49 protein-coding genes and 4 pseudogenes (2 of these 53 running past the window's edge) are annotated in these 57034 nt (G+C 71.7%); 34 read left to right on the forward strand and 19 right to left on the reverse strand.

What is annotated here, in order from left to right; all coding sequences use genetic code 11:
- Nucleotides 1-483 carry the beginning of a Gfo/Idh/MocA family oxidoreductase gene (locus ACFC79_RS21630; RefSeq protein WP_376242438.1) on the reverse strand. 555 nt of this gene lie to the left of the window's left edge, so only the first 483 of its 1038 coding nucleotides appear in the window; it begins with the start codon at nt 481-483; its stop codon lies off the left edge, out of view.
- A gap of 226 nt (nt 484-709) precedes the next feature.
- Between ACFC79_RS21630 and ACFC79_RS21635 the strand changes: the two genes are divergently transcribed.
- From ACFC79_RS21635 to ACFC79_RS21660, 6 genes are all read left to right on the forward strand, one after another.
- Nucleotides 710-1426 (forward strand): GntR family transcriptional regulator, encoded by a 717-nt coding sequence (locus tag ACFC79_RS21635; protein ID WP_376242595.1) that lies wholly within the window; start codon nt 710-712, stop codon nt 1424-1426.
- 382 nt (nt 1427-1808) lie between these two features.
- Nucleotides 1809-2792, forward strand: coding sequence for a substrate-binding domain-containing protein (locus tag ACFC79_RS21640; RefSeq protein ID WP_376242440.1), 984 nt, complete (start codon nt 1809-1811; stop codon nt 2790-2792).
- A complete protein-coding gene (locus ACFC79_RS21645) occupies nt 2789-3829 on the forward strand; it encodes an ABC transporter permease (protein ID WP_376242442.1) in 1041 nt (346 codons plus the stop codon). The genes ACFC79_RS21640 and ACFC79_RS21645 overlap by 4 nt, the downstream gene beginning before the upstream one ends.
- Nucleotides 3826-4674: an ATP-binding cassette domain-containing protein gene (locus tag ACFC79_RS21650; RefSeq protein ID WP_376242444.1), complete on the forward strand. Its 849-nt coding sequence runs from the start codon at nt 3826-3828 to the stop codon at nt 4672-4674. Before ACFC79_RS21645 ends, ACFC79_RS21650 begins: the two co-directional genes overlap by 4 nt.
- A gap of 165 nt (nt 4675-4839) precedes the next feature.
- Nucleotides 4840-6003, forward strand: a complete 1164-nt coding sequence (locus ACFC79_RS21655; protein ID WP_376242446.1) for an ROK family glucokinase — start codon at nt 4840-4842, stop codon at nt 6001-6003.
- Between the two features lie 12 nt (nt 6004-6015).
- The gene (locus ACFC79_RS21660) at nt 6016-6603 is read left to right on the forward strand and encodes a hypothetical protein (RefSeq protein ID WP_376242448.1); all 588 of its coding nucleotides are present in this window, start codon (nt 6016-6018) and stop codon (nt 6601-6603) included.
- Nucleotides 6604-6678: 75 nt separating this feature from the next.
- On the opposite strand, the pseudogene ACFC79_RS21665 reads toward ACFC79_RS21660, so the two are convergent.
- The 3 genes and pseudogenes from ACFC79_RS21665 to ACFC79_RS21675 form a co-directional block, all read right to left on the reverse strand.
- Nucleotides 6679-6839: pseudogene (locus ACFC79_RS21665) on the reverse strand (methionyl-tRNA formyltransferase); the annotation flags it as partial.
- Between the two features lie 145 nt (nt 6840-6984).
- Nucleotides 6985-7650 carry a nitroreductase gene (locus ACFC79_RS21670; RefSeq protein ID WP_376242449.1) on the reverse strand — a complete coding sequence of 222 codons (666 nt, stop codon included), beginning with the start codon at nt 7648-7650 and terminating at the stop codon, nt 6985-6987.
- Between the two features lie 113 nt (nt 7651-7763).
- Nucleotides 7764-8726, reverse strand: a complete 963-nt coding sequence (locus ACFC79_RS21675; RefSeq protein ID WP_376242451.1) for a helix-turn-helix transcriptional regulator — start codon at nt 8724-8726, stop codon at nt 7764-7766.
- A 130-nt stretch (nt 8727-8856) separates the two neighbouring features.
- Between ACFC79_RS21675 and ACFC79_RS21680 the strand changes: the two genes are divergently transcribed.
- The 3 genes and pseudogenes from ACFC79_RS21680 to ACFC79_RS21690 form a co-directional block, all read left to right on the forward strand.
- The gene (locus tag ACFC79_RS21680) at nt 8857-9669 is read left to right on the forward strand and encodes an ABC transporter ATP-binding protein (protein WP_376242453.1); all 813 of its coding nucleotides are present in this window, start codon (nt 8857-8859) and stop codon (nt 9667-9669) included.
- Nucleotides 9669-12191 carry an FtsX-like permease family protein gene (locus tag ACFC79_RS21685; RefSeq protein ID WP_376242455.1) on the forward strand — a complete coding sequence of 841 codons (2523 nt, stop codon included), beginning with the start codon at nt 9669-9671 and terminating at the stop codon, nt 12189-12191. The genes ACFC79_RS21680 and ACFC79_RS21685 overlap by 1 nt, the downstream gene beginning before the upstream one ends.
- A 170-nt stretch (nt 12192-12361) precedes the next feature.
- Nucleotides 12362-12724: pseudogene (locus ACFC79_RS21690) on the forward strand (ABC transporter ATP-binding protein); the annotation flags it as partial.
- A gap of 24 nt (nt 12725-12748) precedes the next feature.
- Here ACFC79_RS21690 and ACFC79_RS21695 read toward each other — a convergent pair.
- A complete protein-coding gene (locus ACFC79_RS21695; RefSeq protein WP_376242457.1) occupies nt 12749-13249 on the reverse strand; it encodes a carboxymuconolactone decarboxylase family protein in 501 nt (166 codons plus the stop codon).
- A gap of 92 nt (nt 13250-13341) precedes the next feature.
- Between ACFC79_RS21695 and ACFC79_RS21700 the strand changes: the two genes are divergently transcribed.
- The 3 genes from ACFC79_RS21700 to ACFC79_RS21710 all read left to right on the forward strand — a co-directional run bounded on the left by ACFC79_RS21700 (nt 13342) and on the right by ACFC79_RS21710 (nt 15341).
- Nucleotides 13342-14283: a pirin family protein gene (locus ACFC79_RS21700; RefSeq protein WP_376242459.1), complete on the forward strand. Its 942-nt coding sequence runs from the start codon at nt 13342-13344 to the stop codon at nt 14281-14283.
- A gap of 25 nt (nt 14284-14308) precedes the next feature.
- On the forward strand, nt 14309-14647 hold the full coding sequence (locus ACFC79_RS21705) for a GNAT family N-acetyltransferase (RefSeq protein ID WP_376242461.1): 339 nt from the start codon (nt 14309-14311) through the stop codon (nt 14645-14647).
- A 244-nt stretch (nt 14648-14891) separates the two neighbouring features.
- The gene (locus ACFC79_RS21710; protein WP_376242463.1) at nt 14892-15341 is read left to right on the forward strand and encodes a hypothetical protein; all 450 of its coding nucleotides are present in this window, start codon (nt 14892-14894) and stop codon (nt 15339-15341) included.
- Nucleotides 15342-15442: 101 nt separating this feature from the next.
- Here ACFC79_RS21710 and ACFC79_RS21715 read toward each other — a convergent pair whose 3' ends face one another.
- Nucleotides 15443-16618 (reverse strand): serine/threonine-protein kinase, encoded by a 1176-nt coding sequence (locus ACFC79_RS21715; protein ID WP_376242465.1) that lies wholly within the window; start codon nt 16616-16618, stop codon nt 15443-15445.
- Nucleotides 16619-16652: 34 nt separating this feature from the next.
- A complete protein-coding gene (locus ACFC79_RS21720) occupies nt 16653-17114 on the reverse strand; it encodes a hypothetical protein (protein WP_376242467.1) in 462 nt (153 codons plus the stop codon).
- Nucleotides 17115-17217: 103 nt separating this feature from the next.
- Here ACFC79_RS21720 and ACFC79_RS21725 point away from each other — a divergent pair, with 103 nt between their 5' ends.
- The 4 genes from ACFC79_RS21725 (at nt 17218) to ACFC79_RS21740 (ending at nt 20968) form a co-directional block, all read left to right on the forward strand.
- Nucleotides 17218-17820 carry a DNA-binding protein gene (locus tag ACFC79_RS21725; RefSeq protein WP_376242469.1) on the forward strand — a complete coding sequence of 201 codons (603 nt, stop codon included), beginning with the start codon at nt 17218-17220 and terminating at the stop codon, nt 17818-17820.
- A gap of 375 nt (nt 17821-18195) precedes the next feature.
- Nucleotides 18196-19470, forward strand: coding sequence for a 4-carboxymuconolactone decarboxylase (gene pcaC / locus ACFC79_RS21730; RefSeq protein ID WP_376242471.1), 1275 nt, complete (start codon nt 18196-18198; stop codon nt 19468-19470).
- A 13-nt stretch (nt 19471-19483) separates the two neighbouring features.
- The gene (locus tag ACFC79_RS21735) at nt 19484-20140 is read left to right on the forward strand and encodes an MBL fold metallo-hydrolase (RefSeq protein WP_376242473.1); all 657 of its coding nucleotides are present in this window, start codon (nt 19484-19486) and stop codon (nt 20138-20140) included.
- Between the two features lie 48 nt (nt 20141-20188).
- On the forward strand, nt 20189-20968 hold the full coding sequence (locus tag ACFC79_RS21740; protein ID WP_376242475.1) for an exodeoxyribonuclease III: 780 nt from the start codon (nt 20189-20191) through the stop codon (nt 20966-20968).
- 197 nt (nt 20969-21165) lie between these two features.
- Here ACFC79_RS21740 and ACFC79_RS21745 read toward each other — a convergent pair whose 3' ends face one another.
- The gene (locus tag ACFC79_RS21745) at nt 21166-22344 is read right to left on the reverse strand and encodes a Cmx/CmrA family chloramphenicol efflux MFS transporter (RefSeq protein ID WP_376242477.1); all 1179 of its coding nucleotides are present in this window, start codon (nt 22342-22344) and stop codon (nt 21166-21168) included.
- A 483-nt stretch (nt 22345-22827) separates the two neighbouring features.
- On the opposite strand from ACFC79_RS21745, the gene ACFC79_RS21750 reads away from it, so the two are divergent.
- The 5 genes from ACFC79_RS21750 to ACFC79_RS21770 all read left to right on the forward strand — a co-directional run bounded on the left by ACFC79_RS21750 (nt 22828) and on the right by ACFC79_RS21770 (nt 26591).
- Nucleotides 22828-23268: a DUF6278 family protein gene (locus tag ACFC79_RS21750; protein ID WP_376242479.1), complete on the forward strand. Its 441-nt coding sequence runs from the start codon at nt 22828-22830 to the stop codon at nt 23266-23268.
- A gap of 124 nt (nt 23269-23392) precedes the next feature.
- A complete protein-coding gene (locus ACFC79_RS21755; RefSeq protein WP_376242481.1) occupies nt 23393-24136 on the forward strand; it encodes an amino acid ABC transporter ATP-binding protein in 744 nt (247 codons plus the stop codon).
- Between the two features lie 13 nt (nt 24137-24149).
- Nucleotides 24150-25061, forward strand: coding sequence for a glutamate ABC transporter substrate-binding protein (locus ACFC79_RS21760; protein ID WP_376242483.1), 912 nt, complete (start codon nt 24150-24152; stop codon nt 25059-25061).
- A gap of 16 nt (nt 25062-25077) precedes the next feature.
- Nucleotides 25078-25722, forward strand: coding sequence for an amino acid ABC transporter permease (locus ACFC79_RS21765; RefSeq protein ID WP_376242485.1), 645 nt, complete (start codon nt 25078-25080; stop codon nt 25720-25722).
- Nucleotides 25719-26591, forward strand: a complete 873-nt coding sequence (locus ACFC79_RS21770) for an amino acid ABC transporter permease (protein ID WP_376242487.1) — start codon at nt 25719-25721, stop codon at nt 26589-26591. Before ACFC79_RS21765 ends, ACFC79_RS21770 begins: the two co-directional genes overlap by 4 nt.
- A gap of 357 nt (nt 26592-26948) precedes the next feature.
- Here the strand turns inward: ACFC79_RS21770 and ACFC79_RS21775 are convergent, their stop codons facing one another.
- The gene (locus ACFC79_RS21775; RefSeq protein WP_376242489.1) at nt 26949-28172 is read right to left on the reverse strand and encodes an Ig-like domain-containing protein; all 1224 of its coding nucleotides are present in this window, start codon (nt 28170-28172) and stop codon (nt 26949-26951) included.
- A gap of 226 nt (nt 28173-28398) precedes the next feature.
- On the opposite strand from ACFC79_RS21775, the gene ACFC79_RS21780 reads away from it, so the two are divergent.
- The 3 genes from ACFC79_RS21780 to ACFC79_RS21790 all read left to right on the forward strand — a co-directional run bounded on the left by ACFC79_RS21780 (nt 28399) and on the right by ACFC79_RS21790 (nt 31853).
- Complete coding sequence (locus tag ACFC79_RS21780) at nt 28399-29565, forward strand: lipid II:glycine glycyltransferase FemX (RefSeq protein WP_376242491.1); 1167 nt, start codon at nt 28399-28401, stop codon at nt 29563-29565.
- Entirely contained in the window at nt 29562-31226 is a 1665-nt protein-coding gene (murJ, locus tag ACFC79_RS21785; protein WP_376242493.1) for a murein biosynthesis integral membrane protein MurJ, read from the forward strand. Before ACFC79_RS21780 ends, murJ begins: the two co-directional genes overlap by 4 nt.
- Before the next feature lie 198 nt (nt 31227-31424).
- On the forward strand, nt 31425-31853 hold the full coding sequence (locus ACFC79_RS21790) for a hypothetical protein (RefSeq protein ID WP_376242495.1): 429 nt from the start codon (nt 31425-31427) through the stop codon (nt 31851-31853).
- A 658-nt stretch (nt 31854-32511) separates the two neighbouring features.
- On the opposite strand, the gene ACFC79_RS21795 is transcribed toward ACFC79_RS21790, so the two are convergent.
- A complete protein-coding gene (locus ACFC79_RS21795) occupies nt 32512-33354 on the reverse strand; it encodes a serine hydrolase (protein WP_376242497.1) in 843 nt (280 codons plus the stop codon).
- Nucleotides 33355-33398: 44 nt separating this feature from the next.
- Nucleotides 33399-34139: a hypothetical protein gene (locus tag ACFC79_RS21800; protein ID WP_376242499.1), complete on the reverse strand. Its 741-nt coding sequence runs from the start codon at nt 34137-34139 to the stop codon at nt 33399-33401.
- A 105-nt stretch (nt 34140-34244) separates the two neighbouring features.
- Here ACFC79_RS21800 and ggt point away from each other — a divergent pair, with 105 nt between their 5' ends.
- Both ggt and ACFC79_RS21810 read left to right on the forward strand, forming a co-directional pair.
- Entirely contained in the window at nt 34245-36059 is a 1815-nt protein-coding gene (gene ggt, locus ACFC79_RS21805; RefSeq protein WP_376242501.1) for a gamma-glutamyltransferase, read from the forward strand.
- 146 nt (nt 36060-36205) lie between these two features.
- Nucleotides 36206-36958, forward strand: coding sequence for a glycoside hydrolase family 75 protein (locus ACFC79_RS21810; protein ID WP_376242503.1), 753 nt, complete (start codon nt 36206-36208; stop codon nt 36956-36958).
- Nucleotides 36959-37223: 265 nt separating this feature from the next.
- Here the strand turns inward: ACFC79_RS21810 and ACFC79_RS21815 are convergent.
- Nucleotides 37224-37478 (reverse strand): annotated as a pseudogene (locus tag ACFC79_RS21815) (M24 family metallopeptidase); the annotation flags it as partial.
- Between the two features lie 126 nt (nt 37479-37604).
- Here ACFC79_RS21815 and ACFC79_RS21820 point away from each other — a divergent pair.
- Entirely contained in the window at nt 37605-37874 is a 270-nt protein-coding gene (locus ACFC79_RS21820) for a helix-turn-helix domain-containing protein (RefSeq protein WP_376242504.1), read from the forward strand.
- 109 nt (nt 37875-37983) lie between these two features.
- On the opposite strand, the gene ACFC79_RS21825 is transcribed toward ACFC79_RS21820, so the two are convergent.
- The 3 genes from ACFC79_RS21825 to ACFC79_RS21835 all read right to left on the reverse strand — a co-directional run bounded on the left by ACFC79_RS21825 (nt 37984) and on the right by ACFC79_RS21835 (nt 41665).
- Nucleotides 37984-39075: a Rieske 2Fe-2S domain-containing protein gene (locus ACFC79_RS21825; protein WP_376242506.1), complete on the reverse strand. Its 1092-nt coding sequence runs from the start codon at nt 39073-39075 to the stop codon at nt 37984-37986.
- A gap of 180 nt (nt 39076-39255) precedes the next feature.
- Nucleotides 39256-40113 carry an SDR family NAD(P)-dependent oxidoreductase gene (locus tag ACFC79_RS21830; protein WP_376242597.1) on the reverse strand — a complete coding sequence of 286 codons (858 nt, stop codon included), beginning with the start codon at nt 40111-40113 and terminating at the stop codon, nt 39256-39258.
- A 283-nt stretch (nt 40114-40396) separates the two neighbouring features.
- Nucleotides 40397-41665 carry an aminotransferase class I/II-fold pyridoxal phosphate-dependent enzyme gene (locus tag ACFC79_RS21835; protein ID WP_376242508.1) on the reverse strand — a complete coding sequence of 423 codons (1269 nt, stop codon included), beginning with the start codon at nt 41663-41665 and terminating at the stop codon, nt 40397-40399.
- 331 nt (nt 41666-41996) lie between these two features.
- Between ACFC79_RS21835 and ACFC79_RS21840 the strand changes: the two genes are divergently transcribed.
- Nucleotides 41997-42839 carry a nitrilase-related carbon-nitrogen hydrolase gene (locus tag ACFC79_RS21840; protein WP_376242510.1) on the forward strand — a complete coding sequence of 281 codons (843 nt, stop codon included), beginning with the start codon at nt 41997-41999 and terminating at the stop codon, nt 42837-42839.
- Nucleotides 42836-44119, forward strand: coding sequence for an aspartate aminotransferase family protein (locus tag ACFC79_RS21845; protein WP_376242512.1), 1284 nt, complete (start codon nt 42836-42838; stop codon nt 44117-44119). Before ACFC79_RS21840 ends, ACFC79_RS21845 begins: the two co-directional genes overlap by 4 nt.
- 135 nt (nt 44120-44254) lie before the next feature.
- Here ACFC79_RS21845 and ACFC79_RS21850 read toward each other — a convergent pair whose 3' ends face one another.
- On the reverse strand, nt 44255-44776 hold the full coding sequence (locus ACFC79_RS21850; RefSeq protein ID WP_376242514.1) for a hypothetical protein: 522 nt from the start codon (nt 44774-44776) through the stop codon (nt 44255-44257).
- Between the two features lie 1190 nt (nt 44777-45966).
- Between ACFC79_RS21850 and hydA the strand changes: the two genes are divergently transcribed.
- Complete coding sequence (gene hydA, locus ACFC79_RS21855) at nt 45967-47358, forward strand: dihydropyrimidinase (protein WP_376242516.1); 1392 nt, start codon at nt 45967-45969, stop codon at nt 47356-47358.
- A gap of 483 nt (nt 47359-47841) precedes the next feature.
- Nucleotides 47842-48843: a TIGR03842 family LLM class F420-dependent oxidoreductase gene (locus tag ACFC79_RS21860; protein ID WP_376242518.1), complete on the forward strand. Its 1002-nt coding sequence runs from the start codon at nt 47842-47844 to the stop codon at nt 48841-48843.
- Between the two features lie 71 nt (nt 48844-48914).
- Here ACFC79_RS21860 and ACFC79_RS21865 read toward each other — a convergent pair whose 3' ends face one another.
- The gene (locus ACFC79_RS21865) at nt 48915-49694 is read right to left on the reverse strand and encodes a hypothetical protein (RefSeq protein WP_376242520.1); all 780 of its coding nucleotides are present in this window, start codon (nt 49692-49694) and stop codon (nt 48915-48917) included.
- Between the two features lie 230 nt (nt 49695-49924).
- Here ACFC79_RS21865 and ACFC79_RS21870 point away from each other — a divergent pair, with 230 nt between their 5' ends.
- The 3 genes from ACFC79_RS21870 to ACFC79_RS21880 all read left to right on the forward strand — a co-directional run bounded on the left by ACFC79_RS21870 (nt 49925) and on the right by ACFC79_RS21880 (nt 55766).
- Nucleotides 49925-51376, forward strand: a complete 1452-nt coding sequence (locus tag ACFC79_RS21870; protein WP_376242522.1) for an amidase — start codon at nt 49925-49927, stop codon at nt 51374-51376.
- Nucleotides 51377-51639: 263 nt separating this feature from the next.
- Entirely contained in the window at nt 51640-54225 is a 2586-nt protein-coding gene (locus ACFC79_RS21875) for a SpoIIE family protein phosphatase (protein WP_376242524.1), read from the forward strand.
- 227 nt (nt 54226-54452) lie between these two features.
- Complete coding sequence (locus ACFC79_RS21880) at nt 54453-55766, forward strand: glycosyltransferase 87 family protein (RefSeq protein ID WP_376242526.1); 1314 nt, start codon at nt 54453-54455, stop codon at nt 55764-55766.
- Between the two features lie 82 nt (nt 55767-55848).
- On the opposite strand, the pseudogene ACFC79_RS21885 reads toward ACFC79_RS21880, so the two are convergent.
- Both ACFC79_RS21885 and ACFC79_RS21890 read right to left on the reverse strand, forming a co-directional pair.
- Nucleotides 55849-56391, reverse strand: a pseudogene (locus ACFC79_RS21885) (biotin/lipoate A/B protein ligase family protein); the annotation flags it as partial.
- A 72-nt stretch (nt 56392-56463) separates the two neighbouring features.
- A protein-coding gene (locus ACFC79_RS21890; protein ID WP_376242528.1) for a biotin/lipoate A/B protein ligase family protein crosses the window boundary here: on the reverse strand, nt 56464-57034 show its 3' portion. Its footprint extends 494 nt past the window's final position; only the last 571 of its 1065 coding nucleotides appear in the window; its start codon lies beyond the right edge, outside the window; its stop codon occupies nt 56464-56466.

The raw sequence follows: 57034 nt of genomic DNA on the forward strand, positions 1-57034 counted from the left end.
GAGCGGCAGGTACGCGGCGGGCGGCGGTGCCGGGTCCATGGTCGTCGCCCGTACGCTGTGCAGCCGGCCCAGCGCCCCGGATCGCACCGCGTCGCGCGCGGCCCGGTAGCCCGCGTCGAACCTGCGCATGAAGCCCAGCTGAAGAACGCTTCCCGTCCTCTCGACCTCGCACAGCGCGCGCAGCGTTCCCGGCACGTCCAGCGCGATGGGCTTCTCGCAGAACACGGGGAGCCCCGCCCGCGCGGCCCGCACGATCAGGTCCGCGTGCGTCGACGTGGCCGAGGCGATCACCACGGCGTCCACGCCCGCGCCGAACACCTCGTCCGCGTCATGGGCCGCCGTCGCGCCGAGGCGGTCCGCGACCCGTGCGGCGCGGGCGCCGTCGATATCGGTCACGATCAAGGCGTCCACCTGCGGGTGGCGGCTGAGCACGCCCGCGTGGAAGGAGCCGATCCGGCCGGTGCCGACGAGTCCGATGCGCATGGACCCAACGTGCCGTCCGCCCCGCGTGCTGTCAACTATATGTCAGGACAAACAGTGCGTGTCCTGCGGCGCTGTTGTCCGGACAGCAGGACACCAAGACGTACGGATGCCATGACTTCCCGTCGACGTGACTTCCGGACGACATGACTTCCGGAGGTTCTGACGTGAGCGCTACCCTCCACCCGTGCCCAAACCCACCGCCGACCCCGCCGCGCTCGAACTGGGGGTGGACCGTGCCAGCCCGGTTCCCCTCTACTACCAGCTGGCCCAGCAGCTGGAGGCGGCCGTCGAGCAGGGCAGGCTCGCCCCCGGCAGCCTCCTCGGCAACGAGATCGACCTCGCGGCCCGGCTCGGCCTGTCCCGGCCCACCGTCCGCCAGGCCATCCAGTCGCTCGTCGACAAGGGGATGATGGTGCGCCGCCGCGGTGTCGGCACCCAGGTCGTGCACAGCGGGGGACGGCGCCCGCCCGGGTTGAGCAGCCTGTACGACGACCTCGCGGCCGCCGGCGGCCATCCCACGACCCGGGTCCTGCGCAACGTCGTGGAGCCCGCCCCGCCCCGGGTCGCCGACGCGCTCGGCGTCCCGGAGGGCAGCGACGTCCACCTCGTCGAGCGGCTGCGGTACACGCACGGCGAACCGCTGGCACTGCTGCGCAACCACCTGCCCGCCGGGATCGTCGACCTGGACACCGAGCGGCTGGAGGCGACCGGCCTGCACCGGATGATCCGCGGCGCGGGGATCGCTCTGCACAGCGCGCATCAGGTCGTCGGCGCCCGGCTGGCCACCGCGCAGGAGGCCGCCGTGCTCGCTGAGCCGGAGGGCGCCGCGGTGCTGACCGCGGAGCGCACCACGTTCGACGACACCGGGCGCCCGGTCGAGTGCGGATCGCACGTCTACCGGGCCTCCCACTACTCCTTCGACCTCCAGCTGCTCGTCCGATGACAACGCCCGTAGGCCGTTCCCGCGCCGAGCGCCGATCCGGCCGTCGGTACGGTGACGACCGTCACGCGAACCGTTGACGCCGGGCGCACCCACCACTACAACTGCCGTCGGGGCGCCCGAGGACCGGTGCCCACCGTCCCGCCGACCGCGTCCCGCAGCGGGAGGAGGGCCGCACGCACCACCCGGAGATCCCCGTGCGCCGTCGCGTAACACCCCGGTGCCGACCCGCGTGCCCCGCCCTGCCGGGCGGCTCCGTCGCCGTCTCGGTGATACTTGGGCAGCCGGGTCGGGCGCGGAACGCCTCCGGTCGACCGGCACAGCACAGCGAGCAGCACAAGAAGGGCACGGCGTCGTGGCAAGGGTTCGGACAGGGGTACGCGCGATGGGCGCCGTGCTTGCGGCAGTGCTCGCGGCCTCCCTCGCGGGATGCAGCAGCACCGGTGGCAAGCGGGCGGAGGAACGCGCGGCCCGGGCCGCCGCCGAGGGCCGCGCCGCGGTCGACACGCCCCGCTGGACCTTCGCCATGGTCACCCACTCCGGCGACGGCGACACCTTCTGGGACATCGTCCAGCGGGGAGCCGAGCAGGCCGCCGTCAAGGACAACATCAAGTTCCTGTACTCGCACAACGACGAGGCGCAGCAGCAGGCCCAGCTGATCCAGGCCGCCATCGACCAGAAGGTCGACGGGCTGATCGTCACGCTCGCCAAGCCCGACGCGATGAAGGCCGTCGTGGCCAAGGCCGTCGCGGCCGGCATCCCGGTGATCACGGTGAACTCGGGCTCCGCCGAGTCCAAGCGGTACGGCGCGCTCGCCCACATCGGCCAGGACGAGTCCATCGCGGGCGAGGCGGTCGGCGACGAGCTGAACGCGCGCGGCCGCAAGAAGGCCCTGTGCATCCTGCACGAGCAGGGCAACGTCGGACACGAGCAGCGCTGCGCGGGGGCGAAGAAGACGTTCGACGGGCAGATGCAGAACCTGTACGTCGAGGGCACCAACATGCCCGACGTCCAGGCGTCCATCGAGGCCAAGCTCCAGGCGGACCGGAGCATCGACGCGGTCGTCACTCTCGGGGCGCCGTTCGCGGACGCCGCCGTCAAGGCGAAGAAGACCGCGGGCAGCACCGCGGAGGTCGACACCTTCGACCTGAACGCCAAGGTCGCCGCCGCCCTCCAGGACAAGTCCCTCGGCTTCGCGGTCGACCAGCAGCCCTACCTCCAGGGCTACGAGGCCGTGGACCTGCTCTGGCTGTACCGCTACAACGGCGATGTCCTCGGCGGCGGCCGCCCGGTCCTCACCGGCCCGCAGATCATCACCGCGAAGGACGCCGCCGAACTCGCCCCGTACACGAAGCGGGGGACCCGATGAGCACGGCCGTCCCGGCCGACGCCGACGAGCGGCTGCTGCGCACCTCCCCGCTGCGCAGACTGCTCGGCCGCCCCGAGCTCGGCTCGGTGGTCGGCGCCGCCGCCGTCTTCCTCTTCTTCTCGATCGTCGCCGACAGCTTCCTGCGCACCTCCAGCCTCGGCACGGTGCTGTACGCCGCCTCCACCATCGGGATCATGGCCGCGCCGGTGGCGCTGCTGATGATCGGCGGCGAGTTCGACCTCTCCGCGGGCGTGCTGGTCACCACCTCGGCGCTGGTCTCGTCGATGTTCAGCTACCAGATGACCGCCAACGTCTGGGTCGGCGTCCTGGTGTCGCTGCTGGTCACGCTGGCCGTCGGCGCGTTCAACGGCTTCATGCTGACCCGCACGAAACTGCCCAGCTTCATCATCACGCTCGGCACGTTCCTGATGCTGACCGGCCTCAATCTGGGCTTCACCAAGCTGATCAGCGGGACCGTGTCGACGAAGACCATCGGCGACATGGAGGGCTTCCAATCGGCCCGCGCGGTCTTCGCCTCGCAGTGGACGATCGGCGGCGTCGAGTTCAAGGTCACCATCCTGTGGTGGGCCGTCCTCGTCGCGATCGCCACCTGGATCCTGCTCCGCACCCGCTTCGGGAACTGGATCTTCGCCGTCGGCGGCGAGGCCGACGCGGCCCGCGCGGTCGGCGTCCCGGTCATCCGCACCAAGATCGGGCTCTACCTCGGGGTGGCCTTCGCCGCCTGGGTCTCCGGGCAGCACCTGCTGTTCTCGTACGACGTCGTGCAGTCCGGCGAGGGCGTTGGGAACGAACTGATCTACATCATCGCCGCGGTCATCGGCGGCTGCCTGATCACCGGTGGTTACGGCTCGGCCATCGGCTCCGCCGTCGGCGCCTTCATCTTCGGCATGACCAGCAAGGGCATCGTGTACGCGGAGTGGAACCCGGACTGGTTCAAGTTCTTCCTGGGAGCCATGCTGCTCCTGGCCACCCTGCTCAACGCATGGGTGCGCAAGCGCGCGGAGGCGACGAAATGACGGCCCCCCAGGCCCCCGGCGAGCAGGGGACGCCCCACCGGGCCCTCGTCGAGCTGGACCGCGTCAGCAAGTTCTACGGCAACATCAAGGCGCTGACGGACGTCTCGCTGGAGGTCCACGCGGGGGAGATCTCCTGCGTGCTCGGCGACAACGGCGCGGGCAAGTCCACCCTGATCAAGATCATCGCGGGGCTGCACCGCCACGACGCCGGTGCCTTCCTGATCGACGGCGAGGAGACCACCCTGGTCAACCCGCGCGACGCCCTCGACCGCGGCATCGCCACCGTCTACCAGGACCTCGCCGTCGTACCCCTGATGCCTGTCTGGCGGAATTTCTTCCTCGGCTCCGAGCCGACGACCGGCGCGGGCCCGTTCAAACGCCTCGACGTACGGCTGATGCGCGAGACGACCCGTTCCGCACTGCTGCGCATGGGCATCGACCTGCGCGACGTTGACCAGCCGATCGGCACCCTGTCCGGCGGCGAGCGCCAGTGCGTCGCCATCGCCCGCGCCGTCCACTTCGGGGCCAAGGTCCTCGTCCTGGACGAGCCGACCGCCGCGCTCGGCGTCAAGCAGTCCGGGGTCGTCCTCAAGTACGTCGCGGCCGCACGCGACGCGGGTCTCGGCGTGGTCCTCATCACGCACAATCCGCACCACGCGTATCTCGTCGGCGACCGGTTCGTGCTGCTCAAGCGCGGCACCATGGCCGGGAGCCACACGAAGGCGAGCATCTCGCTGGACGAACTGACCCGTCAGATGGCGGGCGGCAGCGAGCTGGAGGAGCTCAGCCACGAGCTGGAGCGGGTCTCCGGGCCGGGCGAAACGGGACCGGAGAACGGGGCATAGGCCGCGTTCCGGAGGCCGGTGGCCCGCCCGGGGTGCGGTGCCGACGCCGGCCGTCCGGAGCCGGGTGCGCCGCCCCGGGGGCCTCGGCAGTGGCAGAATCGAGCCCGACGGGCACCGTCCGCCGCCGGGAGCACCCGCCCCCGGCCCACCAACCCCGCAGGGACGATGAGCACGTACCGCGACTTCACCCACCGCGGCTCCGCCCGCGCCACCGTCCTGCGGACCGTGGGCACCCGCGAGCGGCGCTCGCACCTCACGGCGCCGAGGGTGCCCACCGTCGGCATCGACATCGGTGGCACGAAGGTGATGGCCGGGGTCGTCGACGCCGACGGCACCATCCTGGAACAGCTGCGCACCGAGACGCCGGACAAGTCCAAGAGCCCGAAGGTCGTCGAGGACACCATCGTCGAGCTGGTCCTTGACCTCTCCGACCGGCACGACGTCCACGCCGTCGGCATCGGGGCGGCCGGCTGGGTCGACGCGGACCGTTCCAAGGTGCTGTTCGCCCCGCATCTCGCCTGGCGCGACGAACCGCTGCGCGACGCACTCGCCTCCCGCCTCGTCGTACCGGTCATGGTCGACAACGACGCCAACACCGCCGCATGGGCGGAGTGGCGGTTCGGGGCCGGGCGCGGCGAGGACCACCTCGTCATGATCACGCTCGGTACCGGCATCGGCGGCGCGATCCTGGAGGAGGGCAGGGTCAAGCGGGGCAAGTACGGGGTCGCCGGGGAGTTCGGCCACATGCAGGTGGTGCCCGGCGGACACCGCTGTCCGTGCGGGAACCGCGGCTGCTGGGAACAGTACAGCTCCGGCAACGCCCTCGTCCGCGAGGCGAGGGAACTCGCCGCGGCGGACTCCCCGGTGGCGCACGGCATCATCGAGCGGGTCGACGGGAACATCTCCGACATCACCGGGCCGCTCATCACCGAGCTGGCCCGCGAGGGCGACGCGATGTGCGTCGAACTCCTCCAGGACATCGGCCAGTGGCTCGGTGTCGGCATCGCCAATCTCGCCGCCGCGCTCGATCCCTCCTGCTTCGTCATCGGAGGCGGCGTCAGTGCCGCCGACGACCTGCTGATCGGTCCAGCCCGGGACGCCTTCAAACGGCACCTCACCGGCCGCGGCTACCGGCCCGAGGCCAGGATCGCGCGGGCCCAGCTCGGCCCGGAGGCGGGCATGGTCGGCGCCGCGGACCTGGCCCGGCTGGTGGCCCGCAGATTCCGCCGCACCAACCGCCGCCGCGTCGAGCGGTACGAGCGGTACGCGCAGATCTACGACCAGGCCGCGAGCACCATCCGCAGCACGCGCAACACCCGCACCTCCTAGGACTCCACAGACATGACCGCAGCCGAGCACCCCGTCCTGCCGCGCCCGTCCGCGCCTCCCGACGACAGGCCGCCGCAGGACCGGCGCCGCATGATCCGCCGCCGTCTGATCACGGCGACCATCATCGTGCTGCTCATCGGCATCCCGGCCGGTTACCTGCTGATCTCCGCCGGGCAGAGCCGCCGCTCCGGGCAGAACAAGGAGGCCGAGGCCGCCGTGCAGGGGCTCCGGGAGGGTTGGCCGTCCCGGTTGCAGCGCCGGATCTACGAGCTGCCGATGCCCGGGAACTCGCGCGACGTGCAGTACTACGAGACCAACAACTGGAGGGTCAGCCGACTGTACGTGGAGTTCCGCACCACGTCCGCCGGACTCGACCGTTTCCTGAGCCGTCTGGGCAGCGGGCGTTCCGCCCTGGAGACGGGGAAGGTGACCATCGGTGCCCGGGACCGGGAGGTCTCCGGGTGGTCCTTCAACCCGGGCACCCAGTGGGCGGGCACCACGCACACCAACAAGGGACCGCGGCCCACCCAGGACATCACCGTGAACATGGCCGATCCGATGAATCCCGTCGTGTACGTGGTGTCCGCGGCGACTCCCTGATCCCGGCCCGCCCGGCCCGCCTGGCTCGCCGGGCCCGTCGGCCGATGCCCGGGTCCCGGTGGTGCCCGGCGCGGGTCAGGGGTGGCTGGTTGGGTAGCCGCCCACGGAGGTGAAGTACTTCGTCGCGGGCATCTCGCGGCCGTCCTCGGTCCGTACGCGCGTGAGCGCCAGGCCGTGGTTGCGGCCGGTGCGGGCGTCGGCCCGGCGACGATCACCACGCCGTCGCCCTCGCGGTAGCCGCGGTTCTTGCCCCGAACCGGACCCCGCCCGCCGACACCGTCCGCCGTGCGGGAGCGCCCGGACTGGTCCTGGGCACCTTCCCGCGAATCCTGACACCCGAGAGGGCGTCTCACGGGTGGTGCGACCGGCGAACATCGCCGGTCACACTCCGACGAAGCTCACTGTCTCCGCCATGTCCGCCCGCCCGGTACGCAGCTGCGGCACGCCCTCCTCCTCGAATCCGACTGCGACACCGCAGAACAGTGCGAGCCCGTCATCGGCTCCGACCGCCCGGGCGACGGTCCTGCGGTACATCGTCCACATCACCTGGGGGCAGCTGTGCAGCCCCTCCGCCCGTAGCAACAGCATGACCGTCTGCAAGTACATCCCCGCGTCTCCCCACTGCCCGGGCCCCATCGTGCGGTCGAGGTAGCAGAACAACACGACGGGTGCCCCGAACGCGCCGGCGTTCAAGGCGGCGATCTTTCTGGGCCTGTCGGGATCGTCGCGCTCGATTCCCAGCGCTGCGTGACGCTGGGCGGCCGCTGCGGAGAAACGGTCCAGATACGGCGTGGTCAGGTCTGCCGGGTACATCGGGTACTCCCGCTCGTCGCCCGGGTCTCCGGCCAGTGCCCTGGCCGTCGCACGCCTCTTCAGCTCGGCCAGGGGATCGCCGGTCACGACGTACACATGCCACGGCTGGAGGTTCCCGCTCGACGGAGCTCGCGCAGCTGAGGACAGCACTCGTTCGAGTGTCTCCACGGGCACCCGCTCATCGCTGAACGCCCGCACGGCCCGGCGGCTTTCCACGGCTTCGTACACGTCCATGTTCTCTCGCCCTCTCGCCCTCTCGTGCGACCGCAGGCCCCCCAACCGTATCCAGCGGTCGGCGCCCGTCATCACCCGGCAACGGCGTTTCTCCGACAGCCGGTCGAGTCGGTTCAGATCCAGCCGCGTTCCTTGGCCAGCAACCCCGCCTGGAACCGGTTGGCCGCACCGAGCCGCAGCATGATGTCGGCCATGTAGCGGCGGAACGTCCTCAACGAGACGCCCATTTCGCGGGCGGCCGTCTCGTCCTTGTCCGTGCGGGTGAGGACATCCAGCACACGGCGTTCGAGGTCGGACAACGCCGGCTGCCGCACCGCGAGGTCGTCCTCGGCGGGGAGGTCGTGGCTGGTGTCCCAGACCTGCTCGAACCAGGCGACGGTGTTGGCCACCACACCGGGCTGGCGGACGATCAGCGTCGACTCGTCGTGGTCGTCCGGATCCACCGGCACCATCGCGACTCCGCGGTCCCAGATCGCCATCCGCCGGATCGCCTGCTCGGTACCGCGCACCTCCCCGCCCAGGGCGGCCAGTTCACGCAGATAGGAGAGGGTCCCCGGGTCGGCGAGCGCCCTCGGTGTCGCGACCGTGCGCCAGCGTATGCCGCGGCGCAGCATGCGCAGGTCGGATTCGCGGGACTCCTCGATACTGCTGGGCCGCCAAGGCGTCGGCAGCAGCGACATGTGCTCGCGGAAGGTGAAGAACGCCAGGTCGGTGAGACGTTCCCGGATGGCACCGGCGCCGTCGACGCGTTCGATGTCACTGCTCGGCGACTGCGCCGCGCCCTGCTTGTGGTCGTCGACGAGGGTGGCGATCACGGCGCGGGTGGCGAGTACCTGGTCGGTGGCGGACTTGAGTTCGCCCAGGCGTCGCTCCACCATCCACTCCACGGCGACCGAGGGGTCGGACACCAGCACCGTGTGGCGGTCGGAGAGCCGGATCAGGTTGTGCGACTGGAGCTCGTCGAGGCCCTCGTCCACGGTGTCGCGGTCCCAGCCGAGCGCGCCTCCCGCCGCCTCGGCGCCCCGCTCCGGATTGCGCAGGAAGTAGCGGTAGAGACGAAGGTGTTCATCGGACACCCCGACCGCCGTGAGACTCATTCATTTCCCCCCGTGAGCTGCCCCGTTGGTGTGCTCTTTGGCAGCAACATGCCACTGGCTGCCCTTTCTGACAGTAGTGCGGCGATCAGCCGCGCAGCAGGCTCGACGCATGCCCAAGAACTTCGCTTCGGCGGACCGCGCCCCGGTGGTCGCCCGCTCAGCCCACCCGACCGTACCCCGCACCGGTGGCGCGGACACGGCGGTTCGACTCGATGCCGTGACCAAGGCATACGGCCGCGGCGAAAACGCGGTGCCCGCACTGCGTGGCATCGACATCGCCATCCCGCGCGGCAGTTTCACCGCCGTGATGGGCCCCTCCGGCTCCGGCAAGTCGACCTTCCTCCACTGCGCCGCCGGCCTCGACCGGCCGAGCAGCGGCACGGTGGTCCTCGGGGGCCAGGAGCTGACGGCCCTCGGCGAGACCGCGCTCACCCGTCTGCGCCGGGACCGGATCGGCTTCGTCTTCCAGACGTACAACCTGATTCCCTCGCTGACGGTCGAGCAGAACATCACGCTCCCGCTGCGCCTCGCGGGGCGCAGCGCGGACGCGGCCTGGCTGGCGCGGATCACCGACCAGGTGGGACTCACCGGCCGCACCGGGCGCAGGCCCGGTGAGCTCTCCGGCGGCCAGCAGCAGCGTGTGGCGATCGCCCGCGCCCTGGTCACCCGGCCCGAGGTGGTCTTCGGCGACGAGCCGACCGGGGCGTTGGACACCATGACCGCCAAGGAGGTCCTCGGACTGCTCCGGCGGACGGTGGACGAACTCGGCCAGACCGTCGTGATGGTCACGCACGACCCGGTGGCCGCCGCATACGCCGATGCCGTGCTGTTCCTCGCCGACGGACGGATCGTCGACTCGATGGCCGAGCCGACCGTCGAGCGCGTCGCCGACCGCATGAGCCGCCTGGGAGCGTGGGCGTGATGCTGACACTCGCACTGAGCACCCTGCGGGCCCGCAAGGGCGCCTTCGCCGGTGCCTTCGTGGCACTGATGTTCGCGGCCGCGCTGATCACCGCGTGCGGGGCGCTGCTCGACACCGGGCTGCGCGGGACGATCCCCACCGAGCGGTACGCGGGGACGCCCGTTCTGGTCACCGCCGACCAGGAGCTGCACTGGACGAAGGTCAAGAAGGGCAAGACGAAGGAGAAGTCCAAACCGCTGACCGAACGCGCCTGGCTGGACACGGACCCCGCCCTCCTGAAGAAGCTCGCCGACGTCCCCGGCGTGCGCGAGGTGGTACCCGAACTCACCTTCGCCGCCCAGGTGCTGGCCCCGAGGGGCCCGCATTCCGAGGGGGCCTCCTGGGGGCATGCCTGGAGCTCGGCCCGGCTCACGCCCTTCGCCCTGCGCGACGGCCGTGCGCCTGCCGGGGCGGACGAGATCGTGGCCGACGCGGGCAGTGGACTGCGCACCGGCGCGAAGGTGACCGTCCAGTCGACGGCCGCGCCCGCCGTGTACCGGGTCGTCGGTATCGCCGCGCCCGTCGGCCGGGACGCCCTGCCGCGCCAGTCGACGCTCTTCTTCAGCGAGGAGGAGGCGCGCCGCCTGGCCGGACATCCGGGACAGGTCTCCGCGCTCGGCCTGCTCACGTCCCCGGGTGCCGCGACGAGCGACGTTCACGACCGGGCGGCCGAGGCGCTCTCCGGTACGTCCCTGAAGGCGCGGTCGGGCGAGGGGCGCGGGCCGGTCGAGTTCATCGACGCCGACAAGGCGCGGGTCGGTCTGATCAGCCTGGGCGGCGCGATGGGCGGTACGTCGCTCCTGGTCGCCCTGCTGGTGGTGGCCGGTACCTTCGCGCTCTCCGTCCAGCAGCGGGCCCGTGAACTCGCGCTGCTGCGGGCGGTCGGGGCGACGCCGCGGCAGTTGCGGCGGATGGTGGGGCGCGAGGCGCTGGTCGTGGGGGTGCTGGCCGGGGTACCGGGGGCGCTCGGCGGGTTGTTCCTGGCCCGCTGGATGCACGGACGGTTCGTGGCGGTGGGGGCGCTGCCGGACACCCTGGAGCTGACGCTGAGCGCGTTCCCGCCGATCGCGGCGGTGCTGGCGACGCTGCTCGCCGCGTGGGGCGCGGCGCGGGTGTCGGCCCGGCGGCCGTCCCGGGTGCGACCGACCGAGGGGCTCGCGGAGGCGGCGCTCACAGCGCGTCGGCAGGGGCCCGGCCGCGTCGTCGCCGGTGTCGTCGCCGCCGTCGGGTACGTCGTCCTGGTCCTGGTCCTCTCCGGTCTGGAGACCGACGCGGCGGCCACACCCGTGACCTTCCTCTCGGTGATCGTGGCGACCGCGGCGATCGCGCTGCTCGGTCCGTCGATCGCCGCGCTCGCGACGCGCGTGCTGGGCGGGATCATCCGGCGGGTGTCCCCGGCGTCCGGTTTCCTCGCCGCGCAGAACACCCGTTCCGACGCCCGGCGTCTCGCGGCCGTGGTCACCCCGCTGAGCCTGGCGGTGGCGATGGCCTCGACGATCCTGTTCACCCAGACGACGTCGAGCCACGCGGCGGGGGAGCAGGCGGCGTCGGGCACGAGGGCGCCGTACGTCCTCGCGGCCTCGGGGCCCGGTGTCCCGGCCGCGGTCGCGGAGGCGGTGCGCGAGCGGGTGCCGGGCGCGACGGCGACGGAGGTGATCCGTACCACGGTCCGCATCGGACAGGACAAGTTCCCCGCCCAGGGGGTGAGTTCGCAGAGGCTTACCCGCACTCTCGACCCGCGGGTCACCTCGGGCACGCTCGCCGCGATGAACGGCGACACGGCGGCGCTCAGCGAGTCGGCGGCCCGGACGAGGAACGCACAGGTCGGCGACCGTGTGACGGTCACGCTCGGCGACGGGGTGAAGAAGGACCTGAAGGTGTCCGCGATCTACGAACGAGGGCTGGGCTTCGGCGACCTGCTGCTCCCGCACCGACTGGTGGCGGCACATGTCGACAACCCGCTGTCCTCCTCGGTCCTGGTGGCAGGAGCCCCGGGACGGAAGGAACTGACCGCCGCCGTGAGCGCCTTCCCCGCGGTCCGGGTCCTGGACCGCGCAGGCGTCGAGGCGGCCCGCCGCACCCAGGACGGTGCCCAGGCCCAGGTCAACTACCTCGCGATGGGACTGGTCATCGCCTTCACCGGGATCGCGGTGGTCAACACGCTGGTGATGGCGACGTCCGCCCGGCGCCGCGAGTTCGCCCTCCTGCGGATGATCGGCACGACCCGCCGCCAGCTCCGTGCGATGCTCCGCTGGGAGACGCTGACGGTCGGTCTGCTGGCGGTCGTGCTGGGGACGGTGGTGGCGGGCACGACACTGACGGCCTACAGCCTGGGCATGACGGGTACGGCGGCGCCCTACGCCCCGCCGCTGTCGTTCCTGTCCGTCGTCGCGGCGGCCGCGGCCCTGGCCTTCCTCTCCACCGCGGTGCCGGCGCGGGCCGCGCAGCGGGCGGACACCGCCGTGGAGGGGCTGCGCGAATGATCGCGCGGTCCTTCTCCCCGGGTGGCGAATCCGGTCGGATCGTGAGCTCAACTGACCATCAATTGAAGAGCGTTCAAAAGTCAGGCCAGGCCGGCCTCACTTGTCGGACACGGTTCGGTCGCCCTCGTCCGGGGACGGCGGGCCGCGCGAGAACAAGGGGCTCCGGATGCCTCGCGCAGTTCGTCATCGAACCGCTCAAGATGTTCTCGGAGATGCCCAGGTACGCGATGATCGCGCGCGCGTCGGCCGAGCGGATGGCGCTGGTGCTCTCCGCGCCGCCGGTGGCGCCCCCGGGGGAGGGGCGGCCTCCCGCGGGCGGCGGCCTGGCGGTCGACCGCGTCCGGTACGGGGCCCTGCGCGAGCTGAAATTCGAGGTGGCCGCAGGGGAGTTCGGCGCGATCGCCGCCCACCTGCCGCGCGCGGCGGCCGATCTCGCCTCGGCCCTCGCGGTGAACGTCGCCCCCGACGCGTACGAGGGGGAGGTGCGGATCGGCGGGCAGCCGATCGCGGACCTGCCGGTCGAGGCGGGCCGCACGCGCTGAGCCGGGATCCCCGCCTCAGCGGGAGGGAATCCCCCGTACCGGGTGCTTGCTCAGGATCGAGAGCCGGTTGAAGGCGTTGATGGTGATGGCCACCCAGGCCACGGCGGACAGCTCGTCGTCGCTCAGCGCCTCGCGGGCCTCGGTGTACGCCTGCTCCTGGGCGAGGGCGTCGGTGGGGTGCGTGGTGGCCTCGGCGAGGGCGAGGGCGGCGCGTTCCCGGGCGGTGAAGACCTCGGTGTCGCGCCAGGCGGCGAGCACGCCGAGGCGCCGGGTGGTCTCACCGGCCCGCAGCGCGGCCCGGGTGTGCACGTCGAGGCAGTAGGCGCAGCCATTGAGCTGGGAGACGCGGAGGTTGACCAGCTCGACCAGAATCCGGTCGAGACCCGCATCGGTGGCGGTCGTACGGACGGTGTCGGCCGCCTTCACCAGCGCCTGGTACGCGGCGGGGCTCTGCTTGTCGAGGTAGATCCGTCCGGGGGACCGGAGGGCCGTCGTCACCTGTGCCGTCTCGCTCACCCTGTGCTCCTTCGTCTGTTGCCGGACTCTGTCGTCGTGACTATCATCCTGCATGATTGTTGAAATCGAAACTATACCGGCAGGGGTACGAGATGGGTGACACAGAGTCCGCTGAGGCCACAGAAGTCGAGATCCTCACGGCCCGGGACGTCCCGTTGGGCGGTCCGCGCGCCATGACCGTGCGCCGCACACTGCCCCAACGGGCCCGGACGCTCATCGGGGCCTGGTGCTTCGCCGACCACTACGGCCCCGACCAGGTCGCCGAATCCGGCGGCATGGACGTCGCCCCTCACCCGCACACCGGGCTGCAGACCGTGAGCTGGCTCTTCGCCGGTGAGATCGAGCACCGCGACAGCCTGGGCACCCACGCCTTCGTGCGCCCCGGAGAGATCAACCTCATGACCGGCGGGCACGGCATCAGCCACACGGAGGTCTCCACACCCGACACCACCGTCCTGCACGGCGTCCAGCTCTGGCTGGCCCTCCCCGACGAACACCGCCACGCCCCCCGCGACTTCCAGCACCACGCCCCCGAGCCGTTCCGCGTCGACGGCGCCGAACTCAGGGTCTTCCTGGGCACACTGGCCGGCAGGACCTCCCCCGTCCGCACCTTCACCCCGCTCCTCGGCGCCGAACTCCTCGTCGACCCCGGCGCCACCGTCACCCTCGACGTCGACCCGGCCTTCGAACACGGCCTGCTGGTCGACGAAGGAGACGTCCGCCTCGCCGGAACGGTACTCCGCCCCGCCGAACTCGGCTATGTGGCCGCGGGCCGGACGACGCTCACCCTTGCCAACACCTCCGACCACCGCGCACGGGCGGTCCTGCTCGGCGGCACGCCGTTCGGCGAAGAGATCGTCATGTGGTGGAACTTCGTCGGCCGCAGCCACCGGGACATCGTCGAGGCACGGGAGGAATGGGAGCGGGCCTCCGACCGTTTCGGCAGCGTCGACGGCTACCCCGGCGACCGGCTGCCCGCCCCCGCGCTGCCGAATGCCGTCATCACGCCCCGCAAGAACCCCTCCCGTCACTGAACCCGCACCGAAAGACAGGACCGTCATGAGCGAGCAGACCACCCCACTCGTCCGGCGCGTCGACGCCCGTCACCGCTATGAGATCGTCGTCGACGACAAGCGCGCCGGCCTGACCGCCTACCGCGACCGCGACGACCGGCGGGTCTTCTTCCACACCGAGATCGACGACGCCCACACCGGCCGGGGACTCGCCGCGATCCTCGTCGAACAGGCCCTGAACGACGTCCGCGCCTCCGGGATGCGGATCGTTCCCGTCTGCCCGTACGTGGCCAAGTTCCTCAAAAAGCATCAGGAGTTCACGGACATCACGGACCCCGTGACCCCCGAGGTCCTCACGTGGCTCGATGCCCGGCTGGGACGCTGACGCCCCCGAACGAACAGCTCGGGGCGGCCGCGTCCCGCTCCTGCCCGGCAGCGCGACCGTCGCCCGCGGCCCCAACACGTCGATGACGTGCGTGGCGATGTCCGCAGTTCACGGCCCGCGTGCCCGGCCGGGCAAGGGCTCGCCGACAGGGCGGGGCGCGGTCGCCGGAACATGTCGACGACACGACACGACACGACAGGCAGCGCGGGCTCGGCGCGGGACCGTCCGGGCGAGGGCCCGTCGCGTGACGGCCGACGGCGTCGCCGACATCGCCCGGCCGCAGGCGTACGAGCCACCGGAGCGCCCGGTCCCCGTGCCCGAGGACGTCGTGGCGAAGGCCGTGGCACAGGCGGGCGCCGCCAGGTCCTCCGGCGACCGGCCCGAGGGCCGGGAGACCGTCACCGTCACCGACCTGACCGGAGTGCCGCAGGCCCATTGCCGGGGCCACACCGGCAAGGGCGTGACCGTCGGCATCATCGGCAGCGGCACCGCCTACGACCGCCCGGCGCTCGGCGGCGGGGGCTTCCCCGACGCCGGAGTGCTGGGCGGCCATGACTTCGCCGACGAGGACGGCGATCCCTGCGACGAACCGACCCGGACCGCGCAGCGGCGCATCCAGGCCCTCATGCAGCGGTCCGGAGCCTCCACCCGGATCCGGCTCGGGTGGTACGCCCGGCACCACGGTTGGGCCTGAGCCGATCCGGGCCGCCCGCGGCGCGGTCGTGCGGCGGCGGCGTGTGGGGGAGGGCTCGGCTCCCGTTCCCGGCCGTCGCTGCTCTCGCGCGACGGCCGGGGTCAGTCCTCGGGCGTGCGCGGCTGCCATTCGTAGCGGCGTGTGCCGGGAACGTGCGAGCACATCAGGATGTAGCCGTCGGGGCTGAAGGCGACGTCGTACTCCCGGCCCGCGGGGCAGGAGCTCAAGGCGGTGGGTCCTTCGGGATCGGCGATGCCGCGTTCGGCGTCGGCGGGGACGGTGCGGGCGGGGGGTGCCGACGAGCGGTCTCCCTCGGGGGCGGCCGGGCTGCCGGGGCCGCCGCTGTTCAGCACCACCGTCGTCACGAGGCTCGCGAGGAGCACGGCGCCGACGGCGAGGGCCGCCCGAGCACGTCGGCGACGGGAGAACCGACCGGTGGCGGGACGGGGCGCGTCACCGGTCCGGTCGGGGACCGTGGCACCGGTCCGGTCGGGGACCGCGTCGCCGAGCTGGTCGGGGACGAGGAAGGGTTCGTCCTGCCACTGAACGGGCCAGTGTTCGGCTCCCAGGGCCGCGCGGGCGGAGGTGACCGCCTCGCGGGCCGCCGCGGCGGTGGGCCGGTGCTCGGGCCGCTCCGCGGTCATGGCGGTGAGCAGCGCCGGTGGAGCGCCCAGGGCGCGCAGTACGAGCCCGGCGGCGTAGACGTCCTGGGCGGGGGAGCTGGCTGCTCCGGCACGTATTTCGGGGGCGAGGTAGTCGGGCGTGCCCGCGACGAAGGCGGGTGCGGTCAGCTGGAGGTGGGGCAGGACCCGGGCGACGCCGAAGTCACTGAGGTAGGCGTGGGGGCGGGCGGCGCCGGTCGCGGCGAGGAGGATGTTGGAGGGTTTGACGTCGCGGTGCACGAGGCCGGCGGCGTGCACCGCGACGAGCGCGTCCAGGATCTGTTCCGCGAGGAGCAGGCCGACGGCGGGTGGCAGTTCCCCGTAGTCGGCGAGAAGCCCGGCGAGCGTGCCCCCGCGGACCAGGGGCAGTACCAGCCATGCCTCGCCGTCGCGGACGAACCAGTCGACGGGGGCGAGGACATGGGGGTGACCGATGCGCACCGACTGCTCGCACACGAGCCGCAGCAGCGACTCGACGTCGGCGCCGCCGATGACCTTCACCGCCACGTCCTCGCCCTGACACGTGTCCGCGGCCCGCCAGACCGTGCCCTGGGCGCCCCGTGCGACCGGCGCGAGCAGCCGGTACCGGTCGGCGAGCATTCCCCCAGCTTCCATGCGCCGTAGCGTACCGGCGCACGGGGGCTCGTCCTCAGGCGCCCGCGAGCGTGAGGATCACGGTGTCGGCGGTGGTGGTGATCTGTACGGCGGTCGTGCCCGAGGTCGCGGTGAACGTGCCACCGATGTCGATCACGGTGTACTTGGCGCCTTCGAGGGCGGACCGGTAGGCATCGAGCGTGGCCTCGGGGTCGTCCGTGCGGTACGTGAGGACGTACGCGCCCGTGGCCCCGGTCACGGAGGTGAGTTCCCCCTTCGGCAGCGGCAGGCCGCCCGGCAGGTCGTCCGGGGCCTTCACACCGGCGACGACGGGGGAGTCCGAAGAGGCGTCCGCGTCGCCGGAGTCGGCGGCGTCCTGAGCCGCGGGGGTGCTGGGGGCGGTGGCGGCGGGCTTGTCGGAGCCCTCGGTGCGGTCGCTGTCGCTGCCGCAGGCGGTCAGGCCGAAGGCGGCGAGGGCGACGACGGCGGCGAGCGAAGTGGTGCGCGTCCAGGACACGATGACATCCCGTTCAGTCGAAAGTGGGTCGGGCTTCCGAAGGGGAGATTGACACATGAAAACCCTCTTTGACAAGTGTAAAAACCGCTCCTAGCGTGGTCCCATGGATGAGACCACCACGCTGCGCAACCAGGAACTCCAGCGCCAGTGGTACGGCGCACCGCTCAGCGAACTCTGCCGGGACCTGTGCACCCTGTTCTCGGTGACCCAGTCCGGCCTCGCGGAGATCCTCGGGATCTCACCGGCCATGCTCAGCCTCGTCATGCGCGCCCAGCGAGCCCGGATCGCCAACCCCGATGCCGCCGCCCGTCTCTCGGCGGCGCTCCGCCTGGCCCACGGCGTCCGCGCCGGGACCGTACCGGCCGCGGATGTACGCGAGATCCTGGCAACCATCCGGGCCAGCCGAACCCCCGGCCAGGACTCATTGGGCACCACCACCCTGCCGCCCGCTCCCGCCCACCCGGCCCCGTCACCGGTCCACGGTCCGGCCGGGGACCCGGACACACACTTCGTCCTGCGGCTGCGCGAACTGCTCAACTCCCGAGCCGGCGCCGCGGAGATCCTGGCCGCCGCGGAGATCCTGGAGCCCGACCACCCCGGCCTCGCCGACATCCTCCGCACCTGCGGCACGGGACGAACCGACGAGGCCGTGGAGTTCGTCCGCCGACTCGGCGTCGGCCGCAGCGCCGGTGATGGGCGCGGCTGAGGGCCGTCCCCCGATCCGCGGATCGGCATGCGGCGTCGGGGCGGGCCGATGCGAGGTGCGTCGGGAAGGTGTCGCAGCAACGGCGGGCGGCGATCGGGCCGCATGCGTGATCCCTGCACACAAGGACGTGCCGCGGACCGGACCCGCGGCACGTCCCCGGCTCGCCGGGAAGCGTCTCGGCGATCGATGTACACGCCCGGAGACCCCCGACCGGATCGCATGGAATCCACCTCCGGAATCCACCTCCCCACGCCGTACGGCAACCGCCGAGGGGCTGCCACCGACCGCGGATGCGGGCCGTTCACGGCGCCCCGGAACGGGCGTGCCGATGACCGGGAAGGAGGGCGGCAGGTGATATATGAGAGGGTCTGACGAGTGAGCGAGACACCACCGAACACCCTGCAATACCGCTTCGACGGGCCAGAAGACGCTCCGGTCCTGATCCTGGGCCCCTCCCTGGGCACCACATGGCACATGTGGGACCGGCAGATCCCGGAACTCATCCGGAACTGGAGAGTCCTCCGCTTCGACCTGCCCGGCCACGGCGGTGCGCCCGCCCACCCGGCCTCCGCCGTCGCCGAACTCTCCGACCGGCTGGTCGCCACCCTCGACGGCCTCGGCGTCCAGCGCTTCGGCTACGCCGGCTGCTCCATCGCGGGTGCGATCGGCGCCGACCTCGCCCTGCGCCATCCGCACCGGGTCGCCTCCCTCGCGCTGGTGGCCGCCTCGCCCCGGTTCGGCAGTGCCGACGAGTTCCGCCAGCGCGGGGTGGTCGTCCGCACCAACGGTCTGGAGCCGATGGCCCGCAGCGCGCCCGAGCGCTGGTTCACCGCGGGTTTCGCCGCCGCCCAGCCCGCCATCGTCGAGTGGGCCGTGCAGATGGTCCGCACGACCGACCCCGGCTGCTACATCGCCGCCTGCGAGGCGCTCGCCGCCTTCGACATCCGCGGCCAACTCGGCCGGGTCACCGTGCCCACCCTCGTCCTGGTCGGTGCCGAGGACCGGGTCACCGGGCCGGGCGACGCCCGCACCCTGGTCGCGGGCATACCGGACGCCCGGCTCGCCCTCGTCCCGGGCGCCTCCCACCTCGCCCCGGTCGAGCAGCCCTCGGCCGTCACCGAGCTGCTGCTCACCCATTTCTCCGCGGCCTGGCAGGACACCCTCGCCGCCATTCCCGCACCCGCCGACATGCCGAGGCTCTCCGCCCCCGTACTGCCCGTCGCGGAGATCACCGCCGCCGATCTGCCCGATACGGCGGACGCCGAGTACACCGACCCGTACGAGCACGGCATGCGGACGCGCCGCGAGGTCCTGGGCAACGCGCACGTGGACCGGGCCATGGACGGGGCCGACGACTTCACCGGCGACTTCCAGGAGCTCGTCACGCGCTACGCCTGGGGCGAGGTGTGGTCCCGGGAGGGACTGGACCGCGGCACCCGCAGCTGCGTCACACTCGCCGCACTGGTCGCCGGCGGCCACCTGGAGAGCCTCGCCGCGCACGTCAGGGCGGCCCTGCGCAACGGTCTCGGACCGGCCGAGATCAAGGAGGTGCTGATGCAGACCGCCGTCTACTGCGGCGTGCCCGCCGCGAGTGCCGCGTTCTCGATCGCCCAGTCCGTGATCCAGGAGGAAACGACGCTCCGTCCGTAGCAGGATGGGGCCCATGAATGCCGTGAACCCCGCGCACCTCACCCTCACCAAGAAGAAGCACTCCTGCGTCCGGCTGGAGAAGGACGGACGGACGCTGGTCATCGACCCGGGAGCCTTCTCCGAGCAGGACGCCGCCCTCGGCGCCGACGCGATCCTGGTGACGCACGAGCACCCCGACCACTTCGACGAGCAGCGGCTGCGTGCAGCGCTGGAGGCCGACCCGGCCGTCGAGGTGTGGACCCTGCGCAGTGTCGCCGACCGGCTCTCCGCGGCGTTCCCCGGCCGGGTCCGCACCGTCGGTCACGGAGACACGTTCGACGCGGCGGGCTTCGTCGTACAGGTCCACGGCGAACTGCACGCGGTGATCCACCCGGACATCCCGCGAATCACCAACATCGGCTTCCTGGTGGACGGTTCGGTCTTCCACCCGGGCGACGCGCTCACCGTCCCCGACCGGCCGGTCGACACCCTGATGCTCCCCGTGATGGCCCCCTGGAACAAGATCTCCGAGGTGATCGACTACGTGCGGGAGGTCGCTCCGCGCCGCGCCATCGACATCCACGACGCCCTGCTCACCGATCTCGCCCGGCCGATCTACGACCACCAGATCGGCAGCCTCGGCGGGGCCGACCACGGACGGCTCGCCCCGGGGGACTCCACCGCCCTGTGAACACGACCGGCCCGGCGACTGTCGGCGCGGACCGCTAGGTTTGTCCACATGCGCATCGCCACCTGGAACGTCAATTCGATCACTGCCCGGCTCCCGAGGCTGCTGGCCTGGCTGGAGAGCACCGGCACGGATGTGCTGTGCATCCAGGAGACCAAGTGCACCGCCGAACAGTTCCCGGCGGAGCAGCTCCGCGAGCTCGGCTACGAGTCCGCGGTCAACGCCACCGGCCGGTGGAACGGGGTCGCCCTGGTCTCCCGGGTCGGCCTGTCCGACGTCGTCCCGGGGCTGCCCGGCGGTCCGGAGTACGACGGCGTGCAGGAGCCCCGGGCGATCTCCGCGACCTGCGGCCCGGTCCGCCTCTGGTCGGTGTACGTGCCCAACGGCCGCGAGGTCGAGCACGCCCACTACGCGTACAAGCTGCGCTGGTTCGAGGCCCTGCAGAAGGCGGTTGCCGCGGACGCCGCGGGCGCGCGGCCGTTCGCGGTCCTGGGCGACTTCAACGTGGCCCCGACCGACGAGGACGTCTGGGACCCGGCTCTCTTCGAAGGGGCCACGCACGTCACGCCGGCCGAGCGCGCCGCCCTCGCCGCACTGCGTCAGGAGGGCCTGTCCGACGTCGTGCCGCGCCCGCTCAAGTACGACCGCCCCTACACCTTCTGGGACTACCGCGAGCTGCGCTTCCCGAAGAACAAGGGCATGCGGATCGACCTGGTCTACGGCAACGCGCCCTTCGCCGCGGCGGTCGGGGACAGCTATGTGGACCGCGAGGAACGCAAGGGCAAGGGCGCGTCGGACCACGCCCCGGTGGTCGTGGACCTCGACCTCTGACGTCCCCCGCAGCCGACGGGCCCGGAACCGCCGAGGGGCCGGGCCGCGGACCGTCCGGCGCCCCCGCGACCGACGGCGGCCGTTGTCAGTGGTGGCCGATACGGTGATGGGCGTCCTTGTCCCGCTTGCTGGCTGCTTGCTCCGACCAGGACGGCCCCGCCCGTACAGCGCCGGGCGGGGCCCCGTCGTCCCCCGTGTCAGAGCGCGGGGAGCCCGTCCGGTTCCGGGTCGGCGGCCCGGCGCGCCCCCAGCGCGGCCCGGGCCGCGACCAGGGCCAGGACCATCAGCGCGGCGCTCACCCACAGCGGCGCGCGGAAGCCGAACCCGGCGTCGATCGCGAGCCCGCCGAACCACGGCCCGAGCGCGGCGCCCACATTGAACGCGGACGTGGCGAACGAGCCGGACAGCGTCGGTGCGTCGGCCGCCGCCCGGAACACCCACGAGATCAGCGCCGTGCCGGTGCCGAACGCGAACGCCCCCTGCACCAGGACGAAGGCGACCGTCGCGGCCGGACTGCCCGAGGTGAGCGCGAACCCGGTCCAGCCGACGGCGAGCGCGACGAGTCCGGTCGCGACGACGCCCACCGGCCTGCTGTCCACGAGCCGCCCGGCGGCGCCGACACCGATGAAGGACCCCAGACCGAACAGGGCGAGCAGCACCGGCACCCAGCCCCGGCCGAGTCCGGTGACATGGGTGGCGAGCGGTTCGAGATACGAGAACGCGCAGAACGTCGCCCCCTGGACGAGGGCCATGGTCAGCAGTGTCAGCAGCAGCCGCGGACGGGCCAGCGCCCGCAGCTCGACCCGGGCGTGCGCCGGAACGGCCTCGGACCGGGTCCCCGGTACGGTCCTGGCGATCACGACGACGGCCGGAACGGAGACCAGGGCCACGGCCCAGAACGCCGACCGCCACCCCCAGGCCCCGCCCAGCGCCGCCCCGGCGGGCACCCCCGCCACACAGGCGAGGGTGACACCCCCGACCACCACGGACGTGGCACGTGCCCGGGCCCCGGGGCCGGCCAGCGACACCGCGGTCACCAGCGCCACCGCCCAGAAACCGGCGTTCGCCAGTGCCCCGACGACCCGGGTGGCCAGGAGCACCCCGTAGCCGGGGGTGAGCGCGCCGACGACATGGACGGCGCCGAAGACGCAGAGGAAGAACAACAGGGCGCGGCGGCGCGGCCACGTGCGGCTCAGGAGCGCCGTCAACGGCGCCCCGACCACCATCCCGACCGCGAAGGCCGAGGTCAGCAGCCCCGCGGCTGGAATCGAGGTGTGGAGATCGGCGGCGATGTCCGAGATCAGCCCGGACAGCATGAACTCCGATGTGCCCTGGGCGAAGACGGCGAGGCCGAGTGCGTACACGGCGAATGGCATGAAGGAACCCCAAGAACGACTGACGGACGGACCGAGCGATGGGGTGTGGGCCGCGCCCGCCCGTCACGACGGGCGGCAACGCGGAAGAACGTCCGGGATGTTCGGGACGTGACCCGGCCGGGCGGCGGACGCCGGGGCGGGAGAACTGCGCACGCGCGCAGACGAGGAACACGCGGCCCACACCATGGTGGTCCTGCGGCGGCAACCGGGAAGCGGGCAGCGCCCGGGGCCGGGACGGCCGCGGGGGAGCATACGCGACAGGGTTCGGGCCACCGGCGGACCGGTGGCTAGCCTCTGTTCGCCTCGGGGCTGGACATGATGCCGAAGCTACCAGCCGGCCTCCGCATGCTGCCACCTCGTTTCGGTTCGGCCCACCGCCGGTCGCGGACGCGGCGTGCGGGCGGGCAGCACGACCGGCGGGGCGCGTACGGCGGACCGCGCGCCTGTGGTGCGTACGACGCGGAGGATGCGACCCTGAGTGGTATGAACATCCCTTTCCTGGACAACTGGCGTAAGCGTCATGACGGTACGCAGGGGCAGGTGCTCGCCTCCGCCGTGGCGGCCGATCCCGAGGGGGTGGCCGAACTGCTCGCCGAGTGCGAGCTGCTGCGTGTCCGGGCGGAGCGGCGCGGCCTCCGACTCGACGACAGCCCGGCCTCGTTGACGGCCCTCGACCAGCTGCCGCCGCGCTGGCGCGACGACCCCGAGGAGTTGCCCTGGCTGGGCAACGACGCGGGGCTGTACCTCGGTACGGTCCTGGTGCGCAATGTTCCCGGTGCGGTCTGGAACATCTGGCCCAGCGGGCGGCCCGTGGTGCACCTCGCCTCGGGGCGGGAGATCGACGTGGTCGAGGCCGGGCTGGACTGGGCGATGACGGGGAGCCCGGAGCTGTCGCAGGTGTACGCGGAGTCGGCCGAGGGGTAGCGCTTTTCCATAAAACATAAAAAGAAGCCTTATGCCCCATTTATGCGTGTCGACGGTGAAGTCCTTTTTCTCGCTGGATAGTTTGCGCTGACCTCGACAAAGCGAAATGTGGGTGGGGCAGCGCATGGCCGTCGATCCGTTGATCGAACTGCGGGACGTCAACAAGCACTACGGGCAGTTGCACGTACTGCGCGACATCAACCTCACCGTCGGCCGCGGGGAGGTGGTGGTGGTCATCGGCCCCTCGGGCTCCGGCAAGTCGACGCTCTGCCGGACCATCAACCGGCTGGAGACCATCGAGTCCGGCCGCATCGTGATCGACGGCAGACCCCTTCCCGAGGAGGGCAGGCTGCTGGCCCAGCTCCGGGCGGAAGTGGGCATGGTCTTCCAGTCGTTCAACCTGTTCGCACACAAGACCGTGCTGGCCAACGTCTCGCTCGCCCAGCTCAAGGTCCGCGGGCGGAAGAAGGACGCGGCAGACCGGCGCTCCCGGGAACTGCTGGAGCGCGTCGGGCTCGCCGCGCACGCCGACAAGTACCCCGCCCAGCTCTCCGGCGGGCAGCAGCAGCGGGTGGCCATCGCACGGGCCCTCGCCATGGACCCCAAGGCCCTCCTCTTCGACGAACCCACCTCGGCACTCGACCCCGAGATGATCAACGAGGTGCTGGAGGTCATGCGGCAGCTCGCCCGGGACGGCATGACCATGGTCGTCGTCACGCACGAGATGGGCTTCGCCCGCTCCGCCGCCAACCGCGTGGTGTTCATGGCCGACGGCTCGGTCGTCGAGGACCGCAGTCCCGAGGCGTTCTTCACCGCCCCGGAGAGCGACCGCGCCAAGGACTTCCTGTCCAAGATCCTCAAGCACTGACGGGGGCTCCGCGTTGCGTACGAGAAGACTTCCGGCCGTCTGCGCCGGTCTGCTGCTGGCCGTGCTCGCCGCCGGGTGCGGCAAGGAGGGCAGCCCGCCGGTGAAGGGGCCGAAGGCCGATCAACTGCCCGTGTACCGGGTCGACACCGAATTCCGGCTGCCCGGATCACCGACCTGGACCGCGGCGCGGAAGCGCGGATACCTCCGCGTCGGGGCCAAGGAGGACCAGCCGTACCTGGGCGAGAAGGACCCGGCCACCGGCGCCTACTCCGGATTCGACATCGAGATCGCCAGGATGATGGCGGCGTCGCTCGGCTTCGAGCCGAAGACCATCAGATTCCGGACCATCGCCTCCGCCAACCGCGAGACGGCGCTCCAGAACGGCCAGATCGACTACTACGTCGGCACCTACACCATCAACCCCATGCGCAAGAAGCTCGTCGGTTTCGCCGGCCCCTACTTCATGGCCGGCCAGTCGTTGCTCGTCCGCACCGACGAGCACGACATCAACGGCCCCCAGGACCTGGCGGGCCGGACGGTCTGCTCGGCGGCGGGCTCGACCCCGTACCAGCGCATCGCCGCCGACTACCCGAAGGCGATCCTCGTCTCCTACGACACGTACTCGATCTGCGTCGACAACCTGCTGACCTTCCAGGTCGACGCCGTCACCACCGACGACGCGATCCTGCTCGGCTTCGCGGCCAAGGCGCCGAAGGAGCTGAAGGTGGTCGGCGAGCCGTTCTCGAAGGAGCCGTACGGCATCGGCGTCCCGCGCAACGACAACGCCCTGCGGTTCGCACTCGACGACGCGCTGGAGGCCAACCAGAAGAACGGCAACTGGAAGAAGGCGTTCGAGGCCACCCTCGGCCTGTCCGGAGCACCCGCGCCGACCCCGCCACCCATCGACCGCTACCCGGCGAGCTGAGAGGACGGAAACCGGCATGGACGTGCTCACCCAGAACTTCTCGCTCTACGGCGAGGGGTTCCTCGGCACCCTCGAACTCACCGTCTACTCCTCGGTCCTGGCGCTGCTCCTCGGCTTCGTCATGGCCTCCTGCCGGGTCGCGCCCGTCGGCTCGCTCCGCACCCTCGGCACCGTATGGGTCACGGTGCTGCGCAACACCCCGCTGACCCTGCTCTTCTTCGCCGTCCTGCTCGGACTGCCGCGCTTCGGCCTGGTGCTCCCGTTCAAGGTCTTCGCGGTCCTCGCGCTCGGCTGCTACACATCGGCGTTCATCTGCGAGGTGCTGCGCTCCGGCATCAACACCGTGCCGAGGGGGCAGGGCGAGGCGGCCCGCAGCCTCGGGATGACGTTCGGCCAGACGCTGAGCCACGTCGTGCTGCCGCAGGCCTTCCGCTCGGTGATCCCGCCGATCGGGTCGACCCTGATCGCGCTCGCCAAGAACTCCGCGATCGCGGGGGCGTTCAGCGTCGTCGAACTGCTCGGCACCTACAAGACGCTCAACGAACTGGGGTACAGCATCATCTGGACCTTCGTCTGGATCGCCGTCGGCTACCTGATCATCACCCTGTCCATCAGCGCGCTCTTCCACCTGATGGAGAAGCGTTGGGGAGTCGCCCGATGACCACCCGCACCGCGCCGCCCGCCACCGCGCTCCACGATGTCCCGGGCCCGGCCGCCCTCAGGCGCCACCGGATCTACTCGATCGCCTCGACGGCCCTGATCCTCGCCCTGATCGGCTGGATCGTCTATCTGCTCCTGGACACCGGGCAGTTCGCGGCGGCCAAGTGGACCCCCTTCGCGTACAAGGGAATCCAGGAACTCCTGCTGCGCGGACTGGGCAACACCCTCAAGGCGTTCGGCTACGCGGCGGTGTTCTCGCTCGTCCTCGGGGCGGTGCTCGCCGTCGGCAGGCTCTCCGACCACCGGATCGTGCGGTGGCTCGCCACGGCGCTCGTCGAGTTCTTCCGGGCCATGCCCGTGCTGGTGATGATCTTCTTCGTCTTCGTGGCGCTGAAGGTGCAGCCGCTGCCCGCCCTGGTCACCGGTCTGACCCTGTACAACGGCTCGGTGCTCGCCGAGGTGTTCCGCACCGGGATCAACTCCGTCGACCGCGGCCAGCGCGAGGCCGCGTACGCCCTGGGGATGCGCAAGACCCAGGTCACCACGTACGTGCTCGCCCCGCAGGCGGTGCGCGCCATGCTGCCCACCATCATCAGCCAGCTGGTGGTGGCGCTGAAGGACACCTCGCTCGGCTTTCTGATCACCTACGAGGAGTTCCTCCACGCGGGCAAGCTCATCGCGTCCAATCTCGACTACGATCTCCCCTTCATCCCGGTGGTGATGGTGATCTCGCCGATCTACATCGGGATGTGCATGCTGCTCTCCTGGTTCGCCACCTGGGTGGCCAGGCAGGAGCGGCGCAGCCCGAAGACGAAGGCCGTGGAGGTGGCACCGGCCGAACCGGGAACGCTGCTGCCGGGAGCGCGGTAGACCGTGTCGACGAATCGGCGCCGTCCGGCCGGGGGCCGGGCCGCACGGAGAAGGACGAATCGGGGACACGGCCGGGCCGGGGAACCGCCGTGAGAGGTCCCGAGGAACGGTGCCCGTCCGGCAGCAGCCGGTGATCACTTCTCGCCCGATGCCACGGACGCGTCCGACGGGTCCGCCGGAAGGACGAGAAGAAGGTCAGCTGCGGCCGGCCGGGTCGTGCTCGATATCCGGCCGACCGTGCCGGTCACCGGGACGGGCCGGTGACCGGCCGGGGACGGGTGGCGCGACCCGGCACCGTTCGTGCGGGGCGGTGACCGGCGGGCCGCGTCCGCGGGCCGTCCCCCGGCCGCGCGCGGCTCAGCGCAGAGCGCTCTTCGCCTGCCAGTCGGCCCACGACACGTTCCACGCCCCGTACCCGTTGCCCTCGGCGACCGTGCCCTTGGCGTCCGCGCCGCTGATCTCGAACGGATCGCCGACGCGCACCTGCCGGTACAGTTCGCCGGCGTTCGCGTCGCTCATCCCGACGCAGCCCGAACTGCGGTTGGCGACCCCGAAGTAGCCGGCGTTCCACGGCGCCGCGTGCGCGTACATGCCCGACCAGGTCAGCCGCATCGAGTAGTCGACCATCTTGTCGTAGGCGTCGCCCAGGCCGACCGTCTCCGAGCGCATGTTGATCGTGCCCTCCTTGGACATCAACACGGCCGTGCCGCGCCAGGACGCCTTCGCGCCGCCCGGGGTCCCGGCCGACATGGGCACGTCCATCACGGTCTTCCCGTCCCGCTTCAGCGCGAGTCGGTGCCGGTCCAGATCGACGTCGACGACCTGCGCGGCACCGATGGTGAACGTGGTGCGGTAGTCCCGGACGAACCAGCCGCCGGACGGGCCCGAGTCGATGCCGTTGAGATCGGCGTCGAGCGTGACCTTCGTGCCGGACTTCCAGTACTCCTCGGGCCGCCAGTCCGCACGGTCCTTGCCGGAGTAGTCCCGCAGCCAGCCCCAGGAACCCTTGGTGTTGTTCGACGTGGTGACCTTCAGGGCCCTCTCCACGGCGGCCCGGTCCTTCACCGGGTTGTCGAAGACGATCGACAGCGGCTGGCCGATGCCGACCGTGGTGTTCTTTCCGGGGGCCAGGGTCAGCTTGTTGACCTTGTCGGCCGCGACGGTGGTGAACTCGGCCCGGTCGCTGCCGCCCTCGGTGTCCTTCGCCTCGACGCGGTAGGCGGTGCCGGGTGCGGCGGGCCGGTCCGACGTCCAGGTCCTGCCGTCGGCGGATATGCGGCCGGTGAGCGCGGCTCCCCCGGCCGCGCCCACCGTGACCGCCCTCAGCTTTCCCGCGGCGAGGGCCACCTTCACCGGCTGTCCGGGAGCGGCCGCGGTGCCCCGGAGGTTCACCGAGATCCTGGTGTCGTGTGCGGAGGCGTTGCCCGCCGCCTTCCCCTCGCCCGTCGCCGAGTCCGACGCGGAGGCGCCGGAGCACGCGGTGAGGGAGACGCCCAGCACCGCGGTGCCGAAGATCAGCGTGAGCCGGGCCGGGCGGGCGAGCGGAGCGGTACGGCGTATGCGCCGGCGTGCGGGAAACAAGGGATGACCTCCAAGGCAGTGCTCTTCGACGAGGGAAGAGGAATGCATCCGACCATAGGTTCCGCAAAACACCCGAAAAACGGGAAAACGCCTGTGTGACATCGGTCGCAGCGCAACGGTCATCGTCCGGTCACATGCGTCGCTCGGCGCGGTCACGGATCGCTGTGAGCATCCTCTGCGACCCCGCGGATCCGGTGGCGGGGCGGAACAGGGAGGGTCACGCCCCATGTCAGCGCTGCTCGCGACCGAAGACCGCTGCCGTGACGAGGAGCTGCGGATACGCACTCTGACCGCGGCGGAGCACCAGGCATTCCTGGCCACGCGCACCGATGCGAGTTTCCTCCAGTACCCGTCCTGGGCCGGAGTGAAGGACCAGCGGTCCGCCGAGACGATCGGCTGGCACGGCGACTGCGGCGAACCGGCCGGGGCCGCCCCGGTGCTCTACCGGCAACTACCGGGAACCCGGAAGTACTTCGCGTACCTGCCCGAGGGTCCGGTGCTCGACTGGGCCGACCCCGGCATCGACCGCTGGCTCCGGCCCCTGATGGGACACCTGCGCAGGGCCGGTGCCTTCGCCGTCCGCATCGGACCGTCACCGGCGTACCGGCGCTGGGACACCGCCCGCCTCAAGGCGGCCACCGGCCCCGGCCGCAGGGTGGGGGACGTGCTCGCCACCGAGGTCGACCCGCTGGGCGCGGCCGTCGCCGAACGCCTCCGGGCCCGCGGCTGGCGCCGTTGCGGCAGCGACTCCGGCGCGGACGCCGACGCACAGCCCCGCTACGTCTTCCGGGTGCCGCTCACCGGCCGGACGCCCGGCGAGTTGTGGTCCGGGCTCAACCAGGAGTGGCGGCGCGACGTCCGCAAGGCGCAGAAGGCCGGGGTGCGGATCGTCGTCGGCGGCGCGGCCGAGCTGCCGGAGTTCCACCGGCTGCTGCGGATCACCGAGGAGCGCGACGGCTTCCGGCTCGGCCGATCCCTCGCGTACTACCAGCGGCAGTACGCCGCGCTCAACGCCGAACAGCCCGGACGGATGCGGCTCTACCCGGCTGTCCACCAGGGGGAGATCCTCGCCGCCCACACCATGATCAGCACCGGTCGCAGGGTCTGGTACCAGACCGGCGCGTCCGCCGATCACCGCCGCGAGGTCCGCCCCAGCAACGCGCTCCAGTGGCGCATGATGCTCGATGCCCACGGCCTCGGCGCCGATGTGCACGACATGCGCGGGGTACCCTCCACTCTTGATCCCGGCGACCGCCCCTTCGGGCTGCTGCGCCGGAAGCTCGGCACCGGCGGTCAGGTGGTCGAGACCCTCGGGGAATGGGAGATATCGGTGGGCGGAACCGCCAACAACACCTTGCACCGGGCATTCCGGGCGTATCTGGCACGCCGATGACGGCCACCGGTACGGCCCCCGTCGAGTCCGCGGAGCGACGGTCGGGGTCGGTACTGCGCAGCGGCGCCGTCATGGCGGCCGGCTCCATCGTGTCCCGGGCGACCGGTTTCGTCCGCTCCGCCGTCGTCGTCGCCGCACTCGGCACCGGACTCCAGGCCGACGGGTACACCGTCGCCAACACCGTGCCCAACATCCTCTACATGCTGCTCATCGGCGGTGCGCTCAACGCCGTCTTCGTCCCGGAACTCGTCCGGGCCGCCAGGAACCACGACGACGGCGGGGCCGCGTACACCGACCGGCTGCTCACCCTCTGCACGGTCGGGCTGCTCGTGCTCACCGCGGTCACCGTCGTCGGCGCCCCGTGGATCGTCTCGGCCTACGCCCCCGGCTACCGCGGCGAACAGGCCGAGCTCACCATCGCCCTGACCCGCTACTGCCTGCCGCAGATCCTGTTCTACGGACTCTTCACGCTCCTGGGCCAGGTGCTCAACGCCCGCGACCGGTTCGGCGCCATGATGTGGACCCCGGTCCTCAACAACCTCGTGATCATCGCCGTGTTCGGGGCGTACCTGGGGATTGCCGCGGGCTCCGACGGCACGCTGCGCCCGGCGCAGGCGCGGTGGCTCGGCTGGGGGACGACCGCCGGAATCGTCGTGCAGACGCTCGCCCTGGTTCCCGCGCTGCGTGCCGCGAAGTTCCGCTGGCGGCCGCGGTTCGACTGGCGGCGCAGCGGCCTCACCCGACCGTTGCGCGCGGCGGGCTGGCTCGTCCTGCTCGTCCTGACCAACCAGATCGCCTACTGGGTGGTCACCCGGCTCTCCACCGCCTCCGGCCAGCACGCCGTCGCACAACATGTGGCGGGCGGTCCCGGCTACACCGCCTACAGCTACGCCTACCAGCTGTGGGTCGTGCCGCACGGCATCGTGACCGTCTCGCTGGTCACCGCGCTGATGCCGCGGATGAGCCGGGCCGCGGCCGAGGCGGACCTGGCGGGGGTGCGGCACGACGTCTCGTACGCCCTGCGCACCTCCGCGGCGGTCGTGGTGCCCGCGGTGGCCGTGCTGTTCGCACTGGCACCGTGGGTGATGGGCGCGGTGTACGGATACGGGCGCACGAACGACGCGGACATCGCCGTCATGGCGGGCATGATGATGGCCTTCGCGCCCGGGCTGATCGCCTACTCCGGGCAGTACGTGCTCTCCCGCGCCTTCTACGCGATGAGCGACACCCGCACCCCGTTCCTCCTCAACCTGGTGATCGCGGCGCTCAACGCCGGCCTCAGCGTCGCCGCGTACCTGCTGCTGCCGGTCCGCTGGGCCGTGACAGGCATGGCCGGGGCGTACTCGGTGGCCCTGTTCGCGGGCTTCGGCGTCACCGCGTACGTGCTGCACCGCAGGGTCCCGGGCGGGGCCGGCCCCCGGACACCGCTGCTGAGGTCGCCCGGACTGTGGGCACAGGCCCGGCTGGTGGTGGCGGCCGTGCCCGCCGGACTGCTGGGATACCTGACCGCCCGCGCCTGCGACGACCTCGGGGACTTCGCCGCGGTGGGGGCGGGGACCGCCGTCCTCCTGCTCACGGTCGCGCTGCTGGCCAGGCCGCTCCGGCTGCGGGAGGTCGGCGCCGTGATCGACGCGGCCCGGGGCCGGCTCCGGCGGGCCTGACCCCCCGCCGACCACACCACCCGCTCACCGGTTCGAACCCACTTCTTGATCGCCGGGATACCGCTGCCATGCCTCGCGTGCTGCTGATCGAAGACGACCCCTCCGTCCGGGAAGGGGTCGAACGGGGGCTGCGACGCGGCGTCGGTCGGATGCGGCATTCAGGCGACCGAGGTCGTCGACGTCGCTGACCCGGCGACGGTGGACGTGTCCCCGGGGCGCGACCGGGGCACGTTGCTCTACTTCGTCTCCCCGCTGCCCGGCAGACGACTGATGCCGGTCGTGCGGCCGGCCGAAGTGACGGTCCGGACACCGCCGGACGGCACGGGCACGGAACAGGCGTGGAACGTTCCCGACAAGGCGATGGCCATGCTCCTCGCCGGTCCCGACGAGACCGAGGCCCGCGCCGGGCTGCGCACCGAACTTCCGCGCGGCGACATCAGGCCGAGCCTGAGCCCGGGGCCGGACGGAGTGGCGGTGCGGCTGAACGCGCTGGTCACGAAGCTGTCCGACATCGCCCGGCAGCAACTGATCTGCACGGCCGCGTCGGCCCGCGCCCCGGACCGTTTCGCATCGGTGCGGTTGATGGGAACCGACGGCGCCCTCGCCCCCGACCGCTGCTCCGTCTGACACCGCCGTCGACGCCCTCCGCGCCGCCTCACCGCCGGCTCGGGCGGCAGATCGATCGAACCGCCGCCCGGACCGCCGCCGTTGAGCAGCATCGCGCCCACGCGATGGCGGGAGTCGGTGGCCCTCAAGCGGGAGATGGTGATGTCGAGGGGCACACGCAGCGCGGCGCAGTGGGCGCCGGCCTCCCAGGGTGTTGCCGACATCGTCCGACGGGCCCCGGCTGCACGTGGGCCGGCGCACGTGCCGGTGGGTGAGGCCGGCCGGTACCGGAGGGAACGCGAACCTGGGCGCCTCGTGCGCGGGCACGGCGGAAGGCGGCGCCGCTGCCGGGGTGAAGGCGAGGGTGCCGCGGAGCGCCGTGGTGGACAGGGCGGTCAACAGGGCGATGACGGGTGTGGTGCGCGGGCGGGGAGGACACGGGTGCCCGCGGTCGGGGCGGGGGAGTTCGTGCGAGCGGTCTCGGCCGAGGTGGATGCCACGTGTTTTCCGGGCATGGCGGTTGGAGCCTTTCGCGTTCTGGTGCCGGCCCGGCCTCGCACGCTGTGGGACGACGGGGCGTGGGCCGGGCGGTTGCGGTGCGGGCCTCGGGCTGCGACGGCCGACGGCCTGTGGACTGGTACCGGTGGCATGTGCGCGGCGGCAGGAGGCGGTTCGAGGATCAGCGGTTCTCGCAGAGGGCCCGCTCCACCGTCTGCCGTTCGTCGTGGAACGCCTGCTCGGTGGTCACGTCCTGGTTGAGGACGAGTTGGACGCGCCGTCCGTCGGGCGCGACCCGCCCGCGGTGGAGAGGTCGGGGGTGCCGCCGCCGTGCCCCCAGTAGTGGCCGCCGCACGGCAACGGGGTGGAGACCAGCCCCAGCCCGTAGCGTGCCCCGGGCCACACCCGGCCCGGGGCGACCGGAACCGTCGTGGGCATGCGGGCCAGCCACGCAGGAGGCAACAGACGGCCGCCGAACAGGGCGGCGAGAACCGGTTCCCGTCCGCCGGTGTGGAGACGAGGGCACCACCGTGCCACCCGGGGTCACATTGGCACGGGTGGCGTCGATGCGCACAGTGTGTCCGTGCCGTCGGCTCAGCGCACAGCCGTGCGGATGGAGGCCGCGGGTGCCGCGTTCGGTCCCGGGCCGGTAGGTGTCGCGCAGGCCGAGCGGCCGGATGATGCGGCGAGTGGTCCCCTCGGTGGCGGGGCGGCCGGTGACCTGCTGGATGAGCATCCCGAGGATGATGTAGTCGGTGGTGGAGTACGTCCACCGGCCGGTGGGGTGCGGCAGGCCCAGGGCGAGCGCGACCACCTCGCGCGAGGCGAAGTCGTGCTGTTCCCAGCGGGCCGGCGGCTGCGCGTCGAGTGCATCCATGTGGTCCGATAACCCGCTTGTGTGCTGGAGGAGTTGGCCGATCGTGATGTGCCGGCCGTCACCGGTGCCCCATCCCCCCCGGGGCGGGAGGCTGCCGGGCAGCGGGCTTTCCGGGCAGTGGCGGTGGAAGCGGCAGGAGGAGTGCAACGAGCCACATGTGGGCGGGGCCCGGTCCGTGCCGGGATCGGTGTTCAGCCCGTCGCCGGGTGCGAGGGGCGCGGCTCCGGTACGGCTGTCTGCGCGGCCCGGGTCACATCGGCCACCAACTCCACCACATCGGGGCCGTAGGAACCGGAGTTCACCACCTTCAGCAGCAGGCAGAACGAGCCGCTCCCGTAACGACGGGCCAGCTTCTCGTGGTTCCGGGCCAGATAGCGGGTGGCGGCCTGATTGTTCACCGCGCGCTGACCGCAGAACAGGAAGACCGGACGAGTCTCCTGATCGAACGTCAGCCTGGCCAGCAGCACGTGTTCGGTGACGCCCTTCTCCACCCGGTAGGTCTCTGTGCCGATCCGGAAGGCGTTCCGGTCGGGACCGGGTTCCGTGACGGTGCTGATGCGCACACCGGGCAGCAGCGCCTGGAGATGGGCGGCCATCCGCCGGTTGGACACCGGGCCGCCGACGCAGAATTCGGTGCGCTCCCCGAATCCCTGCGCGACATCGTGTGCCACGAGTTGTGCGTGCGCCGAACAGTCCTTGATCAGTGCCGAGAGTTCGAGGAGGGCGAAGACGTCGTAGCGGCGGACGGCGCCGTCGCTGCCCGAGTCGCGGTTGACGACGAGCATGCACTCGGAGTTGCCCGGCAGGCCGAAGAACGCCTGCTTGCGCCGGAGTCTGCGGCGCCAGAGCCAGGTGCGCGCGATCCAGCCCAGCGAGGCGCTGACACCGGTGGCCATCACGCCGAGCACGATGTTGCGTATGTCGTCGTTCATGGGCGGGCATGCTAGCGGGCATTCGGGCCCGGGCCCACGGCGGTCCTGACGCAGCGGGCGGGGCGGCGCTACCCTGCGGCGGACAATCCTTCACTGGAGGTACGCATGCGACGATCCGTCGCGCGGAATGTGTCGTTGTCGGCGGTCGTCGCCGCCGTTGTCACGGTCGGGGCCGCCGCCCCCTCGCCCTCGTCGCCCGCTCCACCTGCCGCGCCGACCCCCAAGTCCCCGGTGGCGGTGGGGTACGGAGGTGCCGTCTCCAGCGTCGACGCGGATGCCTCGGCCGCCGGGATCGAAGTGCTCCGCAAGGGCGGCAACGCGGTGGACGCCGCCGTCGCGACGGCGGCCGCACTGGGGGTCACCGAGCCGTACTCGGCGGGACTCGGAGGTGGCGGCTACTTCGTCACCTACAACGCCAGGAAGCACACCGTGGAGACGATCGACGGCCGGGAGACCGCCCCGCGCCGCGCCGACGCCTCGCTCTTCCTGGAGAACGGCAAGCCGATCGCCTTCGCCGACGCCGTCACCAGCGGGCTGAGCGTGGGTACCCCCGGCACCCCCGCCACCTGGGACGCCGCCCTCGATGCCTGGGGCAGCAAGTCGCTGCGGGACGTGCTGAAGCCTGCCGTGCGGCTCGCCCGGGACGGCTTCGTCGTCGACAGCACGTTCCGCTCGCAGACCGAGAGCAACGAGGAGAGGTTCGCCGACTTCCCGGCGACGAGCAAGCTGTTCCTGCCGGGCGGCCGACTGCCGGTGGTGGGCTCCGTCTTCAAGAACCCCGACCTGGCGCGCACCTACGAGCTGGTGGGCCGCAAGGGCGTCGACGAGCTGTACCGGGGAGCACTGGCCGACGACATCGTGCGCACCGTGCGCACCCCACCGGTGGACCCGAAGGCCGACCGGGTGGTGCGGCCCGGCGATCTCACCGTCAAGGATCTGCGGTCCTACCGCGTGCTGCGGCAGGCCCCGACCGAGGTGCGTTACCGCGGCCTCGACGTGTACGGCATGGCACCCTCCTCGTCCGGCGGCACGAGCGTCGGCGAGGCGCTCAACATTCTTGAGTCGACGGACCTCTCGAAGCTGAGCGAGGCGCAGTACCTGCACCGCTACATCGAGGCCAGCCGGATCGCGTTCGCGGACCGGGGACGCTGGGTCGGTGACCCGGCGTTCGAGGACGTCCCCACGCGGCAGCTGCTCAGTCAGCGGTTCGCCGACTCGCGGGAGTGCCTGATCAAGGACGACGCGGTGCTGACCAGCCCGCTCGCGCCGGGCGATCCGAGGCATCCGGCGGATTGCCGGACCGGCGGCCCGGCCGCCCTGACGACGTACGAGGGGGAGAACACCACCCATCTCACGACGGCCGACAAGTGGGGCAACGTCGTCGCCTACACCCTCACGATCGAGCAGACCGGAGGCAGTGGCATCACCGTGCCGGGGCGCGGCTTCCTGCTCAACAACGAACTGACGGACTTCTCGTTCGCGCCGGCCAGCCCGGCCGTCCACGACCCGAACCTGCCCGGACCGGGCAAGCGTCCGCGGTCGTCCATCTCGCCGACGATCGTCCTTGAGCACGGCCGACCGGTGCTGGCCCTGGGATCGCCGGGCGGTGCCACGATCATCACGACCGTGCTCCAGTCGCTCATCGGCACGGTGGACCGGGGAATGCCCCTGGTCGACGCCATCGCCGCGCCGCGCGCCAGCCAGCGCAACGCGGCCAGGACGGAAATCGAACCGGGGCTGTGGAACAGTCCGGTGCGCGCCCGGCTGGAGGCGTTGGGACATGCCTTCACGCAGAACCCGGAGATCGGGGCGGCGACGGGCGTACAGCGTCTGCCGGACGGCCGGTGGCTCGCGGCCGCGGAGAAGGAGCGCCGGGGCGGCGGTTCGGCGATGGTGGTACGACCGGTCGGAAATTCATGATGTAGCGTCAACAATGTTGTGTGCGGGGCTGGTTCGGTACGCGAGTCGTGTACGGAGCCGGCCCCGTGCTCTTGACGGGAACATGGTTTCGGGCCCATCTTGTCGGCGTCGGTAAGGAAAGCTTCCTAATAGAAGGGCACCCCCCTGTGCGTACCCGAACGCTCGCCCTCTCCGCCGCCTCCGCCGTGTTCCTCGCGGCCGCCGCGCTGACGCCGGCGGCCGAGGCCAGTCAGGCCCCGGCCGCCGCGACTGCCAACACCACTCCCCGGTCGGGCCCCGGCGCGGCTCAGCCGGACGGGGCCGGGATCAAGGAAGGATCCGTCAGCGCGGCCGATCTGCTGGCCAAGGTCACCTCGTGTTCCCAGATATCCAACGGCAAGTACCGCACGGACGAGGAGGCATCGGCGACCGTTCCGGTCTGTGGCAAGAACGGCGCCGTGTTCTGGAAGGCCGACATGGACATCGACTGCGACGGCCAGGTCACCAGTGCCTGCAACAAGAACACCGACCCCTGGTTCCAGGACGACACGGCCTTCCACACCTCCGACGACAAGCCGCTGAACGCGGAGAAGCTGCCGTACGTCGTCGTCCCGAGCAGCAGCAGCATCTGGAACTACAGCAGCGCGGGCATCAAGGGCGGTGGCATCGTCGCCGTCATCTACAACAACAAGGTCGAGTACGCCGTCGTCGGCGACACCGGCCCCAGCAAGATCATCGGCGAGGCATCGTACGCCACCGCCGAGGCGCTCGGCATCGACCCCGACCCGGAGACCGGCGGCGCCGAATCCGGCGTCACCTACATCCTGTTCAAGAACTCCAAGGCGTCGCCGATCGAGAGCCACAGCGCCGCGGTCACCGCGGGCGAGGCCCTCGCCAAGCAGTTCATCCAGAACAACTGAGGGCTGTCCCGTCATCCCTGGCGGGCGCGACGACAGATGAGGCACCTCGCCGTGTTGCCGGGGCGCCCGCATACGTCCCGTATGCGGGCGCCCCACCCCGGGTCGCACCGACTCGGGTGCAAGGGGGAGGGCTACGCGGGCTTCCGGTCGACGCGGCGAGCGCGCGTACCGGGCGGCGCGACGGGGCAAGCGTTGCCGGTCACCCGGTGGCGGGGTGCTCGGGGGCCCGTCCGGCGGGGACCGGTCGTCGCACCTGCCAGGGCTTTCACCACGCGGTGAGCATGTGCGGGCCGTCGTCGGTGATCGCCACCGTGTGCTCGGCGTGCGCCGCCCGGGAGCCGTCGGACGTGCGCAAGGTCCAGCCGTCCCGGTCCTGATGGAACGCGTCGGTGCCGCCGCCGATCAGTATCGGCTCGATCGCCGGCACCATCCCGTGCCGCAACGGCATTCCGCAGCCCGGCTGTCCCTCGTCGGCGACGGCCGGGCCCTCGTGCATGGACCGTCCCACGCCCTGGCCGCCGGCCTACGGCCGTGAGCAACCGGGCGATGACTCGGCCGGTTGCGCGCATCGCTTCGATGGATGTGTCTGTCTTGAGCTGCACCATGCCAATTACTCAACCGGTTCGAGCGGTATTAGAATGACGGCATGGTGCGAACACCCCTGACTCCTGAGGAGCGCCGCCGCGGCGAACGTCTCGGAGCGCTGCTCCGCGAGGCGCGCGGCGCGCGCAGTATGGTCGAGATCGCGGCGAGCGCCGGAATCTCCGCCGAGACCCTTCGCAAGATCGAGACCGGCCGGGCTCCGACCCCTGCCTTCTTCACCGTCGCGGCCCTGGCCGGGGCGCTCGGGCTCTCCCTCGATCAACTCCTCACCCGCTGCGCCCCGGAGCCGGACGCGGTTCCGCTCGCGGGGTAGTCGGGTTCCGCGTGTTCCGCGGCAGCGGCGGATCGGCCGAAGACGGCCGAAGGCGATTCGCAGGGGCGTCGGCGGTGCGAGGGCCCGAGGGGCATCGTTCCGCTCGCGGTCAGGGCACCTCGGCCTCCTCGTCCCGCGCTCCGAGGTCCGGCCGCGGGACCGGGGCCCGGTCCGGTGACGGGTAGAACCGGCGGGCCCAGTGCCGGAACGGGCCGATCGGCCCGTCGCCGATGCCGAGCCGGGGCGGCTGCTGGTACTGCTTGTGGTTCCAGATCGGGAAGTCGGCGGCGGTGAATTCGCAGCTGGACCGGAAGATGGCACGGTCCAGCAGGCGGGCGGCGGTACGGCTCACCGCGCGTGCGAGCGGAGCCGGAAGCCGGGCCGGTTCCGAGAAGGCGACACGGTTCTGCTGCCGGAACTGCATGCGGTTGGGGGCGATCGCCGTCGGCATCACCATCGTGCACATCCGCAGCCCCAGCCGGGCCGTGTACACATCGACGTGGAGACAGCCGAGTCCGTAGCCGTCCACCTCCACCTCGACGACGAAGTCCCCCAGCAGGGGCGCCGATTCATGGGCCCGCATGGACAGGTGGAACGTGGCGTCGTCGTAGGCGACGGGGCCGCCCATCTCGGCCTTCTTCCAGCCGTGCAAGGTGGCGAAATGGCCGACGTCCACCGCGTTCTCGATGACCTCCTGGGCGTTGCCCGCCAGTTCCCAGGCGGCACTCCGGGTGGGGCGGTGGCCGATCGTGTGCCATTCGGGGACGGACCAGTCCGGTGCCCGGCCGTCGTGGTGCCGCCAGACGAACACGGCACCGTTGGCCTCGTGCACCGGGAGCTGCGTCAGGGGCGTCCTCGGCGGCTTCGTGTCGTATCCCGTGCGTACGCAGGCGCCGTCCGGGCCGAACGCGAAGTTGTGGAAGGGGCACACCAGATCTTCCCCGTCGACCTTCGCCAGACCGAGGTGGGCGCCGAGGTGTGGGCAGTACGGGCGGATGGCGCGGACCGCTCCCGTGCCGAGCCGGTACAGCACCACGTCCTGCCCCGCGAGCGGCCGGGTGAGCACCGTGCCGGGGCGCAATTCGTCGGAGAAGGCGAGTGCCGACCAGCCGCTCGGATATGGCAGGCCGGGCGCGCCCGCCGTATCGGCCGGTGTCGGTCCCTCGCTGATGCCGCCTCCGTATGCGCGTGACAGTCCCACGACGTCCCCTCTCCAGACTGGTCGCCTGGAGACTGCCCAGACCGTTCCGGGATCCTCGCGACTTCCCGTAGACCACTCGAACGGGAGGGATTGGTAAGGGAGTTGACGGTTGCGTCGGCGGGACGGCCGTGCGGCGGCACGCGGGTCCGGGCGCGGGCGGACCCGCGCGGCCGCCGCCCGTCAGCCCGGGGCCAGGCGGCTGAGCGACTCCCATTCCCGGTACTGCTCGGCCCGTGCCCGGTCCATCTCCTGGACGAGGTCGAACGACCGCCCGCCGAGAATCAGGCGCCGCGGCGGTTCCGGCAGCCCCGCCAGCTCCAGGATCGCCGGTGCCGCCGTGCGCGGATCGGGGCCCGCATCGTCGCCCCACATCTCCGCCATTCGGGCGCGCAGTTCGTCGTACGCCGGATCCGGAGCGGTCGCCGTGGTGCCCGCTGTGAACAGTCCGGTGGCGTAACCGCCCATCTGCACGACGGTGACCTTGATCCCGAACTGTTCGACCTCCATCGCCAACGCCTCGCTGACCGAGTCGAGCGTGGCCTTGCCCGCCCCGTAGAACCCGACGGACGCCATGCCGCCACCGGTCCCCATGGACGTGATCTGGAGGAGGCGTCCGGAGCCCTGCGCGCGCAGGTGGGGGACGACGGCCTGGGCCACCCACACCGCGCCGAAGAAATTGACGTCGAGATGGTCCCGGACCTGCTGCTCCGTCGCCTCCTCCACCATGCCGTACAGCAGACCGCCCGCGTTGTTCACCACGACGTCGAGCCGCCCGAAGGCGGCCGCCGCCTTCTCCACCGCTTCGAACACGGCCCGGCGGTCCGAGACGTCCAGGGGAAGCCGTACGAGGGCGTCGGGATGCTGTGCGGCGAGGTCGGCCAGCGGCTCGACGTCGCGGGCGGCCGCGACCACCCGTTCCCCGGCTTCCAGCACGGCCTCGGTGAACGCGCGACCCAGACCGCGGGACGCGCCCGTGATGAACCAACACCTCGCGTCCGGTGCCGGACGCGCCTCATGCACGGAACCCGTAGTCGCCATCGAATCCACGAAATTCTCCTCCTGCCGACAAGGAACCCGGCGGTCCAACGAGACGGAGCGTTCCGTCTCGTTGGAGACGCTAGTCGATGCCCGGACACCGGGCCAGGAGATTGCGCCTTCACCCCGCATTCCCGGCGGCCGTGGGCGTGGGTGCCGTGGTGCGGCCGGGCGGCGGACCGGAGTCCGACGGGCCGGGCCGCCGGAATGCGAGGGGGCGGGCGCCCCCCACCGCGACGGCGTGGGCGCCCGCCCCCGCAATACGGGCGCGGGCGATTCGCAGGCGCTACCGGGCCCGCTGCTCGTACCCGACGAGGCGCACGCAGACGGTGAGCCCCGTGATGGCCTGCTCCAGCTCCGCCAGGCCCGGGAAGCTGGGGGCGATGCGGATGACCGCGTCGCGCGGGTCGTCGCCGTACGGGTGCGTTGCCCCGGCCGGGGTCAGTACGATGCCCGCCTGCGCGGCGCGCCGCACGACCTCCTCGGCGCAGCCGTCCGGCACCTCCAGGGTCACGAAGTAGCCGCCCTTGGGAGAGGTCCAGGTCGCGAGTCCGGTACCGCCCAGCTCGGCTTCCAGGATCCGTGCCACCGCCTCGAACTTCGGCTGCAGCAGGGCGCGCTGGCGCTCCATGTGTGCGCGCACGCCCTCGGCGTCCCGCAGGAAGAGGACGTGCCGCAGCTGGTTGATCTTGTCGGGGCCGATCGATCGCTTGGCATTGTGGCCGAGCAGCCACTGCACGTTGGCGGGCGACGAACCGAAGAAGGCGACGCCCGCGCCCGCCGCGGTGATCTTCGAGGTGGACCCGAAGACGAACGCCCGGTCGGGGTTGCCGGCCTCGGCGCAGGCGGCGAGCAGATCGGCGATGCCAACCGGCTCGTCGGTGAGGTGGTGGGCGGCGTAGGCGTTGTCCCAGAAGATCCGGAAGTCGGGTGCGGCGGTGTTCATGGCGGCGAGCCGGGTCACGGTCGCGTCGCTGTAGCAGACGCCGTCCGGGTTGCTGTACTTCGGCACGCACCATATGCCCTTGACCGTCGGGTCGTCGGCGACGAGCGCCTCCACGACGTCCATGTCCGGACCGTCGGCGGTCATCGGCACCGGGATCATGTCGATGCCGAACCGCTCGCAGAGCGCGAAGTGGCGGTCGTAGCCGGGCACCGGGCACAGGAAGGCGATCCGCTCCTGCTCCACCCAGCGCGACTCGGCGCCCGGAAGCACGCCGAGAAGGGCGTGGACCAGGCAGTCGTGCATCAGCTCCAGGCTGGAGTTGCCGGCCGCGAGCAACTGTGCGACCGGTACCTGGAGGACCTCGGCGAAGATCTCCCGGAGCTCGGGCAGCCCCTGCAGGCCGCCGTAGTTGCGCACGTCGGTGCCGTCGGCGGAGGAGTGCCGCCCGCCCGGCAGGGACAGCAGCTCCTCGGAGAGGTCGAGCTGTTCGGGCGCGGGCTTGCCCCGGGTGAGATCGAGCGAGAGCCCGAGCCCCACCAGTTCCCGGTAGTCCTGGCGGGCGTGGTCGAGAAGCCCGGGCAGGGTGTCGGGGCTCGGCTCGGTGGTCATGGTGTTTCCTCTCGCAGATGCCGCGTGGATGGTGGCCTGCCGAGAATACAAACCGCGCGGGAACGCGAACCGGGCGGGAGACGCCGGTCCGTCGTCGCCCGTCCGGAAGCGGTGCGGCCCGGTCCGGGCCGTCCGGTGCGGCGGGGGCCGCGGACCGGGGCGGGATGCTTCCGTCTGTGGACCGCACGGGTGTGAAACATGATCGACTCCGTCGGTTCGCCGCGATGGTCTTGCCCCGCTGTGTGACGGGGCCTACGTTCTCCTCTACGCACGTCTCTACGGGCGTAGAAACGCGTTGAGGCTCTCTGACGCCGCGTCGAAGGAGCAGCTCATGTCCCACGTCGTACGCGCCGCACTCGTCCAGGCGACCTGGACCGGCGACACCGAATCGATGATCGCCAAGCATGAGGAGCATGCGCGCGAGGCCGCCCGCCGGGGCGCGAAGATCATCGGTTTCCAGGAGGTGTTCAACGCCCCCTACTTCTGCCAGGTGCAGGACTCCGCACACTACCGCTGGGCCGAGGCCGTCCCGGACGGTCCCACCGTCCGGCGGATGCGGGAACTCGCCCGTGAGACCGGCATGGTGATCGTCGTGCCGGTCTTCGAGGTCGAGCAGTCCGGCTTCTACTACAACACCGCCGCCGTCATCGACGCCGACGGTTCCTATCTCGGCAAGTACCGCAAGCACCACATCCCGCAGGTCGAGGGATTCTGGGAGAAGTACTACTTCAAGCCGGGGAACGTCGGCTGGCCGGTCTTCGAAACGGCCGTCGGCAAGGTCGGCGTATACATCTGCTACGACCGGCACTTCCCCGAGGGGTGGCGCCAACTCGGCCTCAACGGGGCGCAGTTGGTGTACAACCCGTCGGCCACTTCGCGCGGCCTGTCCGGCTACCTCTGGCAGTTGGAACAGCCCGCCGCCGCCGTCGCCAACGAGTACTTCGTCGCCGCGATCAACCGCGTCGGCCGGGAGGAGTACGGCGACAACGACTTCTACGGCACCAGCTACTTCGTCGACCCGCGCGGCCAGTTCGTCGGTGACGTCGCAGGCGACAAGGAGGAGGAACTCGTCGTCCGCGACCTCGACTTCGGCCTCATCGACGAGGTCCGCCGGCAGTGGGCGTTCTACCGGGACCGCCGTCCCGACGCGTACGAGGGGCTGGTCGAGCCGTGAGCAGCCTGTACGAACGCCATCGCGCCGTCGGCCCCGACTGGCTGGCGCTCTACTACAAGCACCCGCTGGAGATCACCCACGGCGAGGGCCGTCACGTCTGGGACGCCGACGGCAGGCGCTACCTCGACTTCTTCGGCGGCATCCTCACCACGATGACCGCACACGCGCTGCCCGAGGTGACCAAGGCGGTCAGCGAGCAGGCGGGGCGGATCATCCACTCCTCCACGCTCTACCTCAACCGTCCGATGGTCGAGCTCGCCGAGCGCGTCGCCACGCTCTCCGGCATCCCGGACGCCCGGGTCTTCTTCACCACCTCCGGCACCGAGGCCAACGACACGGCCCTGCTGCTCGCCACCGCGTACCGCCGGTCGAACCAGATCCTCGCGATGCGCAACAGCTACCACGGACGGTCGTTCTCCGCGGTCTCCATCACCGGCAACAGCGCCTGGTCACCGACGAGCCTGTCCCCGTTGCAGACGCTCTACGTGCACGGCGGCGTCCGCAGTCGCGGGCCGTACGCGCACCTCGGCGACGCGGAGTTCATCGCGGCCTGTGTCGCCGATCTGGAGGACCTGCTCGGCCACACCCGGCCGCCGGCCGCCCTGATCGCCGAACCCATCCAGGGAGTCGGCGGGTTCACCTCGCCGCCCGACGGGCTGTACGCGGCGTTCCGCCGGGTGCTCGACCGTCACGGAATCCTGTGGATCTCGGACGAGGTGCAGACCGGCTGGGGCCGCACCGGCGAGCACTTCTGGGGCTGGCAGGCGCATGGCGAGAATGGCCCGCCGGACATTTTGACCTTCGCCAAGGGCATCGGGAACGGCATGTCGATCGGGGGAGTGGTGGCCCGCGCCGAGGTGATGAACTGCCTCGATGCCAACTCCATCTCGACCTTCGGCGGGTCCCCGGTCACCATGGCGGCCGGTCTCGCCAACCTCTCGTACCTGCTGGAACACGACTTGCAGGGCAATGCCCGACGGGTCGGCGGACTGCTGATCGAACGGCTGCGCGCGGTCGGTGCCGCCGCGGACTGTGTGCGGGAGGTGCGCGGCCGGGGGCTGATGGCCGGGATCGAGCTCGTGAAGCCGGGCACCGACGAGGCGAATCCCGAAGGGGCGAGTGCCGTGCTCGAAGCGGCCCGGGAGGGGGGCCTGCTCATCGGCAAGGGTGGTGGCCATGACACCAGCGTGCTGCGGATCGCCCCGCCGCTCACGCTGACCATCACGGAGGCGGAGGAGGGGGCGGAGATCCTGGCCGAAGCGCTTCGGGCGGCCGGATGAGGAGTGGTGGCCGGACGAGGGGCGGAGGCCGGGTGCCGGCCGAGGAGCGGCCCCCGGGCCGTCGCCGGGCCGGGGGAGTGCAGCCGAGGGGGCGTCGCCGGGCCCCGGCCGGTCGTTCCGGGGCCCGGCCGGGGATCAGCCCCGGTTGCCGGCGGGACGGATGAGGTCCAGGGTGCGGACCGGGTCGAGCTCGCCGTAGTACGCCAGATCCCGGTACCGCACGTCGGTCACGGTGAGCGCGGCCGAGGCGACACCCCGGGGGACGGTGGCCTTGAACGTCACCGAGCCGTCCTTCTCGGTCGTACCGGTCAGCGTGTGCACCGTGCCGCCCGCCGTCAGTTCCGTCGTCACCTTCGCGTCCCTCACCGGCTCGCCGTGGGCGGTGCGCACCACGGCCTTCGCCGTGACCTTCCAGGGGGAGTCGGAACCGGGGCGGCCGAGCAGGTTCGTGTCGGCCCGCAGCGAGCCGACGGCGAGCTGCGACGGCGGGTTGGGCTGGGTGAAGGAGACCTGGTCGACGGTCCAGAAGGCGCTGTTGGTGCGGGTGTAGCGGAAGCTCGGCCGGGCCGACTCGGCGCCCGCCGGTACGTCGAGCTCCAGCCGTTCGACGGTGTTGGAGTCGCTCCGGTAGGACTTCACCGGCTTGCGGGGTGCCACCGTCGTACGCGACGTACACGTCGCCGGTCTGCGGGCCGTCGACCCGGTAGTCGGTCGCGTACGAGACGGTTGCCCTCGACGCACCGTTCAGCTTGTAGGCGGGGCTGATCAGGGTGGAGTCGAACTGGCCGGCGGCGTGCGCCTTGTCGTCCCACTCGTCGGAGTCGGCGACCGCGAACACGTTGCGGGCGCGGACGTTGGTCTCGCGGCCCTGGCCGCGCTCGGCGTCGGTCCAGAACTCGTCGGTGGCGAAGGACCAGCCGCGCCACTCGGTGACACCACCGGTGGGCATCTTCGAGTTGTCGATGGACCAGCCCTCGGGCGCGGTGTTCGTCCAGCTCTTGGCGTCGGCCGGAAGCTTCGTCTCGTCGACGGGCCCGCGCAGCGAGCCGCGCAGGCTGTCGAAGGCGTCCGGCCTCAGCTCGTCGAGCGCCGTGCCGTCCAGGTTCCAGGCGGGGTCGGCGGCGACACCCTCGTGGCGCAGGACGGTCGGCGCGATGTCGGTGATCTTGACGTCGTCGCGGACCGAGCCGGGCGCGATGCCCTGGCCCCGGGCCAGCACGAACGTGCCGCGCTCCAGCGGGGTGTTGCCGCCGTGGCCGCCGGCGGGCGTGGGCACCGGGCATCGGGGGCGCCCGGTGAGGTGTCCCGGATTCACCTTCGGTGGTGATCGGACCACGCCGCGCATGGGACCGGAGCGTGAACCGTACTCAACATTCGGACCAGAACCGTCATCATTTCGTTATATGAGGGCGTCGTTGTGCGAGGGCAGTCGCTCCCGACGGCCGGGTCCAGGTATCGCGCCCAGCGGCGTTCCCGGCCGTCCGGTCCCGGCGTCCGTCCGGGCGTGCCGGGGTGTGCTCTGGGCCGGTGGAGTGCCGGGAGAGGGAAACGGAAATGTCTTCGGCGGTTGGCCGCAGCGGTATTGCCACAGTGGGTGACCCGCTTCTACGTTCGTCACCACGCGCGGCGTCTACGTGCGTAGATGGCCCGTTCCGCCGCGGCGAGGCGGGGGACCGGCTCGAACGGGGCTTCGACCTGCCGGAACGGGCGGGTGCCGGGAGCGGCCGGCGCGGAACGCCGCGTCGGCCCTTCGTCCCTCTTCCCGGCGACGCCCCGGGGAACGGGTGGCGCCGACGTTCCGGCCCGCACGCCAGTACTCCGTATCCGACGCGAATGGAGCAGAAGCTGTGACCCGCACTCTGATCACCGGCGGCCTGGTCATCACCGCCTCCGACGAACTCCACGCCGACGTGCTCGTCGAGGGCGGCCGGATCGTGGCCCTGGCCACTCCCGGCAGTCACGGGTGGACCGCCGATCGCGTCATCGACGCCACGCAGAAGTACGTCATCCCCGGTGGCGTCGACGCCCATACGCACATGGAGATGCCGTTCGGCGGCACGCTCGCCTCGGACACCTTCGAGACGGGGACCCTGGCCGCGGCCTGGGGCGGCACCACCACCATCGTCGACTTCGCCATTCAGCCCAGGGGAGGTTCGCTCGCCGAGGGGCTCGATGCCTGGCACGAGAAGGCGGACGGGAAGTGCGCCGTCGACTACGCCTTCCACATGATCATGTCCGATGTGAACGAGTCGTCGCTCAAGGAGATGGACGCGCTCGTCTCGGCCGGAGTCACCTCGTTCAAACTCTTCACCGCCTACCCGGGAGTCTTCCTCTCCGACGACGGCCAGATCCTCCGGGCCATGCAACGGGCCGCCTCGAACGGCGGTCTGGTGATGACGCACGCGGAGAACGGCCTCGCGATCGATGTCCTGGTGGAACAGGCGCTGGCGCGCGGCGAGAGGGACCCGCGGTACCACGGAGAGGTCCGCAAGGCGCTCCTGGAGGCGGAGGCGACGCACCGGGTGATCCGGCTGAGTCAGGTGGCGGGTGCCCCCCTCTACGTGGTGCACGTGTCCGCGCAGGAGGCGGTCGCCGAACTCGCGCGCGCCCGTGACGAGGGCCTGCCCGTCTTCGGGGAGACCTGCCCGCAGTACCTCTTCCTGTCGACCGACAACCTGGCCGAACCCGGCTTCGAGGGCGCGAAGTACGTCTGCTCCACTCCGCTGCGCCCGGTCGAGCACCAGGCGGCCCTGTGGCGCGGGCTGCGGACGAACGATCTCCAGGTGGTCTCCACGGACCACTGCCCGTTCTGCTTCGAGGGCCAGAAGGAGCTGGGCCGGGGCGACTTCTCGAAGATCCCGAACGGCTTGCCGGGTGTCGAGAACCGCATGGACCTGCTGCACCAGGCCGTCGTCGACGGGCACATCGACCGCCGCCGCTGGATCGAGATCGCCTGCGCGGCTCCGGCACGGATGTTCGGCCTGTACCCGAAGAAGGGCACCATCGCCCCCGGGGCCGACGCCGACATCGTCGTCTACGACCCGCACGCGGAGCAGGTCATGTCCGCCCGGACGCACCACATGAACGTCGACTACTCGGCCTACGAGGGCAGACGGGTGACGGGGCGGGTGGAAACCGTGCTCTCCCGCGGGGTTCCGGTGATCGAGGACTGCCGCCACGTCGGACGCGCGGGGCACGGGTGCTATGTGCCGCGGGGAATCTGCCAGTACACGAACTGAGCCCCGTCGCCCCGGGCGCAGGCCCGTCCGGCCGCCCGGACCCTTCCCTCGCGTCCACGGCCCGACCGGGGCCGGAGAATGGACGCGAGGGAGATCGCCCGGGTGCGGCGGGTGCGCCGGACGGCCTCTTCCCAAGGGCCGGTGAGCGGTCCAGGATGGTCCCTCCGCGGCTGCCCCACATGCCGTCGCACCCGGTCGGCGCGCCCCGACGAAGGGGGCGACCGCGGTGCGCGGCGCGTGCGGGAGGCACCCGTAGAGCCTCTGCCGACGTGCGTGTGAGCACCCGCGGACCCGAGCATGGGGAGGAGGACGGTATGCGCGCGAATCCACCGCGACGGCACACCGGGTCCGCATTCCCGTGCACCGCCGGGCCGCCGCACGCCGAGCGCCCGGTCCACGAAGCCCGGCCGGCCGCGGGCCGGGCCGATCACGTCACGTATCTCCCGCGCGTCACCTGCCCGTACCCGGACTAGGAGCACCCGCATGGACTTCGGACTCGTTCTCCAGACCGACCCGCCCGCCTCGGCCGTCATCGATCTGATGCGCCGCGCCGAACGCAACGGCTTCCGCTACGGCTGGACCTTCGACTCGGCGGTGCTCTGGCAGGAACCGTTCGTCATCTACAGCCGGATCCTCGAACACACCGAACACCTCGTCGTCGGCCCCATGGTCACCAACCCCGGCACCCGCACCTGGGAGGTCACCGCCTCCACCTTCGCCACCCTCAACGACATGTACGGCAACCGCACCGTCTGCGGCATCGGCCGGGGCGACTCGGCGATGCGAGTCGCCGGGCGCCGCCCCAACACGCTGGCCCGCCTGGGCGAGGCCATCGACGTCATCCGCGACCTCGCCGAGGGCCGCGAGGCGGTCGTCGACGGGCAGCGGCTGCGCATTCCGTGGGTCAAGGACGGCAGGCTGCCGGTCTGGATGGCCGCGTACGGGCCCAAGGCCCTCGCCCTTGCCGGACGGAAGGCCGACGGCTTCATCCTCCAGCTCGCCGACCCGTTCCTCACCGAATGGATGGTCAGGGCGGTGCGCGACGCCGCGGCCGAGGCGGGCCGCGACCCGGCCTCCGTCACCATCTGCGTCGCGGCCCCCGCCTATGTGGGCGACGACCTCGACCACGCCCGCGAGCAGTGCCGTTGGTTCGGCGGCATGGTCGGCAACCACGTCGCGGACCTGGTCTCCCGGTACGGTGAGCACTCCGGCATGGTCCCGGACGAGCTCACCGCGTACATCAAGGAACGACACGGGTACGACTACAGCCACCACGGCCGCACCGGGAACCCCGACACGGCGTTCGTACCGGACGAGATCGTCGACCGCTTCTGCCTGCTGGGCCCCGCCGAGGCACACATCGACAAGCTCCGTGCCCTGCGCGACCTGGGCGTCGACCAGTTCGCCGTCTACGCCATGCACGACGCGCGCGAGGCGACCATCGACGCCTACGGGGCCCGGATCATCCCCGCCGCTTCGCTCTGACCCGATTCCGGGGCGAACTCCCGCCGTGCCCGCTCCCGTTCGGCAGCACGGGAGCGGGCACGGGCGCGGCGTCACAACGGAGCCGGCGTACGGTTCAGCAGCGCGTTGATGTCGTAGGTCTCGTCGGGCGGTGGTGTCGCCGAGGGCACCGGCCGGTTGAAGGCGGACAGAGCCACCACCGCGTGCTGCGCCCCGCCACCCTCCACCGTGATCTTCAGGGGGTACGGCTTGCCGGTGGCGGCGACGTACACCGTCAGCGTCCGGTCGTCCCTGATCCTGGTCAGCGGGACCACCGGAGCCCCGTCGAGCGTGGTCCGCCGGCCCTTGTTCAGCGTTCCCCGGTCGTTCTCCGCGTTGTCGACGACCACGTGCCGGTAGACGTCCAGATCGCACGCGTCCGTCACACCGCGCAGCCGGGGGTCGTCGGCCTTGCCCCTCAGATAACGCCCGTTCAGGATCGCCGCGAACGCCGGACCGCCCACCGGGACCTGGTTCTTCCAGAAGTTCGCGTCGGGCTTGGCCCACACGTCGTCGCCGCGCTTCACGATCCGGACCGAGCCCCGGGAACCGCCGAGGTCCACCGAACCGTCGCAGTTGCCGTCCCGGTCCAGGGTGAGGCCCAGCGCAGCGGACGGGTTGCGTTCCGCCAGGTCGCCGCGCGCGTCGATGTGCAGGGACCGGACGCCGAGCAGGGCGTCGCGCGAGCGATCGGCGATCTGCTGCGCGGAGAGCGTGTCGATGCCGTTGTCCGCCCGGGCCGCCCCACCGCCGAGGATGCCGCCGCCCGTGAGTACCAGCACCAGGGCCGTCGCGCGGGCGGCGCGGGCCGTGCCGCCACGTCGATTGTTCACGGCGCCTCCCTCCGGAGGGCCCCGTCGGGGCCTGTCGAGGTGTGCGATCCGGTCCGTTCAACCGTACGACGGAGCGCTCCGCCCCGCCGTACGGTTGAACGGACCGTCCCGCAGTCGTTACCCTCCGGTAACGGTCAAGGAGCCCGCCCCCTGTTGCTCCCAGGGGCGTGAGTGCTCCGGGAGTACAGGTGCGGGCGCGTACCTGCCGATACGAGGAAGGCGGGCAGCCCATGTCCTCAACGGAAGCCGTGACGGCCACCGAACCGGTCCGCCGTCCGGGACTCGCCGACAGCGCACGGGAACTTGCCGAGGGAAGCACCACCTCGGTCCAGCAGGTGTCCGAGGCGCTGAGCCGGATCGAGGCGAGCCGAAGCACCCTCAACGCCTTCCGGCACCTGCGCCCGGAGGCCGCCCTCGCCGAGGCCGCCGAGGCGGACCGACGGCTCCGCGCGGGGGAGCGGCTGCCCCTGCTCGGGGTACCGGTCGCCGTCAAGGACGACACCGACGTCCTCGGGCTGCCCACCCACTTCGGTTGCGACGGCGACCTGCCCGCCGCCGCGGCGGACAGCGAGGCCGTACGCAGACTGCGGGCGGCGGGCGCCGTGATCGTCGGGAAGACCAACTCCTGCGAACTCGGACAGTGGCCGTTCACCGAGGGCCGCGCCTTCGGGGCGACCCGCAACCCGTGGCACACCGGACACACCCCCGGCGGCTCCTCCGGCGGTTCCGCGGCGGCCGTCGCCGCCGGACTCGTGCCCGCCGCCCTGGGATCGGACGGCGCCGGTTCCGTGCGCATCCCCGCGGCCTGGACCCACCTCGTCGGCATCAAACCGCAGCGCGGCAGGATCTCCGTCCACCCGCGGAGCGACGCCTTCCAGGGCCTCACCGTCAACGGCCCCCTGGCCAGGACCGTCGCCGACGCCGCCCTGCTGCTCGACGCGGTCGCGGGGCCCCACCCCGACGATCCGCACCGTCCGCCCGCCGTCGAGGCATCCGCCGCGGCCCGCCGCGCCCCGGGCCGACTGCGCATCGCCGTCGCCTGGCGACCCCCGCTCACCCTCACCCGCTCCGAGCCCCACCCCGATGTGCGACGGGCCATCACCGCGATCGCCGAGGCCCTCGCCGGGCTCGGCCACGACGTCGAGGAGGCACGGCCGCGCTACGGGCTGATCGGTCTCGGCTTCGTCCCCCGCGCCACCGCGGGCATCGCGGAACTCGCCGCACGCCACCCGGACCCGGCCCTCCTCGACCCCCGCACCCGGGGCGCGCTGCGCACCGGAACCCTGCTCGGTGGTCGGGTGGTCCGCGCGGCCAGGGCGCGGGAGGTACGGCAGCACCGCAGGATCGGCGCGTTCTTCCGCACGTCCGGCACTGCGGCCGGGTACGACGTGCTGCTCACCCCGACGACGGCACTGCCCCCGCCCCCGATCGGCAGGTTCGACGGACTCGGCGCCTGGCGCACCGACGTGGCGATGGCCGAGGCATGCCCGTACGCCTGGCCCTGGAACGTACTGGGCTGGCCCGGCATCAACGTGCCCGCCGGATTCACCGCAGGCGGGCTGCCCGTCGGCGCGCAGTTGCTCGGCCCCTCCCGGAGCGAGGAGCTGCTGATCTCGCTCGCCGCCCAACTGGAGGCCGACCGGCGCTGGTACGAGCACCGGCCGCCCGCCCCGTCCCTCTGAGGGCGCCGCCCACGTCGGCAGGGCGCCGAACGGGCGGCGGCCCGCGCACAGCGGCTGCCGCCCCCGGCCGGTCGGCGCCGTCGCCACCGGACCACCCGACCGGACCACCGGTGCGCGTCCGGATGGGCCCGGCCGATCGCGAACGCCGTCCGGGTCCCGGCCGTCCGCCGGGCGGCGAACGACATTCGCACGGGAGCGCCACAGGCAGGACCATGGAATGGACCCGCATGGACGGGCACCGGAGTGGATGGGTGGTGACCAGCATGGCGTCCGCAGGCCCTCCGCCGACGCCTGGCGCCGAACCGTCGCGGCCCAGCCTTCCCCGGCACTCCGTCGACACGGCGAACGACGCGACCGCGGTGGTCTCCGGCACCGGAACGGTCGTGGGCTGGACACAGAGCGCGCAGGACCTTCTCGGATACCGGGCGGGCGAGGTCGTCGGGCGGTCCGCCGCCTTCCTGCTCGCGATGCCCGAGGATCCGGTCCGCGTGGCGGGGATCGCGGAACGCTGCCGCGCCGGCGTCGGCTGGAGCGGGGTCGGTGACGTGCGGCGCCGCGACGGACAGCGGATCCCCGTGGACCTGCGGGTATCCGCCGCGTTCCACCTGGACGGCCGGGAGACGTTCCTGGTCTCCGCGCGCGAACGCAGACCGGAATGGACGGTGGGGCAGTCCGTGCTGGACGCCTTCCTGACCAACTCGCCGATCGGCATGGCGGTGATGGACCCGCAGCTCCGCTACGTCTGGATGAACGACACCCTGGAACGCTTCGGCGGCGTCCCGCGCGAGCACCGGGTGGGACGCCGGATGAGCGAGGTGCTCCCGGGCATGGAGGCCGGCGCCATCGAGACCCTGATGCGCGGCGTGCTGGAGACCGGCGTCCCCGTCGTCGACTACGAGTACCAGGGCTGGAGCTGGGCCGATCCGCATCGCCGACGCGCCTACTCCACCTCGTTCCTCCCCCTGACCGACCGCGACGAGACGGTCACCGGCATCTGCTACATGGTCCTGGACGTCACCGACCGGTGGAAGGCCCAGCAGCGCCTGGCCCTGGTGAACGACGCCGGGGCGCAGATCGGCAGCACCCTCGACGTGATGCGGACCGCCCAGGAACTCGCCGACTTCGCGGTGCCGCGCTTCGCCGACCTCGTCCTCGTCGACCTGCTGGAGCCCGTCGCCAGCCCCGGGGAACCGGGCACCTGGCCCGGTGGGGCCGGCCCCACGGCGTTCCCCGCCGCAACGCTCCCCGACCCGGGAGACGCGCGGGACCCGGGAGACGCGCGGGACCCGGGAGACGCGCGGGACATGCGCGACGCGCGCACGAGCGCCGCGTCCTCGCGGCCGAGGATGCGGCGCGCCGGGATGAGCTCGGTGCGGGAGGGCTGCCCGGAAGCGATCCGCCGGATCGGGGAACGGGTGGACTTCGTTCCGCCGCCGCACGACTTCCGGTTCCTCGTCGAGGGCGAACCCATCCTGATCCCGGTCCTCGACTCCTTCAGCCATCTGATGACCGTCGAGGAACCGGAACGTGCGGCACGCATCCGTGAGTTCGGCCTCCACTCCCTCATCGCCGTGCCCATGAGGGCCAGGGACACGGTGCTCGGACTGACCACCTTCATCCGGTCGGTGAACCTGGCCCCCTTCGAACCGGACGACGTGCTGCCCGCCCGCGAACTGGTGGCGCGGGCGGCCATGTGCGTGGACAACGCCCGCCGCTACACCCGCGAGCACGCCGCGGCACTGACCCTGCAACGCAGCCTGCTCCCGCACACCCTGCCCGGCGGGATGGCCCTGGACGTTGCCTCCTCGTACCTCCCCGCGGACGCCAAGGACGGCGTCGGGGGAGACTGGTTCGACGTGATACCGCTCTCCGGTGCCCGGGTCGCCCTGGTCGTCGGCGACGTCGTCGGACACGGCATAGGCGCCGCCGCGACCATGGGGCGGCTGCGCACAGCGGTGCACACCCTCGCCGACATGGACCTGCCCCCCGACGAACTCCTGGCCCACCTCGACGACCTCGTGATCCGCCTGAGCGAGGGGGAACCCGAGGGCGGGGCGAGCGGCACGACGGTCCTCGGCGCCACCTGCCTGTACGCGATCTACGACCCGGTCACCCAGCTCTGCACCATGGCCCGCGCCGGTCACCCGCCCCCCGCCGTCGTCTCCCCGGACGGACGTGTCAGCTTCCCCGAACTGCCCCCGGGCCCTCCGCTCGGACTCGGCGGAATGCCTTTCGAGACCGCCGAGATCGAACTGCCCGAGGGCAGCCTCATCGGCCTCTACACCGACGGGCTCATCGAGGGCAGGGACCGGGACGCCGAACTCGGCATGTCCCGCCTCGGCGGCGCGCTCGCCCAGCGCGGGCTCTCCCTCGCCGCGCTGTGCGAGTCGGTCGTGGAGCAACTCCTCCCCGCTCCGCAGCTCGACGACGTCGCCCTGCTGCTCGCCCGCACCCACGAGCTGGGCGCCGACCACGTCGTCTCGTGGGAGGTGCCGACCGATCCGGCGGCCGTCGCCGGCTTCCGGGCCCGAACGGCCCGGCTGCTGCGGAGCTGGGGGCTGGAGGAACTGGAGATGACGACCGAGCTGATCGTCAGCGAGCTCGTCACCAACGCGGTGCGATACGCCGACGGACCGATCCGCCTGCGGCTGCTGCGCCAGTCCGTCCTGATCTGCGAGGTCTCGGACGCCAGCAGCACCTCGCCCCGGCTGCGGCATGCAAGGACCACCGACGAGGGCGGTCGCGGCCTGTTCCTCGTCGCCCAGCTCACCCGTCGGTGGGGCACCCGTTACACGCCCGAGGGAAAGGTCATCTGGACCGAGCAGGAGCTGCCGCCCGGCACGATGTGACGGGCTCCGGCGACGGTCCGAGCGGGCCCCGTGTCATGCCATACTCACCGGTACATACATGAACTCGCATACACATGCATGAACATGTGGACGTGATCATACGATCTGTGACCGGTGAGTATAGTCCCCTGCATGTTCCCCACCTTCCCCCCATGTGATCAGCCGCGGCCACGCACGTGCGGCACCACCGTTCCCAGCCCCCGAATACACGGCCGGGGCTGGTGACGATGTCGACGACGACGCGGAACGCGCGGACGAGCCCCGACCTCACGCACGGGTCCGTCTCGCGGCTGCGCCGATGGGACTGGCCGGTACTGCTGGTGTCCGCCGCATCGGCCCTCGCGGTGGGCCTCACCTCGCCCTCCGGCACGGGGCATGAGGCATGGGGCATCACCGCCGCGACCGGGTACGCGATCGCCGCGGTGGTCGCGGTGGTCTCCGCCACCCCGTGGTCCCGTGTGCCGGCCCTGATCGCGACCGCCGGATCGGTGCTCGTTCCTCTGCTGTACCTCATCGCGATCGACAAGGCGCAGATGGAGGTCGGCGTCGTGGAGCGGTCGGCGGACCTGCTGGTCTCCTCCGGCACCGCGTACAACGCCGCACCGCACGTGGTGCCCGACTTCGACCCGTACCTGCCCGGGATGTCGGTCTTCGGGCTCCCGCACGTGATGTTCGGCGACACACCGTTCACCAGCGCCCGGCTGTGGTTCGTCCTCGGATTCCTGGCGGCCGTGATCGGGGCCGTGCGGGTGTTGACCGGGGGACGCGGCGCCGCCGCCGGTGCCGGGCGGACCGTCGGCGGTGTCGACGCCGCGACGGGCGTCTTCTGGCTGATCGCCTGCCCCGTCGTCGCGCTGCCGCTGACCACCGGCGGCGTCGACCCGCCGATCATCGGGCTCATCGTCCTCGCCCTGGCCTTCGCCGAGCGCCGCCATGCCCTGGGCGCGGGGCTGGCCCTGGGCGCGGCCGCCGCGCTCAAGTGGACCGCGTGGCCGGCCCTCCCGGTGATCGTCGCCATGTTCGCGGTGTGCTGCGGCAGGCGTGCCGCCGTCAAGTGCGCGGGCGTGGCCCTCGGCATCGCCGTGCTCTGCACCGTTCCCGTGGCCCTGGTGGACATGGACGCCTTCTACCAGAACGTGATCCTCTACCCGCTGGGACTGGGCGAGGCGGCGTCGACCGCCCAGAGCCCGCTGCTCGGCCATCTGATCGTCATGTTCGTCCCGCACGGCAGGGCGGTCACCGTGGCGCTCATCGCGCTGAGTGCCCTGGGAGTGGGGGTGTCGCTGCTGGTCCGTCCGCCGCGGACCGCCGTCGCCGCGGCGGACCGGCTCGCCTACGGGCTGTTCTTCGCGATCGCCCTGTCCCCGGCCACCCGCATCGGCTACGCCATCTTCCCCGTCGTCCTGTTCGTCTGGCCGCGCTTCGCCACCCGGCTGGCCGCGGGACGCCCCGGAGCCGACACCGACACCGACGCCGACACCGGGGCCGAAGTGCCCGGGGCACGGCAGCCGGACGGCGCCCCGGCCCCGACCGTCGCCTGAGGGCAGGAGCACAGAAACAGGAACCCCGGTGGGGAATCAGTGTGATTCCCCACCGGGGTTCCCGCGTCAGGTGCCGACGCGGTCACGGCACCCGGGCGGTCCACTCGGCCGTACCGAACTTGGTCCGCACGAGTTCCTCGGCGCGGGCCATCTCCTCCGGCGTGACCTCGCCCGCGGTCAGGCCGTGGCGCCTGCGGAAGGAGTCGATCATGTTGTCGATGACCGCGGCGCGGGGGAGACCGGTCTGCCGACGGAGCGGGTCGACGCGCTTCTTGGCGCTCTTGGTGCCCTTGTCGGACATCTTCTCCTTGCCGATGCGCAGGACGTCGAGCATCTTGTCGGCGTCGATGTCGTAGGACATCGTCACATGGTTCAGTACGGCACCGGGCCTGCCGGCTGCGCCCACGACGCGCTTCTGGGCCGCACCCGCGATCTTCCCGACCTCGGTCGCGATGTCGTTGAGCGGCTGGTACCACGCCTTGATGCCCATGTCGCCGAGCGCGCCGAGCACCCAGTCGTCGAGATAGGCGTAGCTGTCGGCGAACGACAGCCCGGAGACGAGGGCGTCCGGCACGGAGAGCGAGTACGTGATGGTGTTGCCGGGCTCGACGAGGGTCGGACGGCCAAGACAGGAGCCTGCGTGAACACGGGCAAGTGCTTGCTCCCGCCGGATGCCACACGGCATCCGGCGGGGTGCTTACGGCACCCGGGCGATCCACTCCTCGGTGGCGAACTTCTTCTGCACCAGCTCCTCCGCCTGGGTCATCTCTTCCGCTGTGACTTCGCCGGTGGTCAGCCCGTAGCGGTTGCGGAATGAGGCGATCATGTTCTCGATCACCTGTTCCCGGGCGAGGCCGGTCTGGCGGCGGAGCGGGTCGACGCGCTTCTTGGCGCTCTTGGTGCCCTTGTCGGAGAGCTTCTCCTTGCCGATGCGCAGGACCTCCAGCATCTTGTCCGCGTCGATGTCATACGACATCGTCACGTGATGCAGGACGGCTCCAGGGCCACCATCAGAGCCGACGATCCGCTTCTGGGCGGCACCGGCGATCTTCCCGGCGTCGGTGGCGATGTCGTTCAGGGGCTGGTACCAGGCGTTGATACCCATGTCGCCGAGGGCGCCCAGCACCCAGTCGTCGAGGTAGGCGTAGCTGTCGGCGAAGGAGAGGCCGGAGACCAGCGACTCCGGCACGGACAGGGAGTACGTGATGGTACTCATGGGCTCTACGAACATGGCCCCACCACCAGAAATGCGGCGTACCACGGTCATT

Source organism: Streptomyces sp. NPDC056061 (assembly GCF_042266885.1).
Lineage (GTDB): Bacteria > Actinomycetota > Actinomycetes > Streptomycetales > Streptomycetaceae > Streptomyces.

Excerpts from the sequence above, each read along its gene's own strand:
- ACFC79_RS21640 (WP_376242440.1), top strand. The coding sequence starts at position 1,809 with ATGGGCGCCGTGCTTGCGGCAGTGCTCGCGGCCTCCCTCGCGGGATGC.
- ACFC79_RS21645 (WP_376242442.1), top strand. The coding sequence starts at position 2,789 with ATGAGCACGGCCGTCCCGGCCGACGCCGACGAGCGGCTGCTGCGCACC.
- ACFC79_RS21650 (WP_376242444.1), top strand. The coding sequence starts at position 3,826 with ATGACGGCCCCCCAGGCCCCCGGCGAGCAGGGGACGCCCCACCGGGCC.
- ACFC79_RS21655 (WP_376242446.1), top strand. The coding sequence starts at position 4,840 with ATGAGCACGTACCGCGACTTCACCCACCGCGGCTCCGCCCGCGCCACC.
- ACFC79_RS21660 (WP_376242448.1), top strand. The coding sequence starts at position 6,016 with ATGACCGCAGCCGAGCACCCCGTCCTGCCGCGCCCGTCCGCGCCTCCC.
- ACFC79_RS21670 (WP_376242449.1), bottom strand. The coding sequence starts at position 7,650 with ATGGACGTGTACGAAGCCGTGGAAAGCCGCCGGGCCGTGCGGGCGTTC.
- ACFC79_RS21680 (WP_376242453.1), top strand. The coding sequence starts at position 8,857 with ATGCCCAAGAACTTCGCTTCGGCGGACCGCGCCCCGGTGGTCGCCCGC.
- ACFC79_RS21685 (WP_376242455.1), top strand. The coding sequence starts at position 9,669 with ATGCTGACACTCGCACTGAGCACCCTGCGGGCCCGCAAGGGCGCCTTC.
- ACFC79_RS21700 (WP_376242459.1), top strand. The coding sequence starts at position 13,342 with ATGGGTGACACAGAGTCCGCTGAGGCCACAGAAGTCGAGATCCTCACG.
- ACFC79_RS21705 (WP_376242461.1), top strand. The coding sequence starts at position 14,309 with ATGAGCGAGCAGACCACCCCACTCGTCCGGCGCGTCGACGCCCGTCAC.
- ACFC79_RS21715 (WP_376242465.1), bottom strand. The coding sequence starts at position 16,618 with ATGGAAGCTGGGGGAATGCTCGCCGACCGGTACCGGCTGCTCGCGCCG.
- ACFC79_RS21725 (WP_376242469.1), top strand. The coding sequence starts at position 17,218 with ATGGATGAGACCACCACGCTGCGCAACCAGGAACTCCAGCGCCAGTGG.
- ACFC79_RS21735 (WP_376242473.1), top strand. The coding sequence starts at position 19,484 with ATGAATGCCGTGAACCCCGCGCACCTCACCCTCACCAAGAAGAAGCAC.
- ACFC79_RS21740 (WP_376242475.1), top strand. The coding sequence starts at position 20,189 with ATGCGCATCGCCACCTGGAACGTCAATTCGATCACTGCCCGGCTCCCG.
- ACFC79_RS21745 (WP_376242477.1), bottom strand. The coding sequence starts at position 22,344 with ATGCCATTCGCCGTGTACGCACTCGGCCTCGCCGTCTTCGCCCAGGGC.
- ACFC79_RS21750 (WP_376242479.1), top strand. The coding sequence starts at position 22,828 with ATGAACATCCCTTTCCTGGACAACTGGCGTAAGCGTCATGACGGTACG.
- ACFC79_RS21755 (WP_376242481.1), top strand. The coding sequence starts at position 23,393 with ATGGCCGTCGATCCGTTGATCGAACTGCGGGACGTCAACAAGCACTAC.
- ACFC79_RS21765 (WP_376242485.1), top strand. The coding sequence starts at position 25,078 with ATGGACGTGCTCACCCAGAACTTCTCGCTCTACGGCGAGGGGTTCCTC.
- ACFC79_RS21770 (WP_376242487.1), top strand. The coding sequence starts at position 25,719 with ATGACCACCCGCACCGCGCCGCCCGCCACCGCGCTCCACGATGTCCCG.
- ACFC79_RS21780 (WP_376242491.1), top strand. The coding sequence starts at position 28,399 with ATGTCAGCGCTGCTCGCGACCGAAGACCGCTGCCGTGACGAGGAGCTG.
- murJ (WP_376242493.1), top strand. The coding sequence starts at position 29,562 with ATGACGGCCACCGGTACGGCCCCCGTCGAGTCCGCGGAGCGACGGTCG.
- ACFC79_RS21800 (WP_376242499.1), bottom strand. The coding sequence starts at position 34,139 with ATGAACGACGACATACGCAACATCGTGCTCGGCGTGATGGCCACCGGT.
- ggt (WP_376242501.1), top strand. The coding sequence starts at position 34,245 with ATGCGACGATCCGTCGCGCGGAATGTGTCGTTGTCGGCGGTCGTCGCC.
- ACFC79_RS21820 (WP_376242504.1), top strand. The coding sequence starts at position 37,605 with ATGGTGCGAACACCCCTGACTCCTGAGGAGCGCCGCCGCGGCGAACGT.
- ACFC79_RS21830 (WP_376242597.1), bottom strand. The coding sequence starts at position 40,113 with ATGGCGACTACGGGTTCCGTGCATGAGGCGCGTCCGGCACCGGACGCG.
- ACFC79_RS21835 (WP_376242508.1), bottom strand. The coding sequence starts at position 41,665 with ATGACCACCGAGCCGAGCCCCGACACCCTGCCCGGGCTTCTCGACCAC.
- ACFC79_RS21840 (WP_376242510.1), top strand. The coding sequence starts at position 41,997 with ATGTCCCACGTCGTACGCGCCGCACTCGTCCAGGCGACCTGGACCGGC.
- ACFC79_RS21860 (WP_376242518.1), top strand. The coding sequence starts at position 47,842 with ATGGACTTCGGACTCGTTCTCCAGACCGACCCGCCCGCCTCGGCCGTC.
- ACFC79_RS21870 (WP_376242522.1), top strand. The coding sequence starts at position 49,925 with ATGTCCTCAACGGAAGCCGTGACGGCCACCGAACCGGTCCGCCGTCCG.
- ACFC79_RS21875 (WP_376242524.1), top strand. The coding sequence starts at position 51,640 with ATGGCGTCCGCAGGCCCTCCGCCGACGCCTGGCGCCGAACCGTCGCGG.
- ACFC79_RS21880 (WP_376242526.1), top strand. The coding sequence starts at position 54,453 with ATGTCGACGACGACGCGGAACGCGCGGACGAGCCCCGACCTCACGCAC.